This is a genomic window from Herbaspirillum sp. C7C2 (genome assembly GCF_022627865.1).
Lineage (GTDB): Bacteria > Pseudomonadota > Gammaproteobacteria > Burkholderiales > Burkholderiaceae_D > Herbaspirillum > Herbaspirillum frisingense.
In genome coordinates this window covers 228,785-286,455 of sequence record NZ_JABXGI010000004.1, presented here as the reverse complement: position 1 = coordinate 286,455, position 57,671 = coordinate 228,785, and the positions used below count along the sequence as shown (strand labels likewise).

At 63.8% G+C, this 57,671-nt stretch carries 50 protein-coding genes (2 of these 50 running past the window's edge); 24 read left to right on the top strand and 26 right to left on the bottom strand.

Annotated elements, in window-relative coordinates:
• From kdpB to HWE04_RS09325, 4 genes are all read left to right on the top strand, one after another.
• Nucleotides 1–913, top strand: the 3' end of a protein-coding gene (gene kdpB, locus HWE04_RS09340; protein ID WP_446719218.1) for a potassium-transporting ATPase subunit KdpB. The gene continues 1,277 nt to the left of window position 1, outside the view; 913 of the gene's 2,190 nt are visible here — the last part of the coding sequence; its start codon lies off the left edge, out of view; the stop codon is at nt 911–913.
• A gap of 29 nt (nt 914–942) precedes the next feature.
• Entirely contained in the window at nt 943–1,554 is a 612-nt protein-coding gene (gene kdpC / locus HWE04_RS09335) for a potassium-transporting ATPase subunit KdpC (RefSeq protein WP_241812216.1), read from the top strand.
• A 91-nt stretch (nt 1,555–1,645) separates the two neighbouring features.
• The gene (locus tag HWE04_RS09330; RefSeq protein WP_241812215.1) at nt 1,646–4,411 is read left to right on the top strand and encodes a sensor histidine kinase; all 2,766 of its coding nucleotides are present in this window, start codon (nt 1,646–1,648) and stop codon (nt 4,409–4,411) included.
• 8 nt (nt 4,412–4,419) lie between these two features.
• Complete coding sequence (locus HWE04_RS09325; protein WP_077235453.1) at nt 4,420–5,130, top strand: response regulator; 711 nt, start codon at nt 4,420–4,422, stop codon at nt 5,128–5,130.
• A gap of 18 nt (nt 5,131–5,148) precedes the next feature.
• Here HWE04_RS09325 and HWE04_RS09320 read toward each other — a convergent pair whose 3' ends face one another.
• From HWE04_RS09320 to HWE04_RS09305, 4 genes are all read right to left on the bottom strand, one after another.
• The gene (locus HWE04_RS09320) at nt 5,149–5,721 is read right to left on the bottom strand and encodes a hypothetical protein (protein ID WP_241812214.1); all 573 of its coding nucleotides are present in this window, start codon (nt 5,719–5,721) and stop codon (nt 5,149–5,151) included.
• Nucleotides 5,722–5,820: 99 nt separating this feature from the next.
• Nucleotides 5,821–6,228: a hypothetical protein gene (locus HWE04_RS09315; protein WP_241812213.1), complete on the bottom strand. Its 408-nt coding sequence runs from the start codon at nt 6,226–6,228 to the stop codon at nt 5,821–5,823.
• Between the two features lie 32 nt (nt 6,229–6,260).
• On the bottom strand, nt 6,261–7,127 hold the full coding sequence (locus HWE04_RS09310) for a TorF family putative porin (protein ID WP_006462053.1): 867 nt from the start codon (nt 7,125–7,127) through the stop codon (nt 6,261–6,263).
• Between the two features lie 117 nt (nt 7,128–7,244).
• Complete coding sequence (locus HWE04_RS09305) at nt 7,245–8,036, bottom strand: enoyl-CoA hydratase (RefSeq protein ID WP_241812212.1); 792 nt, start codon at nt 8,034–8,036, stop codon at nt 7,245–7,247.
• A 303-nt stretch (nt 8,037–8,339) separates the two neighbouring features.
• Here HWE04_RS09305 and HWE04_RS09300 point away from each other — a divergent pair, with 303 nt between their 5' ends.
• The gene (locus HWE04_RS09300) at nt 8,340–9,944 is read left to right on the top strand and encodes a methyl-accepting chemotaxis protein (protein WP_077235457.1); all 1,605 of its coding nucleotides are present in this window, start codon (nt 8,340–8,342) and stop codon (nt 9,942–9,944) included.
• Here HWE04_RS09300 and HWE04_RS09295 read toward each other — a convergent pair.
• Nucleotides 9,934–10,194, bottom strand: a complete 261-nt coding sequence (locus HWE04_RS09295) for a hypothetical protein (RefSeq protein WP_241812211.1) — start codon at nt 10,192–10,194, stop codon at nt 9,934–9,936. The two genes, HWE04_RS09300 and HWE04_RS09295, sit on opposite strands and share 11 nt — an antisense overlap.
• A gap of 47 nt (nt 10,195–10,241) precedes the next feature.
• Between HWE04_RS09295 and HWE04_RS09290 the strand changes: the two genes are divergently transcribed.
• The gene (locus tag HWE04_RS09290; RefSeq protein ID WP_241812210.1) at nt 10,242–11,198 is read left to right on the top strand and encodes a DMT family transporter; all 957 of its coding nucleotides are present in this window, start codon (nt 10,242–10,244) and stop codon (nt 11,196–11,198) included.
• Between the two features lie 20 nt (nt 11,199–11,218).
• Here HWE04_RS09290 and HWE04_RS09285 read toward each other — a convergent pair whose 3' ends face one another.
• Entirely contained in the window at nt 11,219–12,124 is a 906-nt protein-coding gene (locus HWE04_RS09285; protein WP_006462057.1) for a LysR family transcriptional regulator, read from the bottom strand.
• Nucleotides 12,125–12,312: 188 nt separating this feature from the next.
• On the opposite strand from HWE04_RS09285, the gene nfsB reads away from it, so the two are divergent.
• Complete coding sequence (nfsB, locus tag HWE04_RS09280; RefSeq protein ID WP_241812209.1) at nt 12,313–12,966, top strand: oxygen-insensitive NAD(P)H nitroreductase; 654 nt, start codon at nt 12,313–12,315, stop codon at nt 12,964–12,966.
• 106 nt (nt 12,967–13,072) lie between these two features.
• Here the strand turns inward: nfsB and HWE04_RS09275 are convergent, their stop codons facing one another.
• The gene (locus HWE04_RS09275; RefSeq protein WP_241812208.1) at nt 13,073–13,501 is read right to left on the bottom strand and encodes a hypothetical protein; all 429 of its coding nucleotides are present in this window, start codon (nt 13,499–13,501) and stop codon (nt 13,073–13,075) included.
• Between the two features lie 194 nt (nt 13,502–13,695).
• Here HWE04_RS09275 and HWE04_RS09270 point away from each other — a divergent pair, with 194 nt between their 5' ends.
• The 7 genes from HWE04_RS09270 to HWE04_RS09240 all read left to right on the top strand — a co-directional run bounded on the left by HWE04_RS09270 (nt 13,696) and on the right by HWE04_RS09240 (nt 22,721).
• Nucleotides 13,696–15,171 (top strand): ATPase domain-containing protein, encoded by a 1,476-nt coding sequence (locus tag HWE04_RS09270; protein WP_077235461.1) that lies wholly within the window; start codon nt 13,696–13,698, stop codon nt 15,169–15,171.
• 2 nt (nt 15,172–15,173) lie between these two features.
• Nucleotides 15,174–15,569, top strand: coding sequence for a response regulator (locus HWE04_RS09265; protein ID WP_039874365.1), 396 nt, complete (start codon nt 15,174–15,176; stop codon nt 15,567–15,569).
• 261 nt (nt 15,570–15,830) lie between these two features.
• Entirely contained in the window at nt 15,831–16,241 is a 411-nt protein-coding gene (locus tag HWE04_RS09260) for a response regulator (protein ID WP_241812207.1), read from the top strand.
• Nucleotides 16,242–16,407: 166 nt separating this feature from the next.
• Nucleotides 16,408–17,118, top strand: a complete 711-nt coding sequence (locus HWE04_RS09255; RefSeq protein ID WP_166758297.1) for a response regulator transcription factor — start codon at nt 16,408–16,410, stop codon at nt 17,116–17,118.
• Between the two features lie 420 nt (nt 17,119–17,538).
• Nucleotides 17,539–18,849, top strand: a complete 1,311-nt coding sequence (locus tag HWE04_RS09250) for an MFS transporter (protein WP_006462064.1) — start codon at nt 17,539–17,541, stop codon at nt 18,847–18,849.
• Nucleotides 18,850–18,969: 120 nt separating this feature from the next.
• Nucleotides 18,970–20,241, top strand: a complete 1,272-nt coding sequence (locus HWE04_RS09245; RefSeq protein ID WP_241812206.1) for a DUF3142 domain-containing protein — start codon at nt 18,970–18,972, stop codon at nt 20,239–20,241.
• A complete protein-coding gene (locus HWE04_RS09240; RefSeq protein ID WP_241812205.1) occupies nt 20,241–22,721 on the top strand; it encodes a hypothetical protein in 2,481 nt (826 codons plus the stop codon). Before HWE04_RS09245 ends, HWE04_RS09240 begins: the two co-directional genes overlap by 1 nt.
• Here HWE04_RS09240 and HWE04_RS09235 read toward each other — a convergent pair.
• Both HWE04_RS09235 and HWE04_RS09230 read right to left on the bottom strand, forming a co-directional pair.
• Entirely contained in the window at nt 22,714–23,073 is a 360-nt protein-coding gene (locus HWE04_RS09235) for a response regulator (RefSeq protein ID WP_234294500.1), read from the bottom strand. The genes HWE04_RS09240 and HWE04_RS09235 overlap by 8 nt on opposite strands.
• A gap of 130 nt (nt 23,074–23,203) precedes the next feature.
• On the bottom strand, nt 23,204–24,076 hold the full coding sequence (locus HWE04_RS09230) for an SDR family oxidoreductase (RefSeq protein ID WP_241812204.1): 873 nt from the start codon (nt 24,074–24,076) through the stop codon (nt 23,204–23,206).
• A 264-nt stretch (nt 24,077–24,340) separates the two neighbouring features.
• Here HWE04_RS09230 and HWE04_RS09225 point away from each other — a divergent pair, with 264 nt between their 5' ends.
• The 7 genes from HWE04_RS09225 to HWE04_RS09195 all read left to right on the top strand — a co-directional run bounded on the left by HWE04_RS09225 (nt 24,341) and on the right by HWE04_RS09195 (nt 30,609).
• Nucleotides 24,341–24,967: a cysteine dioxygenase family protein gene (locus HWE04_RS09225; protein ID WP_241812203.1), complete on the top strand. Its 627-nt coding sequence runs from the start codon at nt 24,341–24,343 to the stop codon at nt 24,965–24,967.
• Nucleotides 24,964–26,592 (top strand): rhodanese homology domain-containing protein, encoded by a 1,629-nt coding sequence (locus tag HWE04_RS09220; protein ID WP_241812202.1) that lies wholly within the window; start codon nt 24,964–24,966, stop codon nt 26,590–26,592. Before HWE04_RS09225 ends, HWE04_RS09220 begins: the two co-directional genes overlap by 4 nt.
• A 172-nt stretch (nt 26,593–26,764) precedes the next feature.
• Complete coding sequence (locus HWE04_RS09215) at nt 26,765–27,448, top strand: hypothetical protein (RefSeq protein WP_241812201.1); 684 nt, start codon at nt 26,765–26,767, stop codon at nt 27,446–27,448.
• Nucleotides 27,449–27,612: 164 nt separating this feature from the next.
• A complete protein-coding gene (locus HWE04_RS09210; protein WP_241812200.1) occupies nt 27,613–28,893 on the top strand; it encodes a SpoIIE family protein phosphatase in 1,281 nt (426 codons plus the stop codon).
• Nucleotides 28,890–29,453, top strand: coding sequence for a SiaB family protein kinase (locus tag HWE04_RS09205; protein WP_006462073.1), 564 nt, complete (start codon nt 28,890–28,892; stop codon nt 29,451–29,453). Before HWE04_RS09210 ends, HWE04_RS09205 begins: the two co-directional genes overlap by 4 nt.
• Before the next feature lie 44 nt (nt 29,454–29,497).
• Nucleotides 29,498–29,887 carry a DUF1987 domain-containing protein gene (locus HWE04_RS09200; protein ID WP_077235469.1) on the top strand — a complete coding sequence of 130 codons (390 nt, stop codon included), beginning with the start codon at nt 29,498–29,500 and terminating at the stop codon, nt 29,885–29,887.
• Nucleotides 29,887–30,609, top strand: coding sequence for a GGDEF domain-containing protein (locus tag HWE04_RS09195; RefSeq protein WP_241812199.1), 723 nt, complete (start codon nt 29,887–29,889; stop codon nt 30,607–30,609). Before HWE04_RS09200 ends, HWE04_RS09195 begins: the two co-directional genes overlap by 1 nt.
• 32 nt (nt 30,610–30,641) lie before the next feature.
• Here the strand turns inward: HWE04_RS09195 and HWE04_RS09190 are convergent, their stop codons facing one another.
• The 17 genes from HWE04_RS09190 to HWE04_RS09105 form a co-directional block, all read right to left on the bottom strand.
• Nucleotides 30,642–31,271, bottom strand: coding sequence for a response regulator transcription factor (locus HWE04_RS09190; protein ID WP_241812198.1), 630 nt, complete (start codon nt 31,269–31,271; stop codon nt 30,642–30,644).
• A 264-nt stretch (nt 31,272–31,535) separates the two neighbouring features.
• Nucleotides 31,536–32,498, bottom strand: coding sequence for a diguanylate cyclase (locus HWE04_RS09185; protein WP_241812197.1), 963 nt, complete (start codon nt 32,496–32,498; stop codon nt 31,536–31,538).
• Complete coding sequence (locus HWE04_RS09180) at nt 32,495–37,000, bottom strand: CHASE domain-containing protein (protein WP_241812196.1); 4,506 nt, start codon at nt 36,998–37,000, stop codon at nt 32,495–32,497. Before HWE04_RS09180 ends, HWE04_RS09185 begins: the two co-directional genes overlap by 4 nt.
• A gap of 191 nt (nt 37,001–37,191) precedes the next feature.
• Nucleotides 37,192–38,538: an HD domain-containing phosphohydrolase gene (locus tag HWE04_RS09175; protein ID WP_241812195.1), complete on the bottom strand. Its 1,347-nt coding sequence runs from the start codon at nt 38,536–38,538 to the stop codon at nt 37,192–37,194.
• The gene (locus tag HWE04_RS09170; RefSeq protein ID WP_241812194.1) at nt 38,535–39,962 is read right to left on the bottom strand and encodes an ATP-binding protein; all 1,428 of its coding nucleotides are present in this window, start codon (nt 39,960–39,962) and stop codon (nt 38,535–38,537) included. Before HWE04_RS09170 ends, HWE04_RS09175 begins: the two co-directional genes overlap by 4 nt.
• 57 nt (nt 39,963–40,019) lie before the next feature.
• Nucleotides 40,020–41,687, bottom strand: coding sequence for a methyl-accepting chemotaxis protein (locus tag HWE04_RS09165; protein ID WP_241812193.1), 1,668 nt, complete (start codon nt 41,685–41,687; stop codon nt 40,020–40,022).
• 460 nt (nt 41,688–42,147) lie between these two features.
• On the bottom strand, nt 42,148–42,585 hold the full coding sequence (locus tag HWE04_RS09160; protein ID WP_006462082.1) for a bacteriohemerythrin: 438 nt from the start codon (nt 42,583–42,585) through the stop codon (nt 42,148–42,150).
• 316 nt (nt 42,586–42,901) lie between these two features.
• Nucleotides 42,902–43,864: a chemotaxis protein gene (locus HWE04_RS09155; RefSeq protein WP_241812192.1), complete on the bottom strand. Its 963-nt coding sequence runs from the start codon at nt 43,862–43,864 to the stop codon at nt 42,902–42,904.
• A 15-nt stretch (nt 43,865–43,879) separates the two neighbouring features.
• Nucleotides 43,880–45,616 (bottom strand): methyl-accepting chemotaxis protein, encoded by a 1,737-nt coding sequence (locus tag HWE04_RS09150; protein ID WP_241812191.1) that lies wholly within the window; start codon nt 45,614–45,616, stop codon nt 43,880–43,882.
• Between the two features lie 114 nt (nt 45,617–45,730).
• Complete coding sequence (locus tag HWE04_RS24455; protein ID WP_274620086.1) at nt 45,731–48,049, bottom strand: hybrid sensor histidine kinase/response regulator; 2,319 nt, start codon at nt 48,047–48,049, stop codon at nt 45,731–45,733.
• A 47-nt stretch (nt 48,050–48,096) separates the two neighbouring features.
• The gene (locus tag HWE04_RS09135) at nt 48,097–48,492 is read right to left on the bottom strand and encodes an Hpt domain-containing protein (protein WP_077235479.1); all 396 of its coding nucleotides are present in this window, start codon (nt 48,490–48,492) and stop codon (nt 48,097–48,099) included.
• A 15-nt stretch (nt 48,493–48,507) separates the two neighbouring features.
• Nucleotides 48,508–50,178: a sensor histidine kinase gene (locus tag HWE04_RS09130; RefSeq protein ID WP_174616812.1), complete on the bottom strand. Its 1,671-nt coding sequence runs from the start codon at nt 50,176–50,178 to the stop codon at nt 48,508–48,510.
• 29 nt (nt 50,179–50,207) lie between these two features.
• On the bottom strand, nt 50,208–50,843 hold the full coding sequence (locus tag HWE04_RS09125; protein ID WP_006462088.1) for a response regulator: 636 nt from the start codon (nt 50,841–50,843) through the stop codon (nt 50,208–50,210).
• 236 nt (nt 50,844–51,079) lie between these two features.
• Complete coding sequence (locus HWE04_RS09120; protein WP_241812190.1) at nt 51,080–52,642, bottom strand: cryptochrome/photolyase family protein; 1,563 nt, start codon at nt 52,640–52,642, stop codon at nt 51,080–51,082.
• A gap of 9 nt (nt 52,643–52,651) precedes the next feature.
• Nucleotides 52,652–53,896 carry an MFS transporter gene (locus tag HWE04_RS09115; protein ID WP_446719217.1) on the bottom strand — a complete coding sequence of 415 codons (1,245 nt, stop codon included), beginning with the start codon at nt 53,894–53,896 and terminating at the stop codon, nt 52,652–52,654.
• Complete coding sequence (locus tag HWE04_RS09110; protein WP_241812189.1) at nt 53,893–54,495, bottom strand: chalcone isomerase family protein; 603 nt, start codon at nt 54,493–54,495, stop codon at nt 53,893–53,895. Before HWE04_RS09110 ends, HWE04_RS09115 begins: the two co-directional genes overlap by 4 nt.
• Nucleotides 54,496–54,639: 144 nt before the next feature.
• The gene (locus HWE04_RS09105) at nt 54,640–55,557 is read right to left on the bottom strand and encodes a LysR family transcriptional regulator (protein WP_077235483.1); all 918 of its coding nucleotides are present in this window, start codon (nt 55,555–55,557) and stop codon (nt 54,640–54,642) included.
• A 129-nt stretch (nt 55,558–55,686) separates the two neighbouring features.
• Here HWE04_RS09105 and HWE04_RS09100 point away from each other — a divergent pair, with 129 nt between their 5' ends.
• The 3 genes in view from HWE04_RS09100 to HWE04_RS09090 are tightly spaced (at most 12 nt apart) and all read left to right on the top strand, a layout consistent with a single transcriptional unit that may run on beyond the window.
• Nucleotides 55,687–56,553, top strand: coding sequence for an intradiol ring-cleavage dioxygenase (locus HWE04_RS09100; protein WP_006462093.1), 867 nt, complete (start codon nt 55,687–55,689; stop codon nt 56,551–56,553).
• 12 nt (nt 56,554–56,565) lie between these two features.
• Nucleotides 56,566–57,633, top strand: a complete 1,068-nt coding sequence (locus HWE04_RS09095; protein WP_241812188.1) for a maleylacetate reductase — start codon at nt 56,566–56,568, stop codon at nt 57,631–57,633.
• A 1-nt stretch (nt 57,634) separates the two neighbouring features.
• On the top strand, nt 57,635–57,671 hold the 5' end (the start) of the coding sequence (locus HWE04_RS09090) for a Dabb family protein (protein WP_039874383.1). It continues 272 nt past the right edge of the window; the window shows 37 of its 309 coding nt (coding positions 1–37); it begins with the start codon at nt 57,635–57,637; the stop codon falls past the right edge of the window.

Genomic DNA, 57,671 nt, shown 5'->3' with positions numbered 1-57,671 from the left:
TCGCATCCGCAAGGGCGCCGCCGACGCCATCCGCAAGCTCGTGCGCTCGGCCGACCAGCGCCTGCCGGCGCAGGTGGAGAGCGATGTGGAAGCCATCGCCCGTCGTGGCGGTACGCCGCTGGTGGTCATCGAATGGCACGCCGAGGCGGCCGTGGTCAACCAGGGTGCGCCGATCCGCATCCTCGGCACGGTGGAGTTGAAGGACATCGTCAAGGGCGGCATCAAGGAACGTTTCGGCGAACTGCGCCGCATGGGCATCAAGACCATCATGATCACCGGCGACAACCGCCTGACCGCCGCTGCCATTGCTGCCGAAGCGGGTGTCGACGACTTCCTGGCCGAGGCCACGCCGGAGCAGAAGCTGGCGCTGATCCGCCAGCACCAGGCCGAAGGCAAGCTGGTGGCGATGACCGGCGACGGCACCAACGACGCCCCGGCGCTGGCCCAGGCCGACGTCGCCGTGGCCATGAACAGCGGCACCCAGGCGGCCAAGGAAGCCGGCAACATGGTCGATCTGGACTCCAATCCGACCAAGCTGATCGAGATCGTCGAGATCGGCAAGCAGATGCTGATGACGCGCGGCAGCCTGACCACCTTCAGCATCGCCAATGACGTGGCCAAGTATTTCGCCATCATTCCCGCCATGTTCGTGGCGACCTATCCGCAGCTGGGCGCGCTGAACGTGATGCATCTGGCCAGCCCTGACTCGGCCATCATGTCGGCCGTGATCTTCAATGCGCTGGTGATCGTCGGCCTGATCCCGCTGGCCCTGCGCGGAGTGCGTTATCGCGCCCTGGGCGCGGCCGTGCTGCTGCGTCGCAACCTGCTGATCTATGGTCTGGGTGGTCTGTTGGTGCCGTTCGTGGGCATCAAGCTGATCGATATGCTGCTGGCCGTGTTCGGCCTGGTATGAACTTGTCTTCTAGCTCCAAGGAAAGCCTCATGAAAACCTCTACTCCCCATCCTTTGCGTCCGGCCATCACGCTGTTCATCCTGCTGGGCGTGCTGCTGGGCGGCCTCTACCCGCTGCTGGTGACCGGCCTGGCGCAGGCCTTCTTCCCGCAGCAGGCCAATGGCAGCCTGATCGAACGCCAGGGACAGCCGGTCGGCTCCGAACTGATCGGCCAGAACTTCAGCAGCCCGGCCTATTTCTGGGGCCGCCCCTCGGCCTCGGGCACCTTCCCCAACAATGGCATGGCCTCCGGTGGCAGCAACCTGGGCCCGACCAATCCGGCCCTGAAGCAGGCCGCCGAAGACCGTGCCAAGGCCCTGCAAGAAGCCGATCCCGGTAACACCGGTGCCATCCCCATCGACTTGCTGACGGCCTCGGCCAGTGGCCTGGACCCGCACATCAGCCCGGCCGCCGCCGACTACCAGGCCGCTCGCGTGGCCCGTGCGCGTGGCGTGAGTGTGGAGCAGGTGCGGGCGCTGATCCGTGGCAATAGCGAGACCCCGCAATGGGGGCTGTTCGGTGAACCACGCGTCAATGTGCTCAAGCTGAACCTGGCACTGGATGTGGCAGCACCATTGCGCGCGCAGGCCGATCCCAAGTAAGTCAGACGTCCGCGCAAGCCAGGCCGGGGGTACGCGTTTGCCGTGCCCCCGGCCTTTTGCCACTACAATGCCAGCAACCCGAATACCCGCCATGGACCAACGCCCCGACCCCGACGACCTGCTGGAACGCGTGATGCGCGACGAAGAGCGCCAGGCACGCGGCCGCCTGAAGATCTTCTTCGGATTCTCGGCCGGTGTCGGCAAGACCTTTGCCATGCTGGAAGCAGCCCAGGCGCTGGCTGGCCAGGACGTGGACGTGATCGCCGGCGTGGTCGAAACCCATGGCCGTGCCGAGACCGAGGCGCAACTGGCCGACATTGCACGCCTGCCCATGCGCATGGTGGCCTACCGCAATCGCCAGTTGCCCGAGTTCGACCTGGATGCCGCGCTGGAACGCCGGCCCGGCGTGATCCTGGTGGACGAACTGGCGCACTCCAATGTCCCCGGTTCGCGCCATGCCAAGCGCTGGCAGGACATCGATGAACTGCTGCGCGCCGGCATCGATGTCTACACCACCCTCAATGTGCAGCACATCGAAAGCCTCAACGACGTGGTGGGCCAGATCACCGGCATCCGCGTCTTCGAGACCGTGCCCGACCATGTCTTCGACGAAGCCGACGACGTCAAGCTGGTCGATATCCCGCCCGACGAACTGCTGGCGCGGCTGCAGCAGGGCAAGGTCTATCTGCCGCAACAGGCCGAGAAGGCCGGCCGCAACTTCTTCCGCAAGGGCAATCTCATCGCGCTGCGCGAAATTGCACTGCGCCGCACCGCCGACCGTGTCGATGCCGACATGCGCCAGTACCGCGCCGACCGCTCCATCGCCCAGCTGTGGCAGGCGCGTGAGCGCATCGTGGTGGCCATCGGCAGCGGCGCCGGTGAAGAACGCCTGATCCGTGAAGGCGCCCGGCTGGCCGCCAAACTGCAGGCCGAATGGCTGGCGGTGCATGTGGATCTGCCGCGCCAGCGCCAGGCCATGGCCAGCCGCGAGCGGGTGGTGGCCCATCTGAAACTGGCGCAATCGCTGGGTGCGGAAACGGCCAGCATCAGTGGTGAGGAACTGGCCGCCGCGCTGCTGCAGTTCGCCCGCAGCCGCAACGCCGGCAAGCTGGTGATCGGCCAGCAGAGCCGCGGTCTGCGTCAGCTCCTGCAGTGGCCGCGTGGCTCGCTGGCGCAACGTATCGCCGCGGCCGGTGGCGAGATCGATCTCTACACCATCGCCCGCAGCCGCACCCGCGAACAGCCCGAGGGACGTGGCGGTGACGGTACCGACAGTGCGGCCAGCGCGGCCGAGGCCCTGCTCACGCGGCGGCGTCGCACGCGTGGCACCCTGTGGGCCGTGGCCAGCTGCGCAGCCACCACGACGCTGGCCTTTCTCTTGGACGGCAAGCTGCATCCGGCCAACGTCATCATGCTCTACCTGGTGGGCGTGATGCTGGTGGCAATGCGCCATGGGCGGGCAGCGTCGGCGCTGGTGTCGGTGCTGTCGGTGATCTCCTTCGATTTCTTCTTCGTCGATCCGCGTTTTTCGATCACGGTGTCCGACGCCCAGTACCTGCTGACCCTGGCGGTGATGCTGGCGGTGTCGCTGTTCATCAGTTCGCTCACGGCACGCCTGCGGCGCCAGGCCAGCGTGGCCATGCAGCGCGAGGCGCGGGCCGCCAATCTCTACATGCTGGGCAAGGAACTGTCGGCCCTGCTCACGCTGGACCAGATACTGGAAATCGGCCGCCGTCACCTGGCCGCGGTGTTCGGGGCGCGCATCGCCTTCTTCCTGCCGGACAGTGCCGACCAGTTGCGCCTGACCGCGCCGGAGCAGGAAGGTAGTGGCGCGCATGTGTTGCACAGCGTGGATGCCGGCGTGGCGCAGTGGGTCTATGACAACGGGCAGCCAGCCGGCAAGGGCACGGCCACCTTGCCCTCGGCCGCAGCCCTGTACTTGCCCTTGACGGCCACCATGCGGACCCGTGGGGTGCTGGCTTTTGCCATCGATGCCGCCAGCGAGGAAGAGGGCCAGTTGGCGGCCGCCCAGCTGGCGCTGCCCGAGAATCGGCAGATGCTGGAAATCTTCTGTTCCCAGATCGCCATGGCCATCGAACGCCTGCACTACGCCGAGGTGGCCCAGGATGCGCTGGTGACCATGGAATCGGAACGCCTGCGCAATTCGCTGCTGTCGGCCATCTCGCACGACCTGCGCACGCCGTTGACTTCGCTGGTGGGCAGTGCCGACGTCCTGGCCGCCAATGCCCGTCTGGACGACGACGCCCGCGCCATGGCCCGCACCATCAGCGAGCAGTCGCAGAAGATGGTCGGGCTGATGAACAACCTGCTGGACATGGCACGGCTGCAGGCCGGTGTGGTTAGGCTGAACCGACAATGGAATGCCCTGGAAGAATTGACCGGCTCGGCGCTGCGCCTGCTGGCCAAGGCACTGGAAGGACGGTCGGTGGAAACCCGCATCGCCGCCGACCTGCCCTTGTTGCGGGTGGACGCGGTCTTGCTGGAGCGGGTACTGGCCAACCTGGTGGAGAACGCGATCAAGTACTCACCCGCCGGCAGTCCCATCACCATCGCGGCCCATGTCGAGCAGAGCGATGGCAGCCGCCAGCTCAAGGTCAGCGTGAGCGATCAGGGGCGCGGCTTCCCGCCGGCCATGACGCAGCACGCCTTCGAGAAATTCACCCGTGGCGACAACGAGTCCAGCACCCCCGGCGTGGGCCTGGGACTGGCGATCTGTCGCGCCATCATCGAGGCGCACCAGGGCCGCATCTGGATCGCCCCGCAGGAAGCCGGGCAGGGGGCTACCGTCTGCTTTACCCTGCCGGTGGAAACGCAGCCGGCCCTGCCTGAAGAATGAGGAACACCATGCAAGAACACGCAGGCAATATCGTCTTCATCGAAGATGACCCGCACATCCGAAAACTGGTCAAGGGCGCGCTGGAGCAGGAAGGCTTCATCGTCCACGAAGCCCGCACCGCCCGCGAAGGTATCACCGAGGCCGGTACCCGCAAGCCCGACCTGATCATCGTCGATCTTGGCCTGCCCGATGGCGACGGCAAGCAGGTGGTCAGCGAAATCCGCAACTGGAGCAGCGTGCCCATCGTGATTCTCTCGGCCCGCACCCAGGAGTCCGAAAAGGTGGAGGCACTCGACGCCGGGGCCGACGATTATCTGGTCAAGCCCTTCGGCATGCCTGAGTTGCTGGCCCGCATGCGCGCGCAATTGCGTCGCCATGCGCGTGCTTCCGCCACGGGACAGGCCAGCGGTCGCTACCGCATGGGGGAGGTGGCGGTGGACTTGCCGGCGCGCAGCGTCACGCGCAATGGTGAGCCATTGCATCTGACGCAGATCGAATATCGCCTGCTGGCCACGCTGCTGCGCGATGCCGGGCGCGTCATCACGCACCGGCAATTGCTGGTGGCCGGCTGGGGACCGTCACACGTGGAAGATGGACATTACCTGCGCATCTACATGCAGCGCCTGCGCCAGAAGCTGGAGCGCGACGCCGCCCAGCCGGTACACATCCTGACCGAGATCGGCGTGGGCTATCGGCTGGCCGACGTGGTGGCTGAATAGTCGTTGCGGTCAGGGCGATCAAGGCCAGTTCAGCAAGGGCAGCGCCAGCACCACCATGGCGATGCAGCCGAGATTGAGCAGCATGCGCTGGCGCTTGAGCAAGAAGGACAGCAGCCAGGCACCCGCCACGAAGACGATGAAGTTGGACAGATACTGCTTGGCCGCTGCGGCCACCGGCAGCTCCGGTGCATCGGCCAGGCCCGAGAATTTCCAGGCGCAGGCCAGCGCTGCCAGCACGGCGCAGTTGAAGTAGGTATTGACGGTGGGGAAGCTCTCTTCCTGGTGCGCGGAAATCTCCACGCTCTGGCATTGCCCGTCGCGATACACCGCATCCAGCCAGTGGCGCTCGCCACGCCAGCGCTGCAGGGTGCTGCCGTCATCCTGTTCCACTTGCGCATGCGGCTTGCCCAGCCTGGCGAACAGGAAGTCAGGCGCGGTAGCGCGCCAGTCGCTGGTCTGCGCAGCACGAAACCCCTGTTCCAGCTGCCTCGCCTTGCGGCGTCGCCCCAGTTGCTTCAGGGCCAGCTGGGCCAGGGCCAGTGAATTGAACAGATAGATCCATTGCAGGATGGTGGCGTAATCGGCTTGCATGAGCAGTCTGATGAAAAGAGTAGCGGCGGGGATGCGGCATCTTGCCGTCAGCCCCGCCACTTGTCCAGTCCATCGCACGCTCAGGGACGGGAAGTGAACCTAAAGGTCCCCCCATAGGTCGATCTGGCGCCGGATTTCGCCGCTGCGCGCATCGCAGATGAACATCACTTCGCGCAGGTCCTTGCGGACCACGTAGCGGAAATATTCGCGATCGCTGCGTGCCACGAAATCCTCGCTTTCTATCTTCCCCGCCATTACCTGGCCGATCTGGCGACGACAGTCCTCGCGGTGCTGCAGGGCCTGCGGCGAGGGGCCGTAGTCGTCTTCAGCGCGATAAGGGGCCACTGCCTGGGTCAGTGGTGCCATGCCGGCGCATATCAGGAAGATCAGCAGCGCCACCAGCATGCAGCGGTAGCGCCGCCGCTGCGCGGTACGCAGGAACAGGTGGCGCGGCGAGAGCGGATGGAGGCGGTCCTCGCCCCGTTTCCAGTGCAGACGGCTACGCATGATGGACTTCCTCCTTGCGCATGGTTGGGGGATCAGAAGCTCTTGTTGAGCGACGCGATCCACTGATTGCGGCCGATGTTCTTGCCGCGCAGGGTGTAGCCGGCATCGGGTGCGTTGCTGCCGGTATAGGCCAGGCCCAGCACATAGCCGGAGAAGTCGCGGCTCATGCCCAGCTTCCAGTCGGTGTAGGACAGGTTGGCGGCATTGGGGCCGGTGTAGTGCTGGCGGCCGATATGGGCCAGCCCGGTGATGCCGGCGAAGAGCTCATGCGTGAGCGACAGGTCGGCGTAGCTGCTGCCGCGAGTGTCGGCATTGCCGAAGGTGTTGCCGGTGCTGTACGAATACTTGAAGGCGATCCATTTGGCATCCAGCCCGAGATAGAGCTCGGTGGTGTCAGGATGGGTCATGCCATCGGGATAGCTGCCGGGATAGGCATAGTGCAGCACGCCGATGTCGCCGTTGAGCCAGTCGCTCAGGACTGGCTTCCAGCCGCCATAGATATCCGCTTCCAGGCTGGCCGAGGCGGCCGGGTTCGTATCCGAAATCCAGCTGATGTTGGACAGCCATACGCCGGCGTAGAGACCGTTGTCATGCGTGAGATCGAAGCCGCCCTGCAGGGCCGGCTTCTGGTTGGTCTGCGTGGTGCCACGGAAGACGTACTGGCTGACCACGCCGATGTTGCCTGTCAGGTGCAGGGCGGAAGTATCGGCCACAGGTGTGGCATTGGCATTTTCTTCAGCCTGCGCCGGGGTGACGACGGCGATGGCCAGCAGCACGCTGGCGGCCAGGGTCGCCAATCCGGCCACGCCGGCCAGTTGGGCGCGACGCAGGCGGCGCTGGCCCAGCGGGACCAATTCCGGTTGGGGTTGTTGATGTTGTTCCTGGTGACGGCGAATCATGCTGGGTGCTCCACGGGTTGAGGAGCACGCAGCTTAGGTGGGTGGGCGTTTAATCCGGATAAAACTTTGCGTGGGCATCGTAAACGTCATATAAATGCCGCCTGCTGCGCTCGCTCGTCAGTCGGCTCCGGCATGCCAGCGCGGCACCCGTTTCTCCAGAAACGCATCGATCCCTTCCATCGCCTCCGCATCCATGATGTTGCAGGCCATGACCTCGGCCGCATGGGTGTAGGCGTCCGGCAGGGCCATCATCTGCTGTCGGTACAGCATGGCCTTGCCGCGCCGGATCGAGATGGCGGGCTTGCTGCAAATCTCGTGCGCCAGCGCCAGCGTGGCGGCGTCCAGTCCGGTATCGGGGACGGCCTGGTTGATCAAGCCCCACTGGGCCGCGGTGGTGGCATCGATGAACTTGCCGGTGACCAGCATTTCGAAAGCGCGCTTGATGGGCAGGTTGCGCGTCAGCGCGACCGCCGGGGTGGAACAGAACAAGCCGACATTGATGCCCGATACCGCGAAGCGGGCGCTCTCGGCCGCGACCGCCAGGTCGCAGCTGGCCACCAGCTGGCAACCGGCAGCAGTGGCCAGGCCTTGCACCTTGGCGATAACCGGCACGGGGAGTGCGCGCAGCGATTGCATCAGCCGGCTGCAACGGTCGAACAGCTGTTGGTAGTAGGCCTGCTGGGGCGTGGCCCGCATTTCGCGCAGGTCATGGCCGGCACAGAAGGTGCGGCCCTGCGCGGCCAGGATCACGCAGCGCACGTTCTCGTCCCGTGCGAGCTGATCCAGTTGTCCCTGCAGCGCATCGAGCATCGCTTCCGAAAGGGCGTTGAATTGCTGTGGGCGGTTCAGAGTGAGGGTGGTGATGCCATCCTGGTCCTGCCGCAGCAGGATAGATTCGTGAGCTGTCATGCATGGGTCTCCTTGAGTATTGTTGTGGGATGGTAGCGCGTCATCGAAGGGATGGTCGGCCGCGTGTGTCATCCAGTGGCGGGGCGCTCCTGTTATCTGGGAATTACTATGCCGGGACTGAAAAATAGTCATGAAAAATACAGACTTTCGCTGGAATCACCCTTTAGCCGAGGACATTGCCGGCCGTAAACGAGAATGGGGGAGTGAACGTCGCGCCGGGGTCCCGGCAGCGGGTGGCGTGGGCATTCGGCTTTCCCGATCACCTCACAAACGCAGTGCAACCACGGCCACCTCTTTCCGCTCATGAACAATCTCTCCCTGAAGAAAAAACTCTGGCTTCCGCTGGTGTTCTCCTGGATCGCCCTGCTGGTGCTTTCGATCTGGCATGCCTACCAGACCCGCGACCTGCAGATTGCCGAACGGCAACGCGGTCTGGAAGACGTCACCGAGATGGCCTATACCACCATCGCCGGCTACGCCAAGCTGGAAGCCGACGGCAAGCTGTCCCGCGAAGAGGCACAAAAGGGCGCCATCGCACGCGTGCGCGACCAGCGCTATACCGGTGATGGCTACGCCACCATCGTGGCCGCCGATTCGGTCATCGTGATGCACCCGATCAATGGCAAGCTCGATGGCCGCAACATGATCGATTTCAAGGATGCGAAGGGCAATGCGCTCTACAAGATGATTGCCGCGACCGGCTCCTCGGCCGATGGCAAGGGCTACCTGGAGTACTGGTGGCCGCGGCCGGGCAGCGACAAGCCCAGTCCCAAGCTGGGCTTCGTCAAGCGCTTCAAGCCCTGGAACTGGGACCTGATCTGTAGCGTGTATTCCGACGACATCGAGGCCGATTTCCGTCGTGCCCTGATCCAGGCGGTGGTGGTGCTGGTGGTGCTGGGTGTGATCCTGTCGCTGATCGCGGGCCTGGTCTCGCGCAACATCTTCCGCTCCATCGGCGGCGAACCCAGCGAGGCGGCGGAGATGGCGCGCAAGATCGCCGCCGGTGACCTCACCGGCACCATCCGTACCATGGGTGGTGACGACCGCAGCCTGGTGGCGGCCGTGGCCTACACGCGCGACCGTCTGGTCGATACCGTGCACGGCATCAAGGGCGCGACCGAGTCCATCAAGACTTCGGTCGATGAGATCGCCAACGGCAACATGGACCTGTCCAACCGCACAGAGCAGCAGGCCGGTTCACTGGAAGAAACCGCCTCGGCCATGGAAGAGCTGACCTCCACCGTCAAGCAGAATGCAGCCAATGCCCAGCACGCCAACGAACTGGCGTCCGGTGCGGCCAAGGTGGCGATCCAGGGTGGCGAGGTGGTGGGGCAGGTGGTGCAGACCATGGCCTCCATCAATGAGTCGTCGCGCAAGATCGTGGACATCATCAGTGTGATCGATGGCATCGCCTTCCAGACCAATATCCTGGCGTTGAACGCCGCCGTGGAAGCGGCCCGTGCCGGCGAGCAGGGACGTGGCTTTGCAGTGGTGGCTTCCGAGGTGCGTTCGCTGGCGCAACGCTCGGCGGCGGCAGCCAAGGAAATCAAGCAACTGATCGATGACTCGGTGGGCAAGGTCGACGCCGGGACGCATCTGGTGCAGCAGGCCGGGCAGACCATGCAACAGGTGGTGTCCAGCATCCAGGGCGTCTCGACTGTGGTGCATGAGATCGCAACCGCCAGCCATGAGCAGAGCTCCGGCATCGAACAGGTGGGCGAGGCCATCACCCAGATGGATGAGACCACCCAGCAGAACGCGGCCCTGGTGGAACAGGCCGCCGCTGCGGCGCAGTCCCTGCAGGAGCAGGCCGACAAGCTGGTGGGACTGGTGGGCGTGTTCACGCTGGATCGCCAGGCCGGTGCGGTGGCGGCGTCCCGTTCCTCTTCGCTGGTGGTCAAGCGCTGAGGAAATCCGTGGTGGCCTGCTGCGGCACCGCAGGCCTTGCGATCAAACCGGGGTGGCTCAGTTCGAAGTGGTGCATGCTGCGCCAATTTGGTTTGTTCGAATAATTAATCTGAAAATCAGGAAATGGGAGCAGGAAATGCTGTAAACCTAGTTTCTCCAGATCAAATACGGCAGCACTTTTTGCCGTCTGTTCTCTACCATGAAGGCCGTTTGGATGCGCTGCAACATGCATCCGGCGGCCTTTTTTCATGGGCCGTCGGGCAGGGTGGCGCTCCTGTTGCCTACCTGGAGTCCGAGATGTCCACCGCCATTGCCACCCCCCATGCCACCCGATCCGCAGCTGCCCGGCAACCGGCCATGAGCCGTCTGTTCCTGGTCTGCGTGGTACTGGCGATCTGTATCTGGGGCGGTAACTGGCCGGTGATGAAGTTCGGCAGCCAGTTCATTCCGCCGCTGTGGTTTGCGGCCAGCCGTTTCCTGTCGGCGGCGCTGCTCAGCTTCGCAATTGCTGCCGTCATCGGCAAGTTGCGCCTGCCCACTCGCCAGGAGTGGCCGGTGGTGATCGGGGTGGGGGTGCTGCAGATGGGCTTGTTCACGGCACTGGTGACCGGTGCCTTGCATTTCGTCATGCCGGGCCGTGCTTCGCTGATCGCCTATGCCACCTCGATCTGGGTGGTGCCGGGCGCCGCGCTGGTATTGAAGCACAAACTGAACGGCCGGCAATCGCTGGCCACCGTCTGCAGCTATGCGGGGATTGCCGTGATCGTGCTGCCGGCACTGCTGCATGCCGACCTGCACAGCATGATCGGCTACCTGATGCTGGGCGCGGCCTCGCTGTCGTGGGCCATGAACATCCTGCAGATCAAGCTGACCCCGGGCGTGAAGCTGGACTTCGACCTGCTGCCCTGGCAGACGCTGGTGGCGGCCGTGCCGCTGTGCGTGTTGGCGACGCTGGTCGATGGTGCGCCGACCTTCCTGGCCGACCCGCACTCCTGGGGCGTGATCGCCTATACCGGTCCGCTGGCCACCGCGCTGACCTTCCTGATCGTATTGCAGATGACCCAGCGCCTGTCGCCGGTGACGGTGTCGGTGTGCATGCTGGGCGTGCCGGTGGTGGGCCTGACGCTGTCGTCGCTGATCTTCGGGGAGCGTCTCTCCCCCGATCTGTTGCTGGGCATGGGCCTGCTGTGCCTGGGCCTGTTGCTGCCGGCGCTGCCCGCCATGGGCTGGCGCCGCCTGGCCATCAAGGGCTGAACCCACGGCTGAACCTCGCCTCAGCGGTCGGCGAGATAACGCGCGATGCGCTCGCCGAGCAGTTCGCGCAGCGCCCGCACCGTCGGTGACAGGCTCATGCGATGGGTACACACCAGATCCAGTGGCGAGGGTTCGCCCAGATAATCTTCCATCACCGCTTCCAGCTTGCCGCTGCGCAGGTCGGCCAGCACGTCCAGGCGCGACTTGTAGGCCAGGCCGCGGCCATCGACTGCCCAGCGGTGGACCAGCTCGCCATCGTCGCAGACGCGGTCGCCGCTGACCTGCACCTGGATTGGTGTGCCGTCCTTGAAGAAGGTCCACTGCGAATGCAGCATGTCCGACAGCAGGTAGCGCAGGCAATTGTGCTGGCGTAGGTCAGCTGGCGTGCGCGGGCGTCCATGGCGTGCCAGATAGTCGGGCGAGGCGCACAGCACGCGCCGGTTTTCCGGGGCCAGCGGCAGGGCGACCAGGCTGGAATCGTCGGGCGGACTGTAGCGGATGGCCACCTCCACCGGTTGCCGGAACATGTCGGCCACGCGGTCGCTGATGCGTACCTGCAGACTGACCGCCGGATGCTGTGCCTGGAATTCGTCGAGCCAGCGGCACATCAGGTTGCGGCCGAAATCGGAGGGCACCGACAGCGAGAGATTGCCACCCACCATGCGCCGGCCATGGGCCACCGCGTCGCGCCCGGCATTGACTTCGGCCAGGGCATTGCGGGCGTATTGCAGGTAGCGTTCGCCATCGGGGGTGAGGCGCAGGCTGCGCGTGGAGCGGGCCAGCAGACGGGCGCCCAGTTCGGCTTCCAGCCGCTTCATGGCGGCGCTGGCCACAGCAGGCGTGACGTCATGCTGGCGGGCAGCAGCGGAGAGGCTGCCATTGTCGGCAGCGCAGACGAAGATGGCGAGGTCGTCCAGGCGGATCATGGGTGGGCGTCGAGGCAGAGGTGAGATCAGGCGGCTATTTTACTTTCAATTTTTTTTTGAAAATGTTTTTGCCGCGCCGTACTTTTTTGAAAGTGCGTCCTGCCGGAAGATGTCATGCAAGCAGCCGTCCCACAGGCATGCCTCCGCATTCTTCAACACCATCGCCAACCCGTTCACAAGGAAATCCCATGAGCCTGCTCCACGCCGCCCGCACACGCCATTCCACCAAGGCCTTCGATCCCAGCCGCAAGATCCCCGAGACCATCATCGCCGAACTGCGCGAACTGCTGCGCCTGGCACCGTCATCGGTGAACTCCCAGCCCTGGCATTTCGTATTGGCGTCGACCGATGCGGCCAAGGCGCGTATCGGCAAGGCGGCCGAGGCCGGCTATCCGTACAACCTGCCCAAGATCCTCAATGCCTCCCACGTGCTGGTGTTGTGCGCCCGCACCGCCATCAGTGAGACGCACCTGGAGGCCTTGCTGGAGAAGGAACAGGCCGATGGCCGTTTCGTCAATGACGAGGCGCGCGCCGGCCAGCGCGGCTCGCGCCTGTCGTACAGCAATCTGCATCGCTATGAACTGAAGGATGCCCAGCACTGGATGGAGAAGCAGGTCTATCTCGCCCTGGGCACGCTGCTGCTGGGCGCGGCCGAACTGGAAGTGGATGCGGTGCCGATGGAAGGCTTCAATGCCAAGGTGCTGGACGAGGAACTCGGCCTGCACGCGCAGGGCTTCACCAGCGTGGTCCTGGTCGGGCTGGGCTATAGCGGTGCCGAAGATTTCAACGCCAAGCTGCCGAAGTCGCGCCTGGCAGCGGAGACGGTCTTCACCGAACTCTGATTTGCGTGGGGCAAGCTGTTCGCTGCCGGCCCGTACAGCGCCCGATTGATGATTGCCGCAGTGCATAACGCCATTTCCCGAGAGGGCTATGGCGTTTTTTCCATCATCAGGCCGGACCGGCAGGTTTGCTGTCTTCCCTTTGCTGGTTCGCCTTTTCGTCGTTGGCCTGGCGCTGGATCAACGGAGTTTGAGGTTTTTGCTGTAGTTGCGCACGTAGCTTGTCGCGCAATGCGCTGAACACATCCATGTTCAGCAGCGCAGTGCGCCTGAGCAGTTTTTCCATCAGCTTGCGCTGTCTGGCGGTCGTCTGGGCTGAAGACGCGTCCGTCCCGATCCGGTCGGTGAGGCTGCCCTGCAACTCCTCGGCCAGGCGCTGCCTGGCCTCTCCGGACAGCTTGACCACCGTCGAGGTGGCATTGAGTGCCACGCTGTCTTGCCCGGCGTCGCTCGCCGCTGCCGGATCGGCCGCCGCCGGTAATGCGAGCTCTCCAGTGCTTGTCGTGCTTGCCGTGGTTGTTGTTCTTGCAATCTGCATGATCGTCTCGCCGGGAATTCGATTCCGGTATTATCGGCGGCCAATTGTCCCGCTGAAGCCGATGTCAGGAAGTTTACCTGCCCAAAGGTGCAACTTTTGGGCTGTATGACAACCTTAGTCATATCGTGGGCGAACGTATAATGCGTAAAAACTCATTAATCCTTCGCACAATAAAAATTCGAGCATCCATCCACATGAGCGATCACCAGCAGCCCCATTCATCCGCCCCCGCCGGGAGCCACCGGCCCAGCCGTGTCGCCCTGATCAGCACGGGGATTGCCGGGTTTGACGAGATCCTGGGTGGCGGTCTGCCAGCGGGCAGCCTGTATCTGATCCAGGGGCTGGCCGGCAGCGGCAAGACCACGCTGGCCTCGCAGGTGGGCTTTGCCCAGGCGCGTGGTGGCAACAAGGTGATGCTGTTGACGCTCATTGCCGAATCGCACGCCAAGATGCTCAATCATGTGAGCAATTTTGATTTTTTCGATGAAAGCTTGGTCGGCGAGCAGATGCAGATGCTCAGCGGCTATGGCGCGCTGGCCAGCGAGGGTTTGCGTGGCCTGTTGCGCCTGATCAGTGCCGAACTGAATCGCCATCGTCCGGCCATGCTGATCATCGATGGTTTCCGTTCTGTGCGCGATTCGGGGCCTTCGGACCTGAATCTCTCGGAATTCATGCATTCGCTCAATGCCCTGGTCTTCGCCATGAATTGCACTACCATCCTGCTTTCCCCGGTGGAGGGCAACATGCCCGAGTCCGAGAACACCCTGGTGGACGGTGTCATCGAGCTGAGCCAGCACGAGTCGGGCATGCAGCTGGTGCGCGAGATCAAGGTCTTCAAGCTGCGCGGCGCCAATCACCTGCTGGGCAAGCATGTGTTCGAAATCAACCAGAGCGGGGTCGAGATCTTCCCTCGCTTCGAGGCCACCGCCACCCGCGCCGGCAAGGTGCCGGGCACCTCCGACCGCTATGTCAGCGTGGGCATCCCTTCCTGGGACAAGTGCATCGGCGGCGGCGTGGTCAGTGGTTCCCTGACCTGCCTGCTGGGCAGCCCCGGGGTGGGCAAGACCCTGATGGGCCTGCATTTCATCGAGCAGGGACTGAAGGATGACCAGCAGTGCCTGATCCTCGGTTTCTACGAGTCCCCCGAGCGTCTGCTGGCCAAGGCCCGCAAGGCCGGCATGCCGATGGAACAGCATATCGAGAGCGGTGCCCTGCAGATGATGTGGCAGCTGCCGCTGGAAATGCTGTGCGATGACCTGGCCAAGCGCATGCTGGACAACATCTCCAGCCGTGGCGTGACGCGCCTGCTGATCGATGGCGTCGACGGCCTGCGCAGCATTGTGGTGCAGCAGCAGCGCGTGCGTCCCTTCCTGGTGGCGCTGACCAACGAACTGCGGGCGCGGGGCGTGACCACCTTCATCACCGAGCAACTGCCGTATTTCCGCGAATCCCGGCCCCAGGTCGATCCCAGCTCCTCGCAGCTGTATGAAAACATGATGTTGCTGGAGTACGTGGTCCAGCACGATGTCAGCCGTCGTCAGATTTCGGTGATGAAACTGCGCGAAAACGGCTATGACGGCGCCAGCCGGCTGATGAACATTTCGGATGCCGGCATTGAGATCGATGGCCTGGTCTCCCCCTCTACCGCGCCGGTTGCGGATGGACGTTGACCATGTCCGGCGTGTCATCCGCACCAACGGCGGCATTGCCGCTACTGTTGATCGTCGACGATGAGATCGATATCACCGATACCTATTCCATGCTGCTGGAGCTGCATGGATTCCGGGTGGTGACGGCTCAGCATGGCGCCGATGCGCTGGTCAAAGCGCAGCAGGAATGGCCAGACCTGGTCATCTCGGATTGCATGATGCCGGTCATGAATGGGCTGGAGCTGTGCGCCGCGCTGCGCGCCTTGCCTGGCGGACAGAACTTGCCGGTCATCCTGTGCAGCGGGGCGCCGGAGCGTCACGATCTGTCGCAATCCAGTCACAACCTGTTCCTGCGCAAGCCCGTCTTCTTCGACCGCCTGCTGGAAGAAATCCAGCGCCTGCTGCCTTCCTCTCCCTGATCCCCCTCGGACTGCCCGCCCTACGGCCGAGCTTGGCCGGGCGCGGGTCGGCGTCTCTTTTGCGCTCCTCCACTTCGTCGTTTTCACCCCTGCCCGCAGTCCGCGTAGGGCGCGCCTCGTCGCACTGTCCGCGTGGCCAGGCGGCAATGTTGTCGAGAGTTTCAGGAATTTCCTGATATCCCGATTCATCGCCAACCATCACCATCAGTCACAACAAGTCACCGTGACATCGTGTGCGGGATGAATGACAGGAGGGATGTTGTGGCAACCAGCGACAAGCAAACGACCGTACTGGTCGTCGAAGACCATGCGGACTCGCGCGAAATGCTGTGCGAGCTGCTGCGCCAAGGGGGATTGAAGGTCATGTCAGCGGCCGACGGGGTGGAAGCCATGGCCGTGATGCAGGCCGATACGCCGGCGCTGGTACTGACCGATCTGCGCATGCCGCGCATGGATGGCATGGAGCTGGCGCGCTATATCAAGTCGCATGAGCGCTACGGCCATATCCCGGTGGTGTTGATCAGTGCGCACCTGCCTGCAGCCAGTGCCCGCATTCCCACCATTGCTGCCTTTCTTCTCAAGCCTTGCTCGGTCGACCACCTCCTGGGAACCGTCACCGGGCTACTGCGCCAAAGCGCGCAAAGCCAGGCGCAGCGGAGTTTTCAGGGCTGAGGGATCTGCGAGTTTTTATGATTTTATGCGCAGATATTTTCTGTATAACGTTGTGATTATGGAAAGCATCTCCCTGCCTGCAGGTAGGCCCGGATGCACGTACGGAACAGTACGCGGGGGATGCTCCGGAAGTCATAAAAACAGTTTTCATCCGGAACGCTAGAGTATGAAAGTATTAATTGTTGAAAGCGATCTTGAATGGCGCAATTCGCTGAGCGCGCACGTGGGGGAGTTGGGGTATGAAATCTCGGTCTGTTCCGCATTGGGACAGGCGCGGGATATCCTCAGGAGCCGCCAGCCCGACATCCTGTTATCCGACGTCGGTCTGCCTGACGGTAGCCTGATGCCCGAACTGGCTTCGCTGCGCCAGCATTTCCCGTCCATGGGCATCATCGTGTTGACCGCTGCCAGTCGCAGCGAAGAACGGGTGCGCTGCATGAGCGACGGCGCCGACTACACCCTGGCCAAGCCGGTCAAGCTGGACGAAGTCTCGGCCACCCTGACGGCCCTGGCGCGTCGCATGAAGACGGCGCCGCACCAGAGTTCGCCGCAGTCGGAGACCTGGGCCTTCCATCGCCGCTCGGGGCGCCTCTCCAGCAATGGGGCGGTGGCTCTGCAATTCACCGACAAGGAGAGCACCGCCCTGGCGGCTCTGCTGCAGAGTCCGAATTATCCGGTGTCGCATGGCCAGCTGTTCGACCTGCTGCGCTCCGGCGGGGAAGAGTACGATGCCCACCGCATCGACGCACTGATCTACCGTGTGCGGCAGAAATTGCGCTCATTGCCGGAGTCGCCCATGCAGATTCGCAACATCTACGGCGAAGGCTTCCTGATGCTGCGTCGCAGTTCGTCGGTCGATATCGTGCTGGAATCCTGACCTGCCTATCGGTGTCCGGCTCGCAACAGTGCCGGTACCACCTGCTTTTGCGGGCGAACTGCCTGCCAGCACGTTCATATTTGAAGCTCGCATTGCGAATATATTGCAATGCGGGCTTTTTGCCTTCTGCAGCGCTCCCAACGTGCCACCGCTGCCGATGCTGCGCAGCTTTCCAGTCACGGCAAGAAATGCTGCGTCGCGAAAGTTTTGCCGCTTTCGGGTATCATTAAGTCAGTTTCGACGCTAAATCGTATATCTCTACTCTACGTTTTTTGCTGAATCTGTCCTGCGCAGACATGCCGTCTGCGACCACCCGACCGAAAAGATGAAGCAGGCCACCCGGCCCGCTGCGCCATTCCCATGCACTTCGTGCAGCGGCGCAGTCGCGCCGGATGTCTGCTTTGCCGTTAGTGAACCATCATGACCACTTCCGCTGAATTTACCGGGGCCTTGAACGAGTCCCAGCATCGCCCCCTCACTTCCTCCGACTATCGCACCCTGGGCCTGTCGGCCCTGGGCGGCACGCTGGAGTTCTACGACTTCGTGATTTACGTGTTCTTTGCCGCCGTCGTCGGCAAGCTGTTCTTCCCGGCTGACATGCCGGAATGGCTGCGCATGCTGCAGACCTTCGGCATCTTCGCCGCGGGCTACCTGGCGCGTCCGGTGGGCGGCATCATCATCGCCCACTACGGCGACGTGATCGGCCGCAAGCGCATGTTCACACTGTCGATCTTCCTGATGGCCGTGCCCACGCTGGTGATCGGCCTGTTGCCGACCTATGCCAGCATCGGCGTGGCCGCGCCCATCCTGCTGCTGTTGATGCGCACCCTGCAGGGTGCGGCCATCGGCGGCGAGATGCCCGGCGCCTGGGTGTTCGTGGCCGAGCACGTCCCGGCCAACCGCTACAGCTTCGGCGTCGGCTCGCTGACTGCCGGCATCACCGGCGGCATCCTGCTGGGTTCGCTGATGGGCATCTTCATCAACAGCGTCTATGCACCGGCCGAGGTGGCGGGTTACGCCTGGCGCATCCCCTTCATCCTGGGCGGCGTGTTCGGCCTGGTGTCGGTCTACCTGCGTCGCTACCTGGAAGAAACGCCGGTGTTCCGTGAACTGGCCGCGCGCCGCAAGCAATCCACCGAACTGCCGCTCAAGACCGTCCTGCGCGAACATCGCGCCGCCAGCATGCTGACCGCCGGCATGACCTGGTGCCTGTCGGGCGCCGTGGTGGTGGTGATCCTGATGACCCCGTCCTACCTGCAGACCGTGCATCACCTGCCAGCCAAGCTGGTGATGCAGGCCAACTGCGCCGGTACCCTGATGCTGACCATCGGCTGCCTGGCCATCGGCTGGCTGTGCGACCGCATCGGCACCCGGGCCAGCATGATCATCGGCTGGGGCGGACTGGGTTTGTCCACCTGGTGGTTCTACGGCCAGCTGCCGGGTTCGCCCGAATCGTTGATCTGGGGCTATGCGCTGGTGGGCCTGTTCGTGGGCAGCATCTCGCTGACCCCGATCGTCTCGACCCGCGCCTTCCCGCCGGCGGTGCGCTTCACCGGCCTGTCCTTCGCCTACAACATGGCCTATGCCATCTTCGGTGGCCTGACCCCGGTGCTGATCTCGCTGTGGATCAAGGCTGACCCGCAAGGCCCGGCGCTGTACGTGATCGGTCTGTCCATCCTGGGCGTGCTGCTGGCCTTCGTGCCGATGAGCAGCAAGGGCTATCGCGCCTGATCCGCACTTCCACATCCTGGCGCCACCAGGCCCGGTGACCGCAAGGCACCGGGCCTGGTCGTTTTTGTGGATGGCTCGCGTACAATGCCGGCACCTCTGGCCGTCCCCGATCCGTCGACCATGCCTCCTTTGCTCCGTTGCGCCGGCTGGCGCCTCTCCACCGGCCTGTTCACCTGGCTCGTGCTGACCGTGCTGCTGGCCTCCTGTTCTCGCCATCCCGCCACCGAGGTCGGGCTGGCCCAGGATGTCTATGTCTGGCAGCGCCAGTGGACGCCCGCGCTGCGCAATGCCCTGTCTGCCTCCAATGCCCATGTGGCGCGCTGGCATGTGCTGGCCGCCGAGCTGGGGGCCTCCGGCGGCTGGGTCGACATCCAGCCCGACGTCGCCGTGCTGGCCGCTACCGGCCGGCCGCTGCTGATGACGGTGCGCATCAATGGCCAGTTGGCACGTTTCGATGGTGCCGCCATCCAGACCCATCTGCTGGAACTGGTCGACGCCTGGCGACAGCGCGGATTGCAGCCGGCCGCGCTGGAAATCGACTATGACTGCGCCACCGCGCGCCTGCCCGAATACACCGCCTTCCTGCGCAGCCTCAAGACGCGCATCGCCCCGCTGGACCTGACCGTGACCGCCTTGCCCACCTGGCTGGCCAGCCCGCGCCTGGCCGATCTGCTGGCCGTGGCCGATGCATCCACGTTGCAGGTGCATGCGGTGCAGGACCCACGCCTGGGCCTGTTCGATGCCGAGCGTGCCCAGGACTGGATGCAGCAATATGCCCAGCGCACCCGTCGTCCCTGGCACGTGGCCTTGCCGGCCTACGGATCGCGGGTGGTCTGGAACGGGCAGGGCAGGATCGCCGCCGTCGAGAGCGAGTCGGCGCTGCTGGTCGGTGGCGTGGCGCAGGAGCTCATGGCCGAGCCACGCACCATGGCGCGCTTCGTCACGCAGTTGGAAAAAGCGCCACCGGCGGGCCTGGCCGGCATCGTCTGGTTCCGCCTGCCGACCGGAGACGATCGTCGCGCCTGGAGCCTGTCGACCTGGATCGCCGTCCTGCAGCGCAAGCCGCTCAAGGAGGGCCTGGCGGTGCAACTGGTGGCCGCCCATCCCGGCCAGCCTGCACGCGACATCCGCCTGGACAATGCCGGCAATGCCGACGCCCCCTTGCCGCTGCGCATACGGGTGCGCCAAGGACGTTCGGCACCGGCCGGACCGGACGGGAACACCTGCACCGCTGACGGCATCAATGGCTACACGCTGGAAAACGATGCGCAGGGACGTTACCTGCGCCTGAGCCAGGCTGGCCTGCTACGCGCCGGTGCCAGCCGCACCATCGGGTGGTTGCGCTGCGACGATGCGGCCGCCCCGGATATCACACTGGAAATGGGATCCTGATGAAACGAACCAACCCGGCCGTCCGCGTTGCCTGCGCACTGAGCGGACTGCTGGTCCTGGGCGCGGCCACGGTAGTGGCCTGTGGCCCGGACTTCCCGCTGCAGCTGCTGGACGACCGCGCCGGCAGCCTGCGCAACACCCCCGCCAATTCCTTCACCTGGGAGACCGCTCATCTGGTGACTGCGACCGACCGGCTGCAGGCCGACGAGGGCAGTGGCTATGAGCAGGCCAGTGGCGGTCCCGATGATCCGCGTTCGCTGCGCATGCTGGAGAAGGGCCAGCTGGACGCCACGCAATGGGCCGCGCTGCAGGCCATGCGCGCCGCCTCCGATGGTGAGGCCGCCTATGCCGCCGGTGCTGCGCTGCCGCCAGCGATCCGGCTCTACACTGCCGGCGCCCAGGATTTCCGTCAAAACGCACTGGAACCGGCACGCCAGCGCTTCGAGGCCGTGCTGGCCTTGCCGCCGGCGCAGGCCAGCGAGCGTGCCGTGTGGGCGGCCTACATGCTGGGTCGCCTGCATGCCACGCAAGGCCAGCGGGCACAGGCCATCGCCAATTTCGACAAGGCCCGCAGCCTGGCGGTAGCGGGCGCGCCCGATCCGCTGGGGCTGGCCGTGGCCAGTTATGGCGAACAGGCGAGGCTGTTGCTGGTCGGCGCGGCGGGCGCCTGCAACTGGTCCGATTTCAACGAGGGGCGCGACTGTGGCGAGAGCATTCCGCAGGCCGATCTGAAGCAGGCCATCCGGTTGTACGCGGAGCAGGCTGCGCGCGGCTCCTACAGCGCACCCTCCTCGCTGCAGGCGCTGGCCGCGTGGAGCCTGGCGCGCCCGGCGATCACCATGGCCCTCATCGATGATGCGGTCGCCCAGAAGCTGCTGGTGGCCTATGCGCTGGCGCGCGTGGGCGACGTCAGCGAAGGCCCGCAGATGGCCGGTAGTGACTACGACCCGGGCGCAGCCGGTAGCGGCTCCTCCGGTTATGCCGATGCCGCCCGCGGCAGCCGCATCCAACCCAATCCGGTGCTGGTGAACCTGGTCGATGCCCTGCGCCGGCGTGGTCTGGAAAAGATCGCCGGCGCCGATCGCGTGGCTGCACTGGCCTATCGCACCGGTCGGTATGACCTCGCGGCCTCGCTGGCCGGCCGGCAGGAGTCGGCGCTGTCCTGGTGGGTACGCGCCAAGCTGGCGCTGCGCCAGGGTGACAACGACGGCGCAGCGCAGGCCTATGCCCGTGCCGCGCAGGGATTCCCGCGCAACGATGCCAGCGTCGAACCGGGCAATGCCAATCTGCTGATCGGCGAGCAGGGGGTGCTGACGCTCTCACGCGGGCAGTACGTGGAAGCGCTGGCGCAATTCCACCGCGCCGCCCGCCAGACTGCCCAGGCCGGCGGCAATGGATTTGCCGCCTACACTGACTATTACAACGACCTGGCCTACGTGGCAGAGCGGGTGCTGACCACCGACGAATTGACGACCTATGTCGATGCCCACGCCCCGGCTTCGCCCATGCCGGCACCGGAAGCGGTCGCCAAGGCAGCGGCGCAGCAGGAACCCGGCCGGCAGTCCCTGCGCTGGGTGGCGGTGGGCTTGTCGGCGGTCACGGTGGAAGACCGTCTGCGCCAACTGTTGGCGCGCCGTCTGGTGCGCGAGGGCAGGGTGGAAGCATCACTGGCCTACTTCCCCGATGAACGCGACGAGCGTTTCGTCGACAGCAGCTACGACGACAACGGCAAGGAACTGCCGGTGACCTGGCGGGTACGCGCCAAGGCACGCGACTATGGCCAGGCGCTGGAGCGTGGCCAGCATGCGTGGCGCGCCAACAGTCGCGCCCAGGGCTGGTACGAGGCGGCCGTGATTGCGCGGCGCCAGGGCATGGAGATCATGGGATACGAACAGGGACCGGACTTCGCCGTCTATGGCGGCAGCTACCCCTGGGGCGCCGGACGTGCTGCAGCCCCGTATGGCGACGAGAACAAACCGCTTCCGACCACGCCCCAGGCGCGTGCCCAGGCCGACCTGCCTGGGCCGCTGGTGACCGAGGGTGAGCGCCAGCGCTATGCCGCCAGTGAAGCCAAGCCCTACAAGCGCTTCCACTACCGCGACATCGCAGCGGGCTACGCCATGAAGGCGGCCGACGAACTGCCGCCGCGCTCGCAAGCCTTCGCGGCGGTGCTGTGCCAGGGTGTGAATTTCGTGTATTACGACCAGTCGCGTGCCGAGCAGCTTTATCTTCGCTATGTGCGGCAGGGTGCCGCCGTGCCGTTCTCAGCGGACTTTGGGCAACACTGCGTGGAACCGGACTTTGCCGCAGCGGCGCGCTTCCCGTATCAACAGGCCTGGCGCAGTACACGGCATTGGGTGAGCCAGCATCGTGCGCTCAGCGCGGCGCTGTTGCTGGCCATCGTGGTCGGTGGTGGATGGAGCGTGGCGCAGTGGCATCGCCGCCGCCGCGCCGGAAGTGCGGAAACAGGAATTAGTTGACCAGTTCGCGCTTGAGTTCGGAAATGAGTGCCGGGTTCAGCGGCCCCGCGCACAGGAAGGCGGGCCATTGTCCCTTCACCAGATCCATCTCCCGCTCATCGCGGCAGAGCAGGATCACCGGTACATCGGCCAGCGTGTCCTGTGCCTTGAGGTAGTGTGCCAGGCGCAGGCCGCTCATACCGTCCATGGCCAGCTGGGCCAGCACCAGGTCGGGCCGGTCCAGGGCGATGTGCTCGATGGCATCATTGCCGCTGCCGGCGATCTGGATATCGATGTCGTTGATGGCCAGCCACTCGGTCAGCGCGCGGCTGACTTCGGGTTGGGAAGTGGCGATCAGGGCGGTCTTGTGCATGAGGGGTTCTCGCGATGGTCGTTGGACAAGCTCATCATGCCCCGATGGCAACACTGTCACCATCGGGGTTTTCCTGAGGCCATCTCACCCATCCTCACGCTCTCTCACAGCGATCCCCGCAGCAACAGGCTCAGGTATTGACGATCTCGCCCCCGTTGGGATGCAGCACCTGCCCGGTCATGTACGAAGCGCCTTCGGTGGCCAGGAACACGTACGCCGGCGCCACTTCGTCCGGCTGGCCGGGGCGGCCCAGTGGCACGTTCTTGCCGAAGCTGGCGACTTCTTCCGCACTGAAGCTGGAGGGGATCAGCGGGGTCCAGATCGGCCCTGGGGCCACGGCGTTGACGTGGATGCCGGCGGGCGCCAGCTGTTGCGACAGCGAGCGCGTGAAGGCCACGATCGCGCCCTTGGTGGCGGCATAGTCCACCAGATGCTTGCTGCCGCGATAGGCCGTCACCGAAGTGGTATTGATGATGCGCGCGCCTCGGGTGAGGAAGGGCATGGCTTCCTTGACCATGTAGAACATCGAGAAGATGTTGGTGCGGAAGGTATGCTCCAGCTGCTCAGGCGAGATCTGCTCGATGCTGTCGGCCGGATACTGCTGGGCCGCATTGTTGACCAGCACATCCAGACGGCCATAGGCATCCATCACCGAACGCACGGCACGGCGGCAGAACTCGGGCGACCCGACATCGCCGGGCAGCAACAGGCAGGGCGCATCCAGTGCCTGGACATCCTGCTGGGTCCGCCGTGCATCTTCTTCCTCATCCAGATAGACGATGGCCAGCTTGGCCCCTTCCCGCGCATAGGCCAGGGCGACGGCGCGTCCGATACCGCTGTCGCCGCCGGTGATCAGGGCCACCTTTCCCGCCAGCCGTCGTCCGGGTTCGCCGGCCGGTGCGCTTTGCGGGCGGGGTTGCATCTGCTGTTCGTCACCCGGTTGCCGGGGTTGGTGTTGGGCAGGAATGCCTGCGGGTTTGCTATCAGGTCTGCTATCGCTCATGCTTGCCTCCATATTGACGCTTCATGGTAAGAAGGGCCGCGCCGCCAGTCTGTAGGCCCAAGCCGCGATGTGGACGCGGCTGCGCACCGACGGCGATGACGGAGAGCCTGAAGATGAGCCTGCGCATATCCATATGCGTACAGCTTCGTTGACCCTGGCCTGTCGCATGGCCACACTGGCGGGCTCATCGGGATATCGGGAAATGATTTATAGTGCGCCTCTGAGCCGGCGCAGACCGGTCACCGCGAAAACAGAGAGGGACACATGGCAACATCCCATCCATCCGGCAAGCAGCTGTGGCGCTTGCGCGAGTTCATCACCGGGTTTGCCGGCCTGCTCGATGGCAAGCCTGGGCAGGCCCTCATCCTGGAGCAGGGCGGCGCCTTGCTGCGCCAACTGGTGGCGCACGATGACTGGTTGCCCGATGCCTATGCCCAGCCGCATCCCGAGCGTTACCAGCAATTCCTGTTGCATGCCGATTCGGCCCAACGCTTCTCTGTCGTCAGCTTCGTCTGGGGGCCGGGGCAGCGCACGCCGATACATGACCACACCGTCTGGGGACTGATCGGCGTGCTGCGCGGCGCCGAGCATGCGCAGTCCTTTGGCTGGCAGCGCGAGCAGCTGCAGCCGGTGGGCGAACGCGCGCTGCTGCAAGCCGGACAGGTGGAGGCCGTGGCACCGGATCATCCCGAACTGCACGACGTGCATCAGGTCAGCAATGCCTTTGACGACCAGGTGTCGATCAGCATCCATGTCTATGGCGCCAATATCGGCGCGGTCCGGCGTTCGGTGTATCACCCGGATGGACGGCGCGTGCCGTTCATCTCCGGCTATTCCAATTCCACCTTGCCCAATATCTGGGACCTCTCCATCGAACAAGCCTCCTCATGACTCAAGACCACGCCGCTGCTTCCATCCCTGTCATCAGCTACGCCGAGGTGCGTGCCGCGCTATTGGCCCGCGAAGAGATCGCCCTGCTTGACGTGCGCGAAGAAGCAGCGCATGCGCAAGCGCATCCACTGTTTGCTGCCAATTTCCCGTACTCCCATCTGGAACTGAACGCCTACAGCCGCCTGCCGCGTCGCGACGCGCGCATCGTCACGCTGGATGACGGCGAAGGTTTGGCCGTGCGTGCCGCGCTGCGCTTGCGCACCCTGGGTTATACCCGCGTGGGCGTACTGGCCGGCGGCGTGCGCGGCTGGCGCGAGGCCGGGGGCGAGCTGTTCCAGGACGTGAATGTGCCCAGCAAGGCCTTCGGCGAACTGGTGGAGTCGCAACGCCATACCCCGTCGCTCTCCGCCGAAGAGGTCAAGACCTTGCTCGACAGCGGGGAGGACGTGGTGGTGGTCGATGCCCGCCGCTTCGATGAATACCAGAACATGAACATCCCCGGCTCCATCAGCGTACCCGGCGCCGAACTGGTGCTGCGCCTGCCGGCCATCGCCCCGGACCCGAAGACGCGTGTCATCGTCAATTGCGCCGGTCGCACGCGCAGCATCATCGGGACCCAGTCGCTGGTCAATGCGGGCATTCCCAATCGCGTGCATGCGCTGCGTAATGGCACCATCGGCTGGACGCTGGCTGGCCAGCAGCTGGAGCACGGGCAGGCGCGTCGTTTCCCGCAACAGGTCGAGGTCGGCCAGCAGCGACAGTCACGTCGCCAGGCTCGCAGCGTGGCCGACCGGGCCGGGGTGAAGCGCATCGGGTTCGCCGCGCTGGATACCCTGGCGCAGCCGGGTCGCACACTCTATCGATTCGATGTCCGCACGCCCGAGCAGTACCGGGAGGGGCATCTGCCGGATTTCCTCTCGGCACCCGGTGGCCAGCTGGTGCAGGAGACCGAGATGAACGCGCCGGTTCGCGGAGCGCGCATCGTGCTGGCCGACGATGATGGCGTACGCGCCGACATGACCGCTTCCTGGCTGGCCCAGATGGGATGGGAAGTGTATGTCGTGGAGGGCGCGACGCCGGCTGACTTCGCCGTCAGCGGTGAGGCGCCGCGCGCGCTGCCGGTGGCTGCCGTTACGCCGCAGCAGCGCATTGGTCCGCAGCAGTTGAAGAGCTGGCTGGATGCGGATGACGCAGCCAGCGCGCACGGTGGCACCGTCGTCATCGACGTTGCTCTGAGCGCCCGTTACGTGGCGGGGCATATTCCGGGTGCATGGTTCGTGCTGCGCTCGGAGATCGCCGCCGTGTCACGTCGCTTCCCGGCGGCCACACGCTTCGTGCTTACCTGCGGGAGCGCCTTGCTGGCGCAGTTTGCCGTTGCCGATCTGCAGGCGCTGGTGTCGCAGCCGGTCTTTCTGCTGGAGGGGGGCAACGCCGCGTGGGCGCAGGCCGGCCTGCCTCTGGAGAGTGGCGAGCAGCATCTGCTCTCGCCCCGCATCGATCGCTATCGCCGTCCCTATGAAGGTACCGACAATGCCGCCACTGCCATGCAGGCCTACCTCGACTGGGAGTTCGGGCTGGTGGAGCAGTTGGGCCGGGATGGGACGCACGGGTTTTTCGTGATCTGATCCCGGAGTCCGGCGCGAAATAAATTTGATTGCTGACGCTGGAAATGAAAAACGGCCCACCGAGGTGGGCCGTGTTCCATATCATCTGTCCTGTGGGGGAGGCTGACGCCCGCGTGTCCACAAGCTCACCGAAAAATGGTAGCACACGCGCCAAAGGATAGGTAAGTGGAATATGAACAAAGGCCTGACGCTATCGCAGCTCGACAACATCACCGGCGCGTTGTCGGCAGCACGCCTGGTGACTTTTCAAACAGTTCCAGGATTTTCCCCCGACGCTCACGTTCTGGACAGATACAGCTGGCACGCTTTGATGTCGGCCGCGTTCTTCGCTTCACTACATGTCTGCGAAGTCAGTGTGAGAAATGCCGTGGATAGCGCATTGGCGGCCACTTATGGTGGCGACTGGCCGTGGAATAGGAACTTCGAACGCAGCTTGCCCAACCCTCGCGGTTCTCATTTCCAACCTCAAGCCGAGTTGCTGCGCGCTCGTGACAAGATGCGGGTTGGCGCCACCGGCAAAGTCATCGCCGAACTCAAGTTTGCATTCTGGTGCCACATGTTTACCGCCCGTTATCAGGAACGTCTATGGCGCGGACAGATGCACCGATGCTTCCCCAATTTCCCCAATTCCGGCTTTCCTTCGGGACCCTCGCAGGCTCGTCAGGTCATTCATGCCGAGCTGGAGACTTTGCGACGGTTTCGCAACCGCATTGCGCATCATGAACCCGTCCTGACTGATCCACTGCCGCAGCTTCAGCAGAGCATCCAGTCGCTGATCCGTTGGAGCAGCCTGGATGTCGCAGACTGGCATGCGACCTGGGAAACCGTGACCTCCTGCCTCCAGCGCAAGCCATAAGGGCTAGTATTCGCCACTTATCCATCTGAGATCGCAATTCAAGTGATACAAAACGTCTCGCTTGATCGATTGGATGTCGCCCATCGGCGACGCGGTCACATTGTTGTCACAGGAATGAAATATGATCCGCGGTCAATCCAGAAATCACTACGCGGGCGTGTACGGTGGAAAGCCATTTCAGTCTGACTCCGGCCATGGGGAGCAAGTTGTTCCAACCGACAGCGGGAGCGCTGGCGGTACAGGTGCCGGTCGTCCAGTTCGATGAGAACAATGCAGCCGTGCTGGACATATTCGGCCAGCACAAGGAACTGGTGAGCCTGCCGGTGGTGGAGCAGCAGCGGCCGATCGGGCTCATCAGCCGTCATATCTTCATGTCCCAGATGTCCAAGCCGTATCACCGCGAGCTGTACGAGCGCAAGAGCTGCATCGCGTTCATGGACAAGGACCCCCTCATCGTCGAAGCCGACACGCCCATCGAGACCCTGGGCGCGCTGGCCGTGGCCTCGGGCGACAAGACCCTGGCCGATGGCTTCCTGATCGTCGACCAGGGCCGGCTGGCGGGGCTGGGTGCCGGTCTGGCGCTGATGCGCGAACTGGTGGCCATGCAGGAAGAAAAGAACCGCCAGGTGATGCAGAGCATCGACTACGCCAGCGTGATCCAGCGTGCCATGCTCAGCGCCTCGCGTGCGGCCATGACCCAGGCACTGGACGACGCCTGCCTGGTGTGGGAACCACGCGATGTGGTCGGAGGTGACTTCTACCATTTCGAAAGCCATGCGGATGGCTGGTTTGCCGCCGTGGCTGATTGCACCGGGCATGGCGTGCCGGGCGCCTTCCTGACCCTGATCGCATCTTCCTCGCTGAAGCAGGCGCTGGAACTGCATGGTCCGCACGACCCGGCGCGCCTGATGCGCGAGGTCAACCGCAGCATGAAGCGGGTGCTGGGCCAGCATGGCGACTCCGGCAAGGCCTCGGAATCCGATGATGGCATGGATGCCTGCTTCTTCTGGTTCGACCGCGCCAGCCGTACTCTCACCAGTGCCCACGCCAAGATGGCGCTGTTCGTGCTGTCCGCCGATGGCACCGATGTGGCCACGGTGGAGGGCAAGCGCGTCGGCCTGGGCTATGTCGATACCCCCGATGACATGCAGTGGGACAACCATAGTCTGCAGCTCGAACCGGGGGCGATGGTCTTCGTCTGCACGGACGGCGTGATCGACCAGATCGGTGGACCCAAGCACATTGCCTTCGGCAAGCAGCGCCTGCGCCGCACATTGCTGGAGCATGGCAGCGGTAGCCTGCGCATGCCGGAACTGGCGCGGGTGGTGATGGACATCCACGCGCATTACCAGGGAACGCAGCGCCGCCGCGACGATATTTGTTTCTTCGGCGCTCGCCTGGGCGCCTCCTTCACGCAAGACAGTCAACACGGAACACACGCATGAACGGTATCCAGCAGGAGTGGGCGGAGTTCCACAGCTATGTCGCGCGACGCGACATCGTCTTTTACTACGTCGGCTATTTTTCCCAGACCATCATCGCCGCCATGGCCGAGGCCGTGAAGCTGCGCGCCGAGCATACTGGCGCCCTGGCACAGACGCGCCGCAAGCTGTTCTCCTCCTTCATCGAGATGGCACAGAACATCGTGCATTACTCGGCTGATCTGCATGAAAAGGAAGGCAAGGTCACCGAGCCGCCGATGCGCCATGGCGCGGTCTTCATCACCCAGACCGATGGCCGCTATTTCCTGCACTGCGCCAATCCGGTCGATGCCGACATGGCCGGCAAGCTGCGCACGAAACTGGAACATCTGCGCTCGCTGACCAATGACGAGATCAAGCTGGCCTACAAGGAAATGCTGCGTTCTGAAACACCGCCCGACAGCAAGGGTGCGGGCCTTGGCTTCCTGACGGTCGCGCGCGATGCCAGCGCGCCGCTGGATTTCGAATTCTCCGCGCCCGAGGAAAATGGCGACCAGACCTTCTACCTGAGGGCCACCATCTGAGGCGTGCCTGATCCAGGCCCGCCGGTATCCGGACACACGACATCATGGACAATTTATTCATCGCCGCCAGCGCCAGCTCTCCCGAAGTGGACTTCCGCTTCGACCAGCGCATGCTTTCGCTGAAGGGCGAATCCTATCCCGAGAATGCCGCCCAGTTCTGGGGCGAGATCATCACCACGCTACGCCGCTTCCTCGCCGACGACGAGGGCGGCGGCACCATCACCGTCAACGTGGCCCTGGCCTACTTCAACAGTTCCAGCACCAAGATGTTGTTTTCCCTGTTCGATGCCTTGAACGAGAAGGCCGAGGACGGCACCGAGGTGGTCCTGAACTGGTACCACGATGAGGAAGACGACACCATCTTCGAGTTCGGCCAGGAATTGCAGGAAGACTTTTCCGCGCTGGTCTTCCACGATCACGCGGTACAGAGCTGATGGACGAGGTCGACCTTTTCGAAGCGGAAGCCCAGGCCCTGAGCCGCGCCAATGCCGTGCTGGCCGATGCCGGCGCCGAGCCGGCCGCCCATCGGGCAGCGCTGGAGGAGCTGGTACAGCACTATGGTCAGCTGATGCGGCAGAGCCGTCGCCTGATCTCGCGCAGTGACCGCACCGAGCGCGAGCTCAACCAGCTCAATGCGCGTCTGAAGCAACTGAGCGATGAGCTCGACTACAAGGCCAGGCACGATAACCTGACCGGCGCGCTCAACCGGGGGGCGGTGTTCGAGCGGGCTCACCAGATCCTGGAAAAATCGGCGATGTCACTGGTGGTGCTGGATATCGATTTCTTCAAGCGCATCAACGATGAATTCGGGCATCCGACCGGCGACGCCGTGATCCGGGAACTGGTCGGCCGCCTGCGCAGCACGCTGGCGGGGACCGGTGTGGTCGGACGGGTGGGTGGGGAGGAGTTCACCATCCTGCTGGCCGGGATGGCGCTGGAGCAGGCGGTGATCTTGGCCGGAAAGATCCGGCAGGCGATTGCGGGGGAACGCTTTCAGTGTCTGCCGGAACGGGCGGTGACGTCCAGTTTCGGTGTGGCCTGGGCTGCCGCCGGCAGCGATTTCGAAGAGGCCTATGCACGCGCCGATCAGGCCTTGTATCAAGCCAAGCGCGGCGGCCGCAATCGGGTGGAATCCGAGGATACCGTCACCGGCTGAGGCTGCCGCGTTGCCAGGCGGCGCCAGGTGAATCAGTAGCGGGTCATCGCCGTCACCAGTTCGGCCAGCGAACCGGCGTGCATCTTGCGCATCACCTGCTGCCGATGGGCCTTCACCGTGCGTTCGGAGGTGCCCAGTTCGGCGGCGATCTGCTTGTTCAGGCGACCCTTGACCAGGCGCTCCAGCACTTCGCGCTCGCGACGGGTGAGCGTCTTCAGGCGCTGGTGGTGTTCCTGCCGCTGCTGCATCTGCGGACCGGATTCATCGAAGGGCATCAGCGCACCACGGAAGGCGGCTACCAGCTGCTGGTGCAGCATCGGCTGGCTGCGGTTATCCTCCTGCTGCAGCGTGCCTCGGGTGTCGCGAATGGCGGTGGGTCGCGGTTCATTTCCTTCTGTCGGACGCTGGGCCTGCGAGGTGATCACGATCAGCGGCATGCCAAGTTGCCGTTCACCCAGCAGCGAACGCAATTGCGGCGCGTCGACATCCTGCATGTGGACTTCCAGCACCGTGCCGCCAGGGGGCGCCGTCGGCTCCTGCAGGAATTCGTCTGCAGAGGGATGGTGTGCCACGTGGAAGCCGGCGGCCTCCAGCATGCGACCCAGCGGGCCACCGAGGGAATCGTCACCACCAACGATATGAGCGAGATTTGTATTTGCCATGTTTTTCTTCCTTGACCGATATGGACGCATCAAACGGGATAAAGGGCTTCACCGACTTCCTCGCCGCGGCACCGTTTGCGCCACTGAACGAGGACATGCGGGAAGAAAAACTGCAGTTTCACCGTGCCGTCGAATTTAGTCGATAGGATGGAAAATTTCTGGCGTAATACTTCGAATTTCTTCGAGAAGAATCTCAATTTTTTTCGACAAGAGGCCACATAGCGTGGCATATAAGAGACTTGCCGGCGTGGCTAATTGACACTTTCAGGCGCTTGTCCCTTGCGCGATTTCCACCTCTGCGTAAACCTGTGCCCGACCGTGCGCCTTGGCCTGGTAAAGGTTCTGGTCAGCCAGCGCAATCAGCCCCGCTGGCGAGCTACCGGGATCGGGTGCCGTGATCGAGGCCACGCCGATACTGAGCGTGACATGCGGCCCCACCTCGGAACGCGCATGGGGCAACTTCAAACGTGCCACCGCCTGGCAGACATTCTCGGCCAGCTTGATGGCCTGTTCGCTCCCCGCCATCGGCAGGATGCAGGCGAACTCTTCGCCCCCATAGCGCGCCACGCAGTCATAGCTGCGATGGAAGTTGCTGCGGATGGCGTGCGCCACTTCGGCCAGGCAGTGGTCGCCGGCCTGGTGGCCGTAATGATCGTTGTAGCGCTTGAAGTAATCGATGTCGATCATCAGCAGAGAGATCGCCTGGCCGGAGCGTTTGCAGAGTTCCCATTTCTCGGCCAGTTCGCTATCGAACTTGCGACGGTTGAACAAGCCTGTGAGCGAATCGGTCACCGCAATGTTGCGATAGAAATCGGATTGCAGCTTCAGGGTCAGGTGTGTCAGTACACGCGCTTTCAATACCGTGCCGTGGATCGGCTTGCTGATGAAGTCGACGCCACCGACATCGAAGCCACGGGCCTCGTCCTCCTCGCTGTTGAGGCCGGTCAGGAAGATCACCGGAATACCCAGCGTAGCGGTGTTCTGCTTGAGCCGTTCGCAGGTTTCGTAACCATTCAGGCCGGGCATGTTGACGTCCATCAGGATCAGGTCCGGCTGCACCTTTTCGCACTGTTCGATGGCCTGCATACCGCTGGTGGCCATGTAGATGTCGTAGTCACCCTTGAGCAGCGCATTGGCCAGGCGGATATTGATCGGCTGGTCGTCGCAGAGCAGCACCCGCGCCCGGCTGCCACGCAGCGACGAAAGTTCTTCCAGGATGCGTTTCAACTTGCTTCTCCAAAATGTTGATCGAGATGGCTCAGCGCCGACGCGAAGTCGAGTCGTTCGATCAGCTCCCACAATTGCTGGTACCGAACGTGCTGCGTCAGTCCGTGCCGCTTGCTGATGGACTCGGCCAGGTCGAGTGCCTCCAGGTTGCTCGACGATAACAAGTCACGCAGGCGCTGCCTATCAGGAAAATCGGAAGCCTGTGGCGCTGGCGGCACCAGTGGCGCGGCTTCGGTGTCGCTGGCCGGCAGAGCCGGCGCCCCCTGCATGGCCTGCATCAGCAATTGCTGCAGGACCAGTTGGGCGTCGCGCTGGCTGGGGGCGAACTCCTGGCGCCAGCGCTCCAGCAGCGCATCGGTCTCGATGGACGCCGCTTGTGCGCTGTGCGCTTCGACGGTGCCGAAATAGGCCGCCAGACCGCAGGCACCGATGGTGGCGCTCAGGCCCTTGATGGCATGGCTGGCAGCACCGATGGCGGGCAGCGCGCCTTCTTCCAGCGCCTCCCGGTATTGCGTCAGGAGACGCTCCAGCTCTGGTCCTGCGGTATCCAGGGTGAATCGGTAGATATCGCTGGCCTGACGGAATCGCCGCATCACCGTCTGGTAACTGTCCACGCTCTGGCGCGAGCAGGGCGCATCGGTGATGGCATCGGTGACAGTTTCCGTCATCGACACTGTTGCCGCTGACAATCGGTCATGGCCCAGGTGTGACAGCAGAGTGGGGATCAGCGTGGTGACATCGATGGGCTTGGCGATATGCCCGGCCATGCCCGCCTGGATGCAACGCCGCTTGTCCTCCGGCGATGCATTGGCCGTCATGGCCAGGATGGGAATGCCGCGCAGATCGTGCTGGCGCCGGATGCGACGGGTGGCCTCCATGCCGTCGATGCCCGGCATCTGCAAGTCCATCAGGATCAGGTCGAAATGGCGCGCCGGGTCGCTGGCGATGGCCACGCCCGTGCTGCCGTTGTCGGCGCAGGTAACCTGCGCACCGGAGAGCGCCAGCAAGCCGCTGGCGACCTGGCGATTGACGGCGTTGTCTTCCACCAGCAGGATCTGCACACCTTCCAGTTCGCGCGACGGAGCCGGTGCGGCGTCGCCACTTTCCATCGTTACGGATGCAGTGTCCGGCCGCGCCTCCGACAGCGGTGTTGCATCTTCCACCGGCAATTGCAGATCGAACCAGAAACGGCTGCCCCGCCCCGGCTCGCTGCTGACCTGCAGCTGGCCGCCCATCAGTTGCACCAGATGGCGGCTGATGGCCAGACCCAGACCCGTACCACCGTAGCGGCGGGTGGTCGAGGCCTCGGCCTGGGTGAAGGCGTCGAAGATGTCCTCCAGCCGTTCGGCAGCGATGCCGATGCCGGTGTCCTTGACCTCCACCCTCAGGTTCAGTTGCTGTGCGCTGGATGCAGCGAGCTTCTGCAAGCGCACATCGATGCGGCCCAGGTGCGTAAACTTGAGCGCATTGCCGATCAGGTTGACCAGTACCTGATGCAGGCGGTAGGCATCGCCCACCACGCGCTGCGGCAATGCGGGATCGAGTTCGATATTCAGGCTGACCCCCTCCTGGGGCGGCGAACCGGCCAGCACCGCGACGAGGTCGTGGCGGAAATGATCGAGATCGAAGGCCTGCAGCTCCAGCTGCAATTGCTGCACATCCATCTTGGAAAAATCGAGCAGGTCGTTGAGCAGGTTCAGCAGCGACTTGGCCGAGATCTCCGCCTTCTCCAGGTAGTCACGCTGGCCCGGTAGCGGCTGGGTCCGCTGCAGCAGCTGGATCATCCCCAGTACCCCGTTCATGGGCGTGCGGATCTCGTGGCTCACGCTGGCCAGGAACAGGCTCTTGGCCGAGTTGGCCTGTTCCGCCTTCAGTCGCGCATCGACCAGGTTGTTCTCGAATTCGATGCGTTGCGTGATGTCCAAGTTGATGCCGATCACCCGTACCGCCGACCCCATGCCATCGCGGTCCACATGGGCGCGCGCCTGTACGTAGCGGATGCCGCCGTCTTCGCGCACCACGCGAAACACCGGTTCGAATTCCCCGCTGCCGGCCAGGGCCGCCTGCAGCGCATTTTCCACATAGACCACGTCGTCCGGATGCACGCGGCGGCGCCAGGCTTCGTAGGTGGTGGTCTGGGTACCGATGCCGTTGCCAATGCCGTAGATCTCGGCGATCCGACGATTGAACTCGAAGGAATCACTCTGCATGTCCCACACCCATACCCCCAGCTTGGCCACTTCCGCAGCCAGCATCAACTGGTCGCGGGCGGCTGCCAGTTCGGCCTCCTGCTTGCGTTGCAGACGCATGTCCATGGCGATGTAGAGATAGCCGAGATGACGCTGGCGGTGATCCAGCATCGCGGTCTGCTGGCGCGCCACCGGTAGCGTTGCGCCATCCTTGCGGCGGTAGGGCAGGTCGGCCACGGCCTGGTCGGTCTCTCCTTTCTGCGGTGAGGCGGGGGGCGCCACACGCTGGCCGGAGAAGGCCTCTTCGTTCAGCTGGCCGATCACTTCTTCGGCACGGTAGCCCAGCATCTGCTCGGCGCCGCGGTTGAACAGGGTGATCATGCCGTCCGGCGCAGTCGCGATGATCGCCACCCCGGTGGCCGAGCCCAGCACGTTGTTGAGCAGGGCATTGGTTTCCTGCACCTGGTCCAGCAGCGACTGGTTCTGTTCCAGCGCTTCCCATAGCTGGTTGCGGTTATGGGTAATCTCGGTGACGTCGTGCGCCACCACATAGAAGCCGATCACCTCGCCCTGATCCGAGATGTCGGGGATATAGGTGGTCAGTACATGCTTCATCCCCAGTGAGGGATCATCGAAGGTTCGCTCGAAGGTCTGCTTTTCTCCGGCGAGCACCGCCTCGATATGGGGCAGCGCCTTTTCGAACAGGTCATTGCCCACCAGGTCGGGCATGTACATGCCATTGATCTCGCCCGGCGAGCGATGGAACACCCGTTCGTAGGAGGCATTGGCGAAACGGTTGATCAGGTGCTTGTCCCAGTAGCCCACCAGCGAAGGCATGACGTTGAGCACCGTCTGCAGCATGGTCTTGGCCTGGTGCAGCGCATGGGTGCGCTGCTGGACGGTCAGCTCCAGTTCTTCGTTGATGCGATGCAGCTGGCGTTCGATGCGCTTCTCGCGGGTGATATCGCGCAGCATGAAGGCCTTGCCGATCGGCCGTCCCGCGCGGTCGCGCAACGGGAACAGCAGCGCAGAGGCATAGCGTATCGGATCGCCCGGCAGGCTGATGACCTGCGCCGTCGTTGCCTGCTCGGACATTGTTGTGACTTCCGACGCACCACCGCGCTCATCCAGTTCGCGCAGGGTGGCGTGATCGGACAGACTGCTCCCCAGCGCGCGGCTTTCCGGCAGGTGCAGATAATCGCTTGCCCCCTTGTTCCAGGAACTGATCCGGCCCTGGGCATCGGTGGTCACGATGGCATCGGGAGAACTGTCGACCACAGCCGCCAGCAGCGCACGGGCTTCCTGCAGCTTCTGTTCGCGGCTGGAAAAGACCTGGTAGGCCAGGGCGATGACAACGATCAGGGCCAGCAGCGTGCCGCAGGAGAGCAGCATGGCGCGGTCGCTGATGAACTGGTGCGTCTGGCTGTATTCGGGCGAAGCGCGGATTACCAGTCTCCAGGCGCGGCCATAGAGAGGCACCGCCGTGTCCAGGCTGACCACTTCATCGAGCTGGTTGTAACCTGCGCTGCGGAACAGTTCCACCGGCGGTTGATCGCTGGCCACATCCTCGATCAGGATTTCCAGTGAATGCATGTTCCAGCGGCGGCTCAGCTCGGACAGGATGTCCTGCACCGACAGCGGGGCATAGGCCCATCCGACGATCTGCTCGCGTCGCTGTTCCATGGTCGCAGGTGTCACCGAACCGGCATAGATCGGCAGCAGGAACAGGTAGGCGTTGGCACCTGACCCTTGCTTCTGCACCAGCTGGATCGGCGTGGTCAGTTCGGCACGGCCGGTCAGCATGGCGTGGTCGGCTGCCGAGCGGCGTTCCTGGGAGGAGGCGATATCCAGGCCCAGCGCCTCGCGATTGGGGCCGATCGGTTCGATCTGTTCGATGACGTAGAGCTCGCCCGGGTTGGGGCTCAACTGGATGACGGAGGGGAATAGTTGATGATGCTCAGCGACCTTCCTTTCATAGTCCGCGCGCTGCTCCATCGGTACATACCGGATGAAGCCGAAGCCACCGGCCCAGGGGAATTCCTGGGCCAGGTCGCGGCTGTCCATATAGCGCAGCAGACGCTCGCGATTGAGTTCGCCCGGACCGATGGCGAGGATGGCACCACGCGTGCCGCGCAGGCCGTGTTCATAGCGGCGCAGCAGGGACTCGATGTCGTCCCTGATCCAGCGGCTGTCCATGGCCAGACTGCTGCGTACCTCCTGATGATTCAGATGGGACAGGCCGGCCACCCCGGCCAGCAGCAGGCCCAGGGCAATCAGCAGGAAAATCCAGGTATTGCGCGTGACTCTGGTCATTTTCGACAGGTCTTTCTTGTTGGAATGCATGATCATCAATGAAACAAGCCCACGTACCCCCACGTGAGCCGGCGCAGTGCGCCAGGATGTGCTGATTCCACCAGCAGGCAGTCCGGTGGACAATCAGGAAATTCCCGGTCTGGCCATACAGGCCAGCCGGGATCAATCGGTTTATGACTTAGGTGCGCGCCTCAATGCAGCAGGATCCTTGCTTTCAGCGGCATCTCCTCGATCTGCTCGAAGCGACGCAGCCGGGTCAGGATGGCTTCGTCCAGCACATGCTCCTTGTTCAGCAGCAACACCCCGGAGCGTGTACGCAGGTCTTCGGCCAGCTTCATGCCGACCCGCAGTTCCTGCGGTGCCAGCAGGCGGGTCTGCTGTTCCAGCATCAGCCGCTGTTCTTCGATCATGGTGACGAAGGCCTCCACCACCAGCGGGTCGTAGCGATGGCCGGCATGTGTGCGCAGCATTGCCAGTGCCTTTTCCGGTGTCGTGTTCTGGCTGGTGATGCCGCCATTGCACAAGCCCTCGAAGTCGCGTACCACCGCCAGGATGCGCGAACCCAGGGGGATCGCGTCGCCCGACAGGCTTTCCGGTACGCCCCGGCCGTCATGGCGTTCGTGTTGATGACGGATGATCTCGCCGGTCTCGGCCAGGCTGGGGATGGGCGTCAACAGCATCTGCCCTTTCACCGGGTGCCAGAGGAAGCGCTGCAACTCCTCGCTGCTCATCTTCTCGATCGGCTTGCGTACCAGATCTTCGGACAGGCCCAGCTTGCCGATGCCATGCAACATGCCGGCCATCATGGTGTCCCTCGCGTGATGCGCCGTCATGCCCATGCGCAGTGCGAGCTGTTCGCACCAGCGCGCCACCCGGGCCGACTGACCGCTGGCCAGACCAGCGCGCAGTTCGCTGATGTCGGAGAAGACATGCAGCATGGAGAGGAAAGACTTGTGCTCTTCTTCCTGGGCGCTTTCCAGGAACATCACGGTCTGCCGCAATTCCTCGGTGCGTGCCTGCACCTGCCGCTCCAGCTGGCGGTTGAAGTCGGCCAGTTGCAGGTTCTGTTCGTGGACCTTGCGTTCCAGCGCCATCTTCTGCTTGCGCAGTTGCTGCTCTTCCAGCGCGTGCGCCACGATCATCAGCAGTTCGCGATCGTCCCAGGGCTTGGCGAGGTAATGGTGGATGCCACCATCGTTGATGGCCGAAATGGTGCTGCCGATCTCGGAATAGCCGGTCAGCAGGATGCGCATGGTGGCCGGCCATTGGCGCTTGACCTGGGCCAGGAATTGAGCGCCGCTCATGCCCGGCATGCGCATGTCGGAGATGACCAGGTCGACGTCGGCGTTGGCCATGACTTCCAGTGCGGCCTCGGCGCTGGTGGCGGTGAGCAGCTGGTAACCCTGCGGACGAAAGCTGCGCTTCAAGGCCGAGAGGATGCTCTGTTCATCATCCACCAACAGGATGCAGGGCGGCGGCAGGGTAAAGGGATCGGCTTGTTGGACGGTCTGGATTTCCTGGCTATGGATGGCGCTCATGATGCTTCTCCTCTTTTTGCTGGCGCTTCAGTCGCTTCAACTGTTTCAATCGCTTCCTTTGCCACTGGTGTTGCTGTCGCTTCTGTCTTCTCCGTGACGCGTGCGGGATCAATCGGTAATTCGATCCGGAAGGTGGTGCCTCTGCCCGGTGCGCTGCAGACGCGGATGTCACCGCCATGCTTCTTGATGATGCCGTAGGACAGCGACAAGCCCAGGCCGGTCCCGCTGCCGACCGGCTTGGTAGTGAAGAAGGGTTCGAAGATGCGGTTGATGTGTTCCGGTGCGATCCCGTGACCGGTATCGCTGATGCTGATGGCGACCCGATCGCCACAGCGCTCGGTGCGTAGCGTAACCACGCCCTTGTCGCTGATGGCCTGGGCCGCATTGACCAGCAGGTTCATGAAGACCTGATTCAGTTCCGAGGCCAGGCACCTGACCATGGGAAGCTCGCCGTACTGCTTGACGACCGTCACCTTGTACTTCAATTCGTTGTTGGCGATGTTGAGCGTGCTATCCAGGCCGCGATGCAGGTCGGCCATCTGCCAGTTGCTCTCGCCGGTGCGCGAAAAATCCTTGAGCGATTGCACGATGTTCTTGACCCGCTGCAAGCCTTCATTGGATTCACTGAGCAGTTCGGTGACGTCCTGACTGAGGTATTGCAGGTCGGCCCGGTCTTCGAAGCCCTGCAGCTCGGACTGCGCCACGCTGGCCGGCAGGGCGCCGCCGAGTACGCACTGGTAGAGCTTGATGCCTTCCAGCAGGGTTGCCACGTAGTTGCCCAGGGTATTGAGGTTGGCGGACACAAAGCCGATCGGGTTGTTGATCTCGTGCGCCACGCCGGCGGCCAACTGGCCGATGGAGGCCAGTTTTTCGGACTGCATCAGTTGCGCCTGGGCCATGCCCAGCTGTTCGATCAGCTTGCCTTGTTCCTCGGCCTGGCGTTGCAGGGTGTCTTCCATTTCCTTGCGGCCGCTGATGTCGGTCATCAGGCCGATCACTTCCAGCGGCGTGCCGGCTTGGTCGCGGATCAGGCGTAGGGTGTCGTGCATCCAGAGATAGCGGCCATCGCTGGCGCGGAAGCGGTATTCGTAGATCTTCTGGTCTTCCACGAACAGCATGGCCAGGCTGGAGAAGATGGCTGCCGTATCGTCGGGATGGATGTGGTTGAACCAGAAATTGGAATCGTCCAGCATCTCCTGTGGCTCGTAGCCCAGCACGCGCGAAGCATTCTCGCTGACGAAGGTGAGCCGGAAGTCGCCCGACGGCACGCTGCTGTAGATGATGGCCGGTGTGTTGCCGATGATGTGGCGGTAACGTGCGTTATCCTTGAGCAGGGCACGCATGTCGGGGGCGTCACCGATCGTACTGTCGTCCAGGTGCGGACTGCTCAATTGCCTGGACACCAGGGCATCGCAATGTCCCATGATGGCCTCCCCTCATCGTAGCCTCCGCAGCAGGGGGCGGAGGTCTGCCCCGTATCGTTAGACGGTGCGATGCATCGCCAGAGCCTTGGCTGTACCGCGTTGCGACAGGTCCGGCTGGGACCGCGTCATGCCGGAAGCAGCGCCCGGCGCACTCCCCACGGCAGCATCCAGATTGAATACGCTGATCGCCTGGATCATTTGCTGGGTCGATTCTTCCAGGCTGGCGGCGGCCGCTGCGGCTTCCTCCACCAGTGCGGCATTGCGCTGGGTGACTTCGTCCATCATCACCACCGCTTCATTGACTTGCTGGATACCGGTCTGCTGTTCGCCGGAAGCGGCCGTGATCTCTGCCACTGCAGTGGCGGCCTGCGTCACCGAACGCATGATGCCGTCCATGGTGTCGCGCATCTCGTCGGCCAGCTTCACGCCGGCGCCGACGCGCTGCGACGATTCATCGATGAGGGCCTTGATTTCCTTGGTGGCCTGGGTCGAACGCTGCGCCAGGGTGCGCACCTCGCCGGCCACGACGGCGAAGCCGCGACCCTGTTCACCGGCACGCGCGGCTTCCACGGCGGCGTTGAGTGCCAGGATATTGGTCTGGAAGGCGATGCCATCGATCAGCCCGGTGATCTGCTTGATCTGGTCGGCGCTCTTGTTGATCGCATCCATGGTCTCGTTGATGTGCCTGATCGAGGCTTCGCCGGTGCGGGTGGTGACCAGCGCTTCTTCCACCAGACGGTTGGCCTGGCGCGCGTTTTCGCTGTTCTGGGTGACGGTGGAGGCCAGTTCCTCCATGCTGGCGGCTGTCTCTTCCAGACTGCTGGCCTGCGATTCGGTGCGCGAGGACAGGTCCATGTTGCCACGCGCGATCTCGCTGGTGGCCTGGGCCATGTGTACGCCACTGCGACGCACGTCGCCCACCGATGCCACCAGGTTCACACGCATCTGTTCCATTGCCTGCAGCAGGGCCCCCATTTCATCGCGACGTGCCTGCAGATCGTTGGCCGAGAGATCGCCACCGGCGACCCGGCGCGATTGTGCGACCGCCTGCCGCAGCGGTGTGAAGATGCGCGAGGCCAGTGTCATGCGCAGCAGCGCCAGGCTGGCCAGGGCAACGCCGGAGGCAGCCAGGGTCGGCAGGCTGCTGGCGTGATCCAGACATTGCGCATTGAGGAAGGCCAGTGCGCCTACGCCCACGGCGGCCACTCCCAGCCCGAGATCCAGCCGGGTCTTGAGCGATACCCGCGCCGCGCGTTGCACCGCGCCGCGCAATCCGGTCGGTACCACCTCGCCGCGATACACGGCGATGCGAGCACTTTCTTTCTTCAGTTCCTTGTAGGCCCCCTCGGCGGCATTGACTTCGGCACGACTGGGCTTGGTACGCACCGACATGTAGCCGCTGCAGACGCCGCGCTCCCAGATCGGGGTGACGTTGGCCTTGACCCAGTAGAAGTCGCCGTTCTTGCAGCGGTTCTTGACCAGGCCTGTCCAGGGCAGGCCGGCCTTGAGCGTGCTCCACAAGTCAGCGAAGGCCAGCTCCGGCATGTCCGGATGGCGCACGATGTTTTGCGGCGCGCCGATCAGCTCTTCTTCGGTAAAGCCGCTGACGGCGATGAAGGTCGGATTGACGTAGGTGATGCGTCCCTTGGTATCGGTCTTGGAAACGATCGATGCATGGGCGTCGATGTCGCGCTCTTGTTGGGTGACGGGCAGGTTCAGGCGCATGATCGACTCCAGGGAAGTTGGTTGATGGAATCATTAAAACACAAATTCATTTAAATCGTTTAAAAAACGATTTATTCGAGATATAAATAATGAATTCGTTGCGCGTCACCAACGTAGTTGTCGGAAGTAAAAGACCTGATGAGCTTTGTCGAGGATTAATCTAAGTATCTGAAATATATAGATAATATTAATTTTTATAGCGTTTTCCCGTCCGCTTTCCGAGCGTCTGGAGAAAAGCGACGTCGAAATATAAATGATTAATTTGTTTTATTTATTGGTGGGTGCCAGATGATGGAAAGTGTGCCGTCTCCATCCTTCCGCCCTCCCTTACCGGCGCGATCGATTACCCGCTCCAGGCTGGCAGGGCAAGGCAGGGGGGGCGCATGCTGTCCAATGCCCGCCCCCCGGACGGAACCTGCATTGCAGTGCGGACGAAACAAGCCCGCGCAGGCGTGTTGTTTCAGTGCTCCGCGTCTGCGCCTGACGCATGCTGCCGCAAGGCCAGCGCCAATTCCTGGTCCAGGCTGGCCATGTGCCTTACCAGCATGGCCGGGATCATCGCCATCACGATATCGGCCAGCGGCGCATTGCCATCGTCCAGGTAGGGGCGCAAGCGGTGCATCAGCGCCAGCAGCTCGGCATGGTCGCGCCGGTGGGCGCGGATTTCGCGATAGCCGATGGCTTCCATCATGTTTTCTTCTTGGCGAAAGCCGGCTTCGATCTCGGCGACCAGCGCCGCATAGGCACTGGCAAAGCGGTCCGCGGGCAAGGCCGCGAGGGCGGCAATGCCCTCCAGCACCTGGCGGTGCTCGGCATCCATGTCGGTGAGCAAGGCAGGGATGGCCTGGCGATGCAAGCCGGCGTCGATGGTCGGGGTGGGATCGGCGGTATGGGGCATGACCAGTCTCCAGCAGCAGGGTGCGACCGGTCGCGGGTCGGGGCGGAGGCGTCCGGGTCGCCGGCAACGGCGCGGTGCCGTTTGTTGCTGATCGGTGATCGCTAGCCGGAAGAACGCTCACTTCTGATTCTAGAAGCTTGGTCTCGAATTATTTTGAGATAGCGCAAAGCTGCCGGCATTGCCGGCGACGGAAAGTGCATGGCACAAAGCCGGACGCCACCCGTGAAGGTGGCGTCCGGCCTGCTTCAGTCAGCCACCCCGGAGGGCGGCCGCGCGCTTGTAAAAAGCGCCGTCATTGGCTCTGCAGTAGGTGCCGTCAGGGGGGCAGCACCTTGCGCAGCATTGCTGCCAGTTCGGGCGGGGAAAACTTGGCGACATAACCATCGGCGCCCACCGAACGCACATGGTCTTCGTTGGCTGAACCGGTCAGCGAGGAGTGGATCACCACCGGCAATTGCTTGTATCGGTCCGAGGCCTTGATCTTGCGGGTCAGGGTGAAGCCATCCATTTCCGGCATTTCGAGGTCGGTCAGCACCATGGCGACCTTGTCGGTCAGCGGCTTGCCTTCCTGTTCAGCTGCTTGCGACAGTTCCTGAAGTTTCTTCCAGGCCTGGAGGCCATCGGTAGTCATCACGTAGGGCAGGTTCAGGTCCTTCAGGCATTGCTCGATCAGGGCACGCGCCATGCGCGAATCGTCGGCGGCCAGGATCACCGAGCCAGGCTTGAGCCGGAACTCGTTGCTGGCCGGCGACGGGCTCTGCAGCTGTTCCTTCACCGGCGAGACCATGTTCAGGATATGTTCCACGTCCAGCACCTGGACCAGCCGGCCGCCATCGAGCGCCGAATCAAGGCGGGCGATGCTGGTCACCAGGCTGCCCGGCGAATGCGAATCGGCCGGCAGTACCTGGCTCCAGTCCAGGCGCACGATCTCTTCCACCGACTCCACCGCAAAAGCCTGGGTATGGCGGGCGAATTCGGTGATCAGCAGGATGTTCATGCCATGACCAGCCTTGCAACCGGCCACCGCCGGCAGGTCCACCACCGACATCACCTGGCCGCGGATGTTGACCATCCCCAGCATCGGCGAGCGCATGCCGGCCGCAGCGGTGATGTCCATCATGGGAACGATCTCGCGGATCTTGAAGACGTTGATGCCATACAGCTCACCAGGCTTGTCGGTGGAACCATCAGGGGTTCCCAGACGGAACAGCAGCAGTTCGAACTTGTTGCTGGAGGTCAGGTTGGTGCGTTCGTCGATTTCTTTTTGAAAGGCGTCCATTGTCGTCCTCGGGGATCAGAATTGTTCCCAGTCGCCGTTGTCGGCGGCATGGTCATGGCTGCTTTTGGTAGCGGCCGGGCGGGTCGGTGCAGCCGGCTGGGCGATGCTGCGGGCGCGGGCCTGGGCCACCGCCGGGCGCGCCGGGGTGATGTCGCGCACTACCGGTGCGGCTGCGGCCTGCATCATGGGCGCCGGCACATGGCTGCTGTCGAGGCGGAACACGCCAACGGTCTGGCTCAGTCGTGTCGCCTGTTCCTGCAGGGCCTTGGCGGCGGCAGCGGCCTGTTCCACCAGGGCGGCATTCTGCTGGGTGTTTTCGTCCATCTGCACCACGGCATTGTTGATCTGTTCGATCCCTTGCGACTGCTCGGCGCCGGCGGCGGTGATCTCGGCCACGATGTCGGAGACGCGCTTGACGCTGGCGACCACCTCGTTCATGGTCTGGCCGGCTTCGTGGACCAGCTTGCTGCCAGTGTCCACCTTGGTCACGGAGTCGTCGATGAGACCCTTGATTTCATGGGCGGCGGCAGCGCTGCGCTGGGCCAGCGAACGCACTTCCGAGGCCACCACTGCGAAGCCGCGTCCCTGTTCACCGGCACGGGCAGCTTCCACGGCGGCGTTCAGGGCCAGGATGTTGGTCTGGAAGGCGATGCCGTCGATCACGCCGATGATGTCGACGATCTTGCGCGAGGATTCGTTGATGGCGCCCATGGTATCGACCACCTTGCCGACCACCTGGCCGCCACTCTGGGCGATCTCGGACGCGGATACGGCAAGCTGGTTGGCCTGGCGGGCGTTGTCGGAGTTCTGGCGCACGGTGGAGGTCAGTTCTTCCATGGCCGAGGCGGTTTCTTCGAGCGCGCCGGCCTGTTGTTCGGTGCGGGAGGACAGGTCCATGTTGCCGGTCGCGATCTCGGCCGAGGCAGTAGAGATGGTGTCGGTACCCTGGCGCACTTCACGCACGATGTTCAGCAGGTTGCCGTTCATCTGCTTGAGCGCGTCCAGCAGCTGGCCGGTTTCATCGCGATGGGCGCTGGGGATGTCGGCGGTCAGGTCACCTTCGGCCACCTGGCGGGCAATGGCGACCGCATTGGTCAGCGGACGGGCCACCAGACGGGCGATCCACCACGAGAGAATCATCGACAAGGTGATGCATGCAACGACCAGGACGATGATGGCCAGACGTGCCTGTTCATAGACCTGGGTGGCAGTGGCATCGGAGACGGCAGCTCCCTTGCTGTTGACTTCGGAGAGTTCGCTGATCTGCTCCTGCAGCTTGCGATAGACCGGGGTGGAGGCGCTGTTGAGCAGGGCGTGTCCAGCCTGCTTCTGGCCGTCCTGGAACAGGGCGGAAATGCGGTCATGCAGTTGTTTGTATTCGGCTACGTTGCGCTGGATTTCCGGATACAGCTCCTTTTCACGGGGCTCGGAAACCAGCTTGCCGTATTCCGTCACTTCCTTCATCAGCATGTCCATCTGCTTGTCGGCGCGCTCACGTGAGGCCTGCTCTTCCTTCTTGTCGTCGGCCAGCAGCTGCTGCATGTCGAAGCTGCGCGAGCGGGCCAGTGCCAGGCTGATCTTGGACAGCGTGCTCATGCTGGGCAGCCAGTTGCGGGCGATGTCGGTGGAACTCTGGTTGACCTGCCCCAGTTGTGCAATGGCGAAGCCGCCCAGCCCTACGATGAACACCAGCACCACCAGAAAGGCAGCGTTGAGCTTGTGGGCGATTTTCAGATCGTAGAACCATTTCATGATGACAACTCCTGATAGGTGCGCTATTCGGATGTGTGAGTGCGCTCAGGGACCATCATAGGGAGGAAAAGCAAATAAATCAAATAAAACAAATTAAGCAGTTGTTTTATTTTCTTAGGGATTTTCCTGATTCAGGGGTTTTCCGGCGACGGGGCTTTGCTGCAGCCATTTTTCGACGGTATTCATCAAGCCCACCTGGGTGAAGGGCTTGCTGAGGTAATCGTCCATGCCGGCGTCCAGGCAGCGCTGGCGATCACCTTCGATGGCACTGGCCGTAAGGGCGACGATGGGGGTGCGCGGGCGACCCTGGGCCTGTTCGATGGCACGGATTTCGGCGGTGGCCTGGTAGCCATCCATGATGGGCATCATGCAGTCCATGAGCACAAGGTCGTAGCTGCCGCGACGGAGGGCGTCAACTGCCATCAGCCCGTTTTCCACTTCCTGCAGGACACAGCCACGACGCGCCAGCAGGATGCGCAGGAGCTGGCGGTTGATGTCGGTATCTTCGGCCACCAGGATGCGGGCGCCGTTCATCACCGTCGAGGGGAGGCTGGCAGGGGCGCCGGGGGAGGGCGCCTCCTGCACCGGCCTCTGCGCACTGAGTGACGCGGCCGGCGCTTGCTCCGCTTGCACGGTAGAAGCCGTCAGTACCGGGGATGGCGAGGGTGAGCCGGCGCCGGGCAGCGGCTGCGCGCCTTCGGCGCAGAGGATATCGAAGCTGAAGCGGGTCGACTGGCCCGGTACGCTATGGCAGGCGATCTTTCCACCCATCAATTCCACCAGATTCTTGCTGATTGCCAGGCCCAGCCCGGTGCCCCCGAAGCGGCGCGAGATCGTGTTGTCGGCCTGGGTGAATGGCTGGAACAGTTGCGCCAGGGCTTCCGGTGTGATGCCGATGCCGCTGTCGGCAACGGCAAAGAACAGCCGCCAGCGGTTGAGCCCCGATTCTTCCTTTCGTGCCGACATGCTCAGGCGCACGTGCCCGGCCGGGGTGAACTTGATGGCGTTGCTCAGCAGGTTGCCCAGCACCTGTTTCAGGCGCGAGGGATCGCCCACCAGGCACAGGCTTTCGTCGCAGTCGATGCGCAGGTCGAACTCCACCTCCCGGTTGTGGATCGACGGGCGATACAGCTCGGCCACATCGCGCGCCAGGCGGGCCGGATGGAAGGCCACCTCTTCCAGGTCCAGCTTGCCGGATTCGATCTTGGAAAAGTCCAGGATGTCGTTGATGATGCGCACCAGGCCGCTGCTGGCATTGTGGATGCTGTCGGCATAGTGGCGCTGTTTGCTGGACAGGCCCGATTCCATCAGCAGTTCGGACAGGCCCAGGATGCCATTCATGGGTGTGCGGATTTCATGGCTGACCATGGCCAGGAAGCGTGACTTGGCCTCGTTGGCCTGGTCGGCTTCTTCCTTCAACTGCATGGCCAGGGCGGCGTCCTGCTCGCGGCGCTGGGCCTGGCGCAAGGCCACGGCGAAACCACCGATCAGGCCCACCAGGCTGATGGCCGCCACCAGCATGAGCGGGTACATGGATTCCAGCCATTCGCCGAAATAGACCTTGTCGGTGACGCCGATCTCCAGAAACATCGGCGCATTGCGCACCGGCCGGTGTATGCCCAGCCAATGCTGCTGCATGAAATAGTAGGGGGCGCGGCCATCCTGGTTGGAAGGTCGTTGCGGATGCAGTTCAGCCAGCGGCGTGATGTCGCGCTCGGCATCAGTGGCGTGGACCAGGGCGGTGCTGATCAGGGCTTTTTCATCCTGGCGCGAGAGCAGGATGGAAAACGGCTTGTCCTTGGTGACGGCACTGAAGAAGTCTTCAAAGAAAGCGCAGGGCAGGGCCACCACCACGATGGCCAGCATGCGCCCCTGGCGATCATTGATGCGCCGGCTCAGGTAGAAGGTCGGCACGCCGGCGGCACGTGAATTGACGGTTTCTCCGAGGAAATCTTCGGTCGAGGCCGATTTGCTGTGGTGCAGATAGTAGTCGCGGTCGCTCAGGTCCAGCGGTGGCGCCGGATGGACACGCGAGAGCGCGATGATGCGACCGTCGGCGTTGCTGATGCCGACGCCGGAAATGAAGGGCAGTCCGCGGATCTTCTCGCGCAGCGCCTGCGAAAAATCGGCACTGCCCACGTGCTGGCGGAGTTGCAGCTCGTCATCGATGTTGGCCGCTTCGATGTCGTACTGGATGCTGTCGATCACCAGACGCGCCGAGGACATGGTCTGGGCCGTGCTTTCTGCCAGCACGGTGGAGAGGGTGGACAGATCGTTGCGCCAGTCGTTGAGACTGGCCCGATACAGCAATGCGCCTGAGACGATGAGGGTGGTCATCAGCAGGCCCAGCAGCAGTACGCCCAGCGTGACCGCGGAGCGGCGGATGCGGGGCCGCAGCGGCGTGGTGCGGGGGGCAGGCAGGGGCTGGCTCATGTCGTGCAGGCAGGTACGGCGTGGGTGGACGTGGATGCAGGCCTGATTCAGGCAGACATGGGCGCGTGGGCGTAGCGCCGGATCTCATCCAGTACCAGCCCGAAGCTGACCTGCAGTTGCACCAGTTCTTCGGGGCGTGGCGTCTGGCCCTGGCGGCCGGCCTGTTCGGTCTGCAGCAGCAGGGCAGTCAGTACACGGGCGTTGAACAGGGCGCACATGCCCTTGAGGGTGTGGCTCTCGTGGCGGGCGGCGTCGGCATTGCCGGCCAGGGTCGCCTGTTCCAGTCGCGAAAAGATGTCAGGTGCACTGTCGAGGAAGGTACGTGCCAGCGCCGCGACGGTGCGCGCATCGCCGCCTACGGCCTCCAGCAGATCGCTGGGATCGATATGAAGATAGTCGCTCGCTGACTGGCCCGGATGCACGGTTCCCCCCTGTGTTTTCATTTCTTTGCCGCCGTTTTATTTCGGCTCTTCTATTGGCAATGTGAAGCTGAAAGTCGATCCCTGATGTTGTTTGGACTGTAACACGAGTTTGCCCCCCATGAGCGTTACCAGACGCTGGGCAATGGTCAGTCCTAGACCGGCGCCATCCCTGGAACGGCGCACGCTGTCGTCGGCCTGGGTGAACTTCTCGAAGATGGTCTCCAGTTGCGCGGGTGGAATGCCGATGCCGGTGTCCTTGATATGGATGTCGAGCTGGTCGGCGGCACTGCGCTCGACCTCGACCATGATGCGGCCTGTGTCGGTATAGCGTACGGCGTTGCCGATCAGGTTTTCCAGCACGCGCAGCACCTTGCGCTGGTCGCATACCAGCAGCTGCGGGACGTCGTCTGCAATGCGGCATTCCAGCAGCACACCCTTGTCGCGGGCAGCCGCATAGTGGCGGGCGATAGCCTGCCCGACCAGTTCGCGCAGGTTTTCCGGTGCCATGTGAACGGTTACGCGGCGGTCTTCCAGTTCGGTCACCTCCAGAATGGCATTGACCAGGTCCAGCAGGCGATTGCCACTGTCGTGGATGGCCGTGGCGTACTGCGCCAGGGGCGACTCCCCCAGCTCCTCGCGCAAGGCGTCGGAATAGCCGAGCACGCCGTTGAGCGGGGTGCGGAACTCATGCGACATGTTGGACAGGAAGCGCGACTTGGCCTGGTTGGCCTGCATGGCGTCCTGGCGGCTGCGTTGCAGCGAGCCGGCCATCCAGATCAGTACCGCATTGAATACCAGCACCGCCAGCGTGATCAGGGTCGCCAGCGTGAGGGTACGGTTGCGTTCGCGGTAGTAGGGGGCCAGGCGTTCTTCGATGTCGATGCCCACCGAGGCGTAGAGCGGGTAGTCGCGCAGCTTCTGGAAGGCGTAGATGCGCTCGCGGCCGTCGACCCGGCTGGCGGCTTCCACCACGCCGCTGCCCTGGGCCAGCATGGCAGCGTAGACCTTGCCGCCGCGCACCTGCTCGCCCATGGCGTCCATGTCGCCGGTGCGGCGCACCCGTGCCACGCCATCGGCACCGACCAGGGTGATCACGCCGTGATGGCCGACATCGATCTGGTGGTACAGGCTGGTGAAGTATTGCGGGTCCATCGAGACCACTACCACGCCGCCGAAGCCGCCGTCGGGACGGTTGATGCGTCGCGTGAGCTGCAGCGACCATTTCTTGGAGACGCGGCCCAGTACCGGGGTACTGATGAAAAGCTTGTCTTCACCGCCATGCATGTGAACCTGGATGTGTTCGCGGTCGGACAGGTTCAGGGGCGTGAAGGGCTTGCTGGAGAGCACCACGTCACCGTTGCGGTCAACGATGGTGAAGAGGTTGTAGACGTTGCGTGCCACCAGGCCATTGTCGATTTCGTTGGCCAGGTCCAGGGCCGGGCCGCGTTCACCATAGCGGTAACGCAGGTAGACGGCAGCCTGGTCGGCTGCTTCGATGGTGCGGTAGGCATGTTCCAGGAACAGCCGCGAGAGCGACTGGGCATCGCGACGGGCGTCCTGCAGGTGGTTTTCGCGGCTGCTCTGCAGCTCCTTGAGCGCGCCAAGCCACAGACCGCAGATCAGCAGCAGGGAAAACAGCCCCAGCGCCAGGCGCAGATCGATGCGCGCAAACCGGAGGGGCAAGAGAGAGGTTTTCCGGTCATCCATGGCGCTGCTGGCCTTTCCAGTGGTAGTCCCTAGCGGGACTCGCGCTCCCTGCGTGCACAACAGGCCCGCATGTAGCCGCGTAATTCATCAAAATTGACCGGTTTGGGGAAGAACACCACCCCTGCCGGAATACCGCCACGCTGCGCCATCTCGTCCTGATCCAGGCTGCTGACGATGGCGATGCTCACATCGCGCAGTTGTGGATCGTTGAGGATGGTCTTGACCACTTCGTAGCCGTCCATGCCTTCCATCACGATATCGGCCAGCACCACGTCGGGTTTGCTGCGCGCGATCTCCAGCAGTGCCTTGTAACCGTTGTCGCAATAGACCAGATCCAGCGGCAGCCCCCAGGAACCGAGCGCGCTTGCATACAGCTCGCGTTGCAGGCGGTTGTCCTCGATCACCAGTACGGCGGTGCGGCCATTGCCAGGGCGCGGTGCCGGCGCGTTGCGACTGTACTCGGCAGCGTCGCCGGAGCTACCCGGCGTGGCCTTGTAGGCATGCACGGCAGCCAGCGGAATGCGACGGTGACCGCCCTTGGTCTTCCAGGCTTCGATGATGCCGGCCTCGACCAGTTGCTGAACGGAGGACACCGAAATGCCCAGGATATGGGCCGCTTCCTGCGTGGTGCAGACCTCGGAGCTGATTGTCTTTGCGGTTTTCATAAATCCATTATCGGTATATTACACAAATAAATCAAATTCGTTAGATAAAATTTGAATTCGGTATAATCGGTTTTCGACGAAAAGCAACAGTCTTGCCGCGCAGTCAGTTTCGACGACCGCATCAGGCAGGGAATTTCGTGAGTTCGTCAGATTTTGTGTATTTTGCCTGCTTTTGGGCAATCCAGCAGAAGTTATCGGCCGGCGGGAGTTTCCGCCGACGATGCCCCGTGCCAGCCCTATAGACTGTCCAGGCGAGCGCGCAGGGTGGCGGCCTGTTCCTGCAGGCGGGTGATATCGGTCTGGTCCATCTTCTTGAGTTGCTGGTAGGCCATGCCCATGCGCGGGTTGTTGCCGAAGGTGGAACGGTGGCGCAGGAAAAAATCCCAGTACAAGGCATTGAAGGGGCAGGCGTCCTCGCCGGTCTTCTGCTTGGGATCGTAGGCGCAGCCCTGGCAGTAGTCGCTCATGCGCCCGATATAGGCGGCGCTGCTGACATAGGGCTTGGTGGCGATGATGCCGCCGTCGGCCCATTGGCTCATGCCCAGGGTGTTGGGCAGTTCCACCCATTCGAAGGCATCGATGTAGATGCCCAGGTACCAGTGGTGCAGTTCCTTGGGGTCCAGTCCGGCCAGCAGGGCGAAGTTGCCGATGACCATCAGGCGCTGGATGTGATGCGCATGTGCCGTCTGCAACGACTGGCCGATGGCGTGCTGCAGACAGCGCATGCGGGTCTGGCCGGTCCAGAACCAGGCCGGCAGCGGCAGCCGGTGTGCCAGGGCATTGCGTTCGTCATAGCCGGGCATCTGCGACCAGTAGATGCCCCGCACGTATTCGCGCCAGCCGATGATCTGGCGGATGAAGCCCTCCACCGCCGCCAGCGGCGCATCGCCATCGCGATAGGCCTGCTCGGCGCGACGGACCACCTCCAACGGCTGCAGCATCTTGACGTTGAGCGCGAACGACAGCAGCGAGTGGAACAGGCGCTGGGCCCGGCTGCTCATCGCGTCTTCATAGTCGCCGAAGCAGGGCAGCACGCGGGTGATGAAATGCTCCAGGTGCTGCAGGGCTTCGTCGCGATCCAGTGGCCAGCGCAACTGCTTGGCCTGCGGCTCGCCGAAGCTGGCCACGCCCTGTTGCTGCAGCATCTGCCATAGCGCGCCGTGGTCGTGCGGTGCGCGCCAGTCTTCCGGTTCGGGCGGAGTACCGGGCCAGCGCTTGCGATTGTCGTGGTCGAAATTCCATTGACCGCCCTCGGGCTGGCCGGCCGCATCGAGCAGCAGTTCGAAGCGGCGGCGCATTTGCCGGTAGAAGTGCTCCATCAGCCATTGCTTGCGCCCGGCGAAGAGGCGCGGCAGCTCATGGCGGGCGGTGAGGAAGTGCTCGGTATCGACCGCAGTTGCCGGCAGCGCCTGGCCCTCGGCCCATTGTTGCAAGGTCTGGTCGACCCGCCATTCATCCGGCGCCTGCCATTGCACCTCCTGGGCCTGGTAGTGGGTCACCAGGGCCGACAGGTTGGCCTCAAGCGACTGGCGGTTGCTGGCATCGTCCAGGCTGATGTAGCGCACCCGGTGGCCGTCGGCGCGCAGGCGCGCGGCAAAGGCACGCATGGCGGCGAAGATGGCCAGGATCTTCTGCGCGTGGTGCAGCACGTAGTCGGTTTCCGAACGGACTTCCATGAGCACGTAGACCACCTCGGGATCGACAGTATTGAACCAGGAATGCAGCGGGTTGAGCTGGTCACCCAGGACCAGGCGCAGAGTGCGGGCCGGATGAGACGAGGACGTGTCTTTCTTCTTCATGCTGATGCGTCAAAAAGGATGCCTGCGCCCATAGCGGCTCAGTGCCACGAAGGCGCAGAGCTTGAGCAGGCAGGGCAGGGCGGCGTAGACCAGGGGCAGGCTGGTGCCGGGGCCCTGGCCAGGGTGGTAATCCAGGGCCGACAGGATGGGGAGCGCGATGCCGGCCAGGGCCAGCGCCAGCTTGCCCAGCATGGTGAGGATGCCAAAGGCCGCGCCCACCGAGCCGCGCCCGGTGACGACCCGCGCCAGCAAGACCGGCGGTAGCAGCAGGTCGGCGCCCAGTGCGGCACCGGTGGCCAGGCACACGGCAAGGAAGGCGAGGCGATCTCCCGGCCCCAGCCACGCCGCGCCGATGAAGCCCACGGTCGACAGCAGCATGGCCAGGCGCCAGCAGGCCACCGCGCCGACCTTGCGCGCCAGCGCACTCCACAGCGGCAGACCCAGCGCGGCCGCGCCGAAATAGGCGGCCAGGAACAGGCCGGCCAGGGCCTTCTCCTGCAATTGATCTTCGATGAAGAACAACGCCAGCGTGGCCGGAATGGCAGCCGACAGGGCATTGAGCAGATAGGGGGACAACAGGGCGCGGAAGGCGTGATTGGCCCACAGGCTGGTCAGCGCCTGTCGCCACGGCTGCCCGGCTGCCACGGTGGGCGGCGCCGGCTGGCGCAGCAACAGCACTAGCGCCACGCCCAGCACGGCGGCAAAGAACAGGCAATACATATTGAGACGGGCCGTTACCTGCGCCGGGTCGGCGGCCAGGATGCCCACCGGCACCACGCTGGCCACGATCACCCCGACCAACCCGGCCGCCTCGCGCCAGGCCACGGCGCGCAGACCATCGTCAGGCAGGCGCGAGCCCCATGACAGGTAGGCGATGCTCAGCATGCTGTGCGCGCCATAGGCCAGCACCAGCATGCCGACCAGCCAGGGCATGGCCGCCTGGGGCGTGGCGGGAGGATTCCACAGACAGACGAAAGCCAGTGCCAGCACCAGCGCGGCCAGGCCCATCCAGCGCTTCTGGCGTTGCGCCGAGTGATCCAGCAGATGACCGAAGAGCGGGTCCTGCAGCATGTCCAGCAGGCGTGCGGCGAACAGGACCCACCCCAGCGGAGCCAGCGCCACGCCGACATGGCTGGCGTAATACGCCGGCAGCTGTACGAACAGCGGCAGCGCCGCCATCGCCAGCGGTGCGCCCAGCATACCGTAGGCCGGGTCGTGCCAGCGCCCGGGCAGGCGGGCGGTGCCTGCACTCAAGGCGTTTCCCCCAGCAGGCGGCGTCGCAGGCTGTCGTCACGGCTGGGCTGGCCGAGCCAGATATTGAAGAAGGAGCGTGCCAGTTCGGGATCGGCGATCTCGGCCAGCAGCTTGTTCCTGTCATAGAGCCGCATGCCACGTCGGGGCAGATAGACGCCCACCAGTTCATCGCCATCGGCGACATCGACGAAGGCGCGGCTGAGCTCGCTCTTCCAGCGCGCCAGCGTGGGGCCGGGGATCGGCGCCGGACTCATGCGCTGGATTTCGTCGATGGAGGTATTGGCCAGCCGGTCGCGGCTGATGCCGACCTTGTAATCCAGTTGCAGCGCGAAAGGCTGGTTGTCGTCCAGAGGGCGCTGCGGCGCCCACAGGGTGGCGTCATAGATGCGCAGGCCCAGCCAGCGCATGGTGCCGCTGCCCACTGTCTGCGCCTGCGGCAGCACTTCGCGCCAGGGTGGGGTGGCTTGCGGAGCGGCCTGCGCGAAGGCGGTCCCGGCCAGGGAGAGTTGCAGGCCCAGAGCGATGCCTGTCATCAGGCGCCGCCGGTAAGACGAAGACAGGGAGGCAAACAGGGTGAACAGGGCGGTAGCGATGGACATGCGGGTCATTCCTCGGGGCGAAGGTAGGGTGCACCAATGCGCGGCGCTTCACATGCTCGCTAGATTACTACCAAAGAAAGGCGAACGCTACTACTCGGTATTTTTTATTTACCAATCGGTATTATAGTGTTCGAGCCAGACCGTTCAGCGCGTCCATTTGCGCTCGTAGTCCATCTCCTCGAAGTGCTGGACCAGGAAATCGATGAACACCCGGACCTTGGCCGGCAGGTGCTTGCGCCCCTGGTAGGCGATATTGATGGTCAGGCGCGGCAGGTCCCAGTCATCCAGCACCGGCACCAGCCGGCCGGCGACGACGTCGTCGTAGATGATGTAATTGGGCTGGATCAGGATGCCCAGCCCCTCCAGCGCGGCGGCCCGGATGATCTGGCCGTCGTTGGATTGCATCAGGGCGCTGATCTCCAGCGTGCGTTCACCGGCCTGGCGGTGGTGAAAGCGCAGGCTGTTGGGCTGGTTGGCATGGCTGTAGACCAGCAGGTCGTGCGTGGCCAGGTCCTCCAGCGTGCGCGGTACGCCACGTGCGGCCAGGTAACCCGGAGCGGCGGCCAGGATGCGGCGGGTCGAGGCCAGGCGGCGCACGGCGATGTTGGAATCCGGTTCGAACTCGCGGGTGCGGATGGCCACATCGATGCCACTGTCGAGCAGGTCGACGTAGCGATTGGCCGCTACCAGGTCCAGCGTGATGTCCGGATAGAGCCGGTGAAAGCGCGGCAGGATGGGGCTGATGTGCTTCATGCAGAACGACAGCGAGGAGGTCACCCGCAGCATGCCGCTGGGCGCCACGCTATTGGCGTTGACCAGTTCCTCGGCCTCCTTCATCTGCACCAGGGCCGCCTTGCATTGGCGGTAGAAGGCTTCACCGGTCTGGCTCAGCCCCAGGCGGCGCGTGCTGCGCTCCACCAGGCGTGCACCCAGGCGTTCTTCCAGCGCCGCCAGGCTGCGGCTGGCCGCGGCGTTGGACATGCCCAGCACCTCTGCCGCACGCGACAGGCTGCCCAGCTCGGCTACCTGCACGAAGAGTTCGAATTGGCTCCAGCGGTCCACCCGGGTCTCCCGTCATGGCCGGGTGGAAAACAGTTTTCCACTTCCGGCATATATCCCTCCAAAAAACCGGCCTATATTAACGCCCAGCGGAAAAATCTGGACGATCCACCCAAAATAAGCGAGGAGACCATGCTCAACCTGAACGAAGACACCATCACCCAGGCCGTGCTGGCCCGCCATGCAGGCATGCCCGACGAGCGCCTGCGGCAGATCATGACCAGCCTGGTGCAGCACCTGCACGCCTTCGCCCGCGAGGTCAAGCTGACCGAGGAAGAATGGTTCGAGGGCATCCGGTTTCTCACCGAGACCGGCCAGATGTGTTCCGACAAGCGCCAGGAATTCATCCTCCTCTCCGACACCCTGGGCCTGTCCACGCTGGTGATGGCGCAGCAGAACCACAAGCCCGCCGGTTGCACCGAGGCCACGGTGTTCGGTCCTTTCCATGTCGAGAATTCACCGCGCTACGAACTGGGTGCCGACATCGCCAACGGCGCACGGGGCGAGCCCTGCTTTGTCAGTGGCAGTGTGCGCGGACTGGATGGGCAGCCGCTGGCCCATGCCACGCTGGAAGTCTGGCAGGCCGACGAGGATGGCTTCTACGACGTGCAGTATCCAGACCTGGACCAGCTGCAAGCCCGTGGCACCCTGCAGACCGACGCCCAGGGGCGCTTCCATTTCCGCAGCATCCTGGCCAACTCCTATCCCATCCCGCATGATGGCCCGGTAGGGCGGATGCTGGACAAGCTGGGCCGGCATCCATGGCGCCCGGCCCACCTGCACTTTCGCATCCGGGCCGAGGGATATGAAACATTGATCACCCACGTGTTCCGCCGCGGCGACCACTACCTGGACTCGGATGCGGTGTTCGGTGTGCGTTCCACGCTGATTGCCGACTGGCCGCGCCATGAAGCGGGCATCGCCCCCGATGGCAGCCATTGCGAGCAGCCGTTCTACACGCTGCACTATGATTTCATCCTCAATCCCCAGCGCAACTGAACCGAGACCGTCATGCAAGCCTTTACCTACACCAGCGCTGCCGCCCGTGTGATCTTCGGCGCCGGCAGCCTGCAACATCTGGTCCGTGAAACCGAGCAGCTGGGCGCCCGCCGCGCGCTGGTGCTGTGCACCCCGGGCCAGCGTGCCGAGGCCGAACGCGTGGCCGCGCTGATCGGCGAGCGCTGCGCCGGCATCTTCGACCAGGCCGTCATGCATGTGCCCATCGAGACCGCGCGCCACGCCCGCGAAGTCGCCCGCGAACTGGAGGCCGACTGCGCCATCGCCATCGGCGGCGGTTCCACCATGGGCCTGGGCAAGGCCATCGCACTGGAGTCCGAGCTGCCCATCCTGGCCATCCCGACCACCTATGCCGGCAGCGAGATGACGCCGATCTATGGCATCACCGAAGCCGGCCTCAAGAAGACCGGGCGCGATGTGCGCGTCTTGCCGCGCACCGTGATCTACGATCCCGAGTTGAGCCTGGGCCTGCCGCTGCCCTTGTCGGTCACCAGCGGCATCAATGCCATGGCGCATGCGGCTGAGGGTTTGTACGCGCCCGATGCCAATCCCATCATGTCGATGCTGGCCGAGGAGGGTATCCGCGCACTGGCCGAAGGGCTGCCGCAGATCGTCCTGCGCGCCGATGACCTGGACGCCCGCAGCCAATGCCTGTACGGCGCCTGGCTGTGCGGGACGGTGCTGGGCAATGTCGGCATGTCGCTGCATCACAAGCTGTGCCACACGCTGGGCGGCAGCTACAACCTGCCGCATGCCGAGACCCACACCGTGATCCTGCCGCATGCACTGGCCTACAATGCGCCGGCCGCGCCGCAAGCCATGCAGCGCATCGCCCGCGCCCTCGGTAGCGGGGACGCAGCACAGGGCGTGCATGCGCTGGCGCGCACGCTGCAGGCGCCGTTGTCGCTGCGCGAGCTGGGCATGCCCCATGAAGAGCTTGATCGCTGCACCGATATCGCCTTGCAGAATGCCTACGCCAATCCACGTCCGCTGGAGCGGGCCGCCTTGCGCGCCTTGCTGGAAAATGCCTGGCATGGCCATGCACCGGCTGCGGGGAACTGAGATGGCGGTGCGGCACATCGTGATGTGGGACATCCAGG

Excerpts from the sequence above, each read along its gene's own strand:
- HWE04_RS09275 (WP_241812208.1), bottom strand. The coding sequence starts at position 13,501 with ATGCAGATTGCAAGAACAACAACCACGGCAAGCACGACAAGCACTGGA.
- HWE04_RS09200 (WP_077235469.1), top strand. The coding sequence starts at position 29,498 with ATGGACAATTTATTCATCGCCGCCAGCGCCAGCTCTCCCGAAGTGGAC.
- HWE04_RS09215 (WP_241812201.1), top strand. The coding sequence starts at position 26,765 with ATGAACAAAGGCCTGACGCTATCGCAGCTCGACAACATCACCGGCGCG.
- HWE04_RS09295 (WP_241812211.1), bottom strand. The coding sequence starts at position 10,194 with ATGAAAAAAGGCCGCCGGATGCATGTTGCAGCGCATCCAAACGGCCTT.
- HWE04_RS09245 (WP_241812206.1), top strand. The coding sequence starts at position 18,970 with ATGCCTCCTTTGCTCCGTTGCGCCGGCTGGCGCCTCTCCACCGGCCTG.
- HWE04_RS09120 (WP_241812190.1), bottom strand. The coding sequence starts at position 52,642 with ATGAAGAAGAAAGACACGTCCTCGTCTCATCCGGCCCGCACTCTGCGC.
- HWE04_RS09310 (WP_006462053.1), bottom strand. The coding sequence starts at position 7,127 with ATGATTCGCCGTCACCAGGAACAACATCAACAACCCCAACCGGAATTG.
- HWE04_RS09250 (WP_006462064.1), top strand. The coding sequence starts at position 17,539 with ATGACCACTTCCGCTGAATTTACCGGGGCCTTGAACGAGTCCCAGCAT.
- HWE04_RS09095 (WP_241812188.1), top strand. The coding sequence starts at position 56,566 with ATGCAAGCCTTTACCTACACCAGCGCTGCCGCCCGTGTGATCTTCGGC.
- HWE04_RS24455 (WP_274620086.1), bottom strand. The coding sequence starts at position 48,049 with ATGAGCCAGCCCCTGCCTGCCCCCCGCACCACGCCGCTGCGGCCCCGC.
- HWE04_RS09285 (WP_006462057.1), bottom strand. The coding sequence starts at position 12,124 with ATGATCCGCCTGGACGACCTCGCCATCTTCGTCTGCGCTGCCGACAAT.
- HWE04_RS09305 (WP_241812212.1), bottom strand. The coding sequence starts at position 8,036 with ATGACAGCTCACGAATCTATCCTGCTGCGGCAGGACCAGGATGGCATC.
- HWE04_RS09165 (WP_241812193.1), bottom strand. The coding sequence starts at position 41,687 with ATGCGCCTGAACCTGCCCGTCACCCAACAAGAGCGCGACATCGACGCC.
- HWE04_RS09190 (WP_241812198.1), bottom strand. The coding sequence starts at position 31,271 with ATGGCAAATACAAATCTCGCTCATATCGTTGGTGGTGACGATTCCCTC.
- HWE04_RS09150 (WP_241812191.1), bottom strand. The coding sequence starts at position 45,616 with ATGAAATGGTTCTACGATCTGAAAATCGCCCACAAGCTCAACGCTGCC.
- HWE04_RS09325 (WP_077235453.1), top strand. The coding sequence starts at position 4,420 with ATGCAAGAACACGCAGGCAATATCGTCTTCATCGAAGATGACCCGCAC.
- HWE04_RS09125 (WP_006462088.1), bottom strand. The coding sequence starts at position 50,843 with ATGAAAACCGCAAAGACAATCAGCTCCGAGGTCTGCACCACGCAGGAA.
- HWE04_RS09315 (WP_241812213.1), bottom strand. The coding sequence starts at position 6,228 with ATGCGTAGCCGTCTGCACTGGAAACGGGGCGAGGACCGCCTCCATCCG.
- HWE04_RS09265 (WP_039874365.1), top strand. The coding sequence starts at position 15,174 with ATGTCCGGCGTGTCATCCGCACCAACGGCGGCATTGCCGCTACTGTTG.
- HWE04_RS09240 (WP_241812205.1), top strand. The coding sequence starts at position 20,241 with ATGAAACGAACCAACCCGGCCGTCCGCGTTGCCTGCGCACTGAGCGGA.
- HWE04_RS09175 (WP_241812195.1), bottom strand. The coding sequence starts at position 38,538 with ATGAGCGCCATCCATAGCCAGGAAATCCAGACCGTCCAACAAGCCGAT.
- HWE04_RS09220 (WP_241812202.1), top strand. The coding sequence starts at position 24,964 with ATGACTCAAGACCACGCCGCTGCTTCCATCCCTGTCATCAGCTACGCC.
- HWE04_RS09230 (WP_241812204.1), bottom strand. The coding sequence starts at position 24,076 with ATGAGCGATAGCAGACCTGATAGCAAACCCGCAGGCATTCCTGCCCAA.
- HWE04_RS09130 (WP_174616812.1), bottom strand. The coding sequence starts at position 50,178 with ATGGATGACCGGAAAACCTCTCTCTTGCCCCTCCGGTTTGCGCGCATC.
- nfsB (WP_241812209.1), top strand. The coding sequence starts at position 12,313 with ATGAGCCTGCTCCACGCCGCCCGCACACGCCATTCCACCAAGGCCTTC.
- HWE04_RS09100 (WP_006462093.1), top strand. The coding sequence starts at position 55,687 with ATGCTCAACCTGAACGAAGACACCATCACCCAGGCCGTGCTGGCCCGC.
- kdpC (WP_241812216.1), top strand. The coding sequence starts at position 943 with ATGAAAACCTCTACTCCCCATCCTTTGCGTCCGGCCATCACGCTGTTC.
- HWE04_RS09255 (WP_166758297.1), top strand. The coding sequence starts at position 16,408 with ATGAAAGTATTAATTGTTGAAAGCGATCTTGAATGGCGCAATTCGCTG.
- HWE04_RS09235 (WP_234294500.1), bottom strand. The coding sequence starts at position 23,073 with ATGCACAAGACCGCCCTGATCGCCACTTCCCAACCCGAAGTCAGCCGC.
- HWE04_RS09225 (WP_241812203.1), top strand. The coding sequence starts at position 24,341 with ATGGCAACATCCCATCCATCCGGCAAGCAGCTGTGGCGCTTGCGCGAG.
- HWE04_RS09180 (WP_241812196.1), bottom strand. The coding sequence starts at position 37,000 with ATGACCAGAGTCACGCGCAATACCTGGATTTTCCTGCTGATTGCCCTG.
- HWE04_RS09195 (WP_241812199.1), top strand. The coding sequence starts at position 29,887 with ATGGACGAGGTCGACCTTTTCGAAGCGGAAGCCCAGGCCCTGAGCCGC.
- HWE04_RS09330 (WP_241812215.1), top strand. The coding sequence starts at position 1,646 with ATGGACCAACGCCCCGACCCCGACGACCTGCTGGAACGCGTGATGCGC.
- HWE04_RS09155 (WP_241812192.1), bottom strand. The coding sequence starts at position 43,864 with ATGGACGCCTTTCAAAAAGAAATCGACGAACGCACCAACCTGACCTCC.
- HWE04_RS09205 (WP_006462073.1), top strand. The coding sequence starts at position 28,890 with ATGAACGGTATCCAGCAGGAGTGGGCGGAGTTCCACAGCTATGTCGCG.
- HWE04_RS09300 (WP_077235457.1), top strand. The coding sequence starts at position 8,340 with ATGAACAATCTCTCCCTGAAGAAAAAACTCTGGCTTCCGCTGGTGTTC.
- HWE04_RS09110 (WP_241812189.1), bottom strand. The coding sequence starts at position 54,495 with ATGTCCATCGCTACCGCCCTGTTCACCCTGTTTGCCTCCCTGTCTTCG.
- HWE04_RS09160 (WP_006462082.1), bottom strand. The coding sequence starts at position 42,585 with ATGCCCCATACCGCCGATCCCACCCCGACCATCGACGCCGGCTTGCAT.
- HWE04_RS09170 (WP_241812194.1), bottom strand. The coding sequence starts at position 39,962 with ATGGGACATTGCGATGCCCTGGTGTCCAGGCAATTGAGCAGTCCGCAC.
- HWE04_RS09290 (WP_241812210.1), top strand. The coding sequence starts at position 10,242 with ATGTCCACCGCCATTGCCACCCCCCATGCCACCCGATCCGCAGCTGCC.
- HWE04_RS09320 (WP_241812214.1), bottom strand. The coding sequence starts at position 5,721 with ATGCAAGCCGATTACGCCACCATCCTGCAATGGATCTATCTGTTCAAT.
- HWE04_RS09135 (WP_077235479.1), bottom strand. The coding sequence starts at position 48,492 with ATGAAAACACAGGGGGGAACCGTGCATCCGGGCCAGTCAGCGAGCGAC.
- HWE04_RS09270 (WP_077235461.1), top strand. The coding sequence starts at position 13,696 with ATGAGCGATCACCAGCAGCCCCATTCATCCGCCCCCGCCGGGAGCCAC.